Origin of the sequence: Vibrio nitrifigilis, from assembly GCF_015686695.1 — a bacterium.
Taxonomy (GTDB): domain Bacteria; phylum Pseudomonadota; class Gammaproteobacteria; order Enterobacterales; family Vibrionaceae; genus Vibrio; species Vibrio nitrifigilis.
Genome location: NZ_JADPMR010000004.1, coordinates 1,499,457 through 1,557,127, shown reverse-complemented (window position 1 = coordinate 1,557,127; position 57,671 = coordinate 1,499,457). Strand labels below are relative to the sequence as shown.

At 41.7% G+C, this 57,671-nt stretch carries 51 protein-coding genes (2 of these 51 cut by a window edge); 31 read left to right on the top strand and 20 right to left on the bottom strand.

Going from position 1 to position 57,671, the window contains the following annotated elements:
* The 9 genes from ribB to ade form a co-directional block, all read left to right on the top strand.
* Nucleotides 1-419: the 3' portion of a 3,4-dihydroxy-2-butanone-4-phosphate synthase gene (gene ribB, locus I1A42_RS23315; protein ID WP_161154473.1), read on the top strand. It extends 238 nt beyond the left edge of the window; 419 of the gene's 657 nt are visible here — the last part of the coding sequence; its start codon lies beyond the left edge, outside the window; its stop codon occupies nucleotides 417-419.
* Between the two features lie 137 nt (nucleotides 420-556).
* On the top strand, nucleotides 557-1,891 hold the full coding sequence (locus I1A42_RS23310; protein WP_196125333.1) for a D-serine ammonia-lyase: 1,335 nt from the start codon (nucleotides 557-559) through the stop codon (nucleotides 1,889-1,891).
* A gap of 177 nt (nucleotides 1,892-2,068) precedes the next feature.
* Nucleotides 2,069-2,818, top strand: coding sequence for a substrate-binding periplasmic protein (locus I1A42_RS23305; RefSeq protein ID WP_230389731.1), 750 nt, complete (start codon nucleotides 2,069-2,071; stop codon nucleotides 2,816-2,818).
* A gap of 264 nt (nucleotides 2,819-3,082) precedes the next feature.
* The gene (locus I1A42_RS23300) at nucleotides 3,083-4,102 is read left to right on the top strand and encodes an ABC transporter substrate-binding protein (protein ID WP_196125331.1); all 1,020 of its coding nucleotides are present in this window, start codon (nucleotides 3,083-3,085) and stop codon (nucleotides 4,100-4,102) included.
* A 9-nt stretch (nucleotides 4,103-4,111) separates the two neighbouring features.
* A complete protein-coding gene (locus I1A42_RS23295; protein ID WP_329604861.1) occupies nucleotides 4,112-5,140 on the top strand; it encodes a FecCD family ABC transporter permease in 1,029 nt (342 codons plus the stop codon).
* Nucleotides 5,137-5,898 (top strand): ABC transporter ATP-binding protein, encoded by a 762-nt coding sequence (locus I1A42_RS23290; protein WP_196125329.1) that lies wholly within the window; start codon nucleotides 5,137-5,139, stop codon nucleotides 5,896-5,898. Before I1A42_RS23295 ends, I1A42_RS23290 begins: the two co-directional genes overlap by 4 nt.
* Before the next feature lie 764 nt (nucleotides 5,899-6,662).
* Nucleotides 6,663-7,892, top strand: coding sequence for a M20 family metallo-hydrolase (locus I1A42_RS23285; protein ID WP_196125327.1), 1,230 nt, complete (start codon nucleotides 6,663-6,665; stop codon nucleotides 7,890-7,892).
* Nucleotides 7,893-7,903: 11 nt separating this feature from the next.
* On the top strand, nucleotides 7,904-9,235 hold the full coding sequence (locus I1A42_RS23280; RefSeq protein WP_161154468.1) for an NCS2 family permease: 1,332 nt from the start codon (nucleotides 7,904-7,906) through the stop codon (nucleotides 9,233-9,235).
* A 5-nt stretch (nucleotides 9,236-9,240) separates the two neighbouring features.
* On the top strand, nucleotides 9,241-11,031 hold the full coding sequence (ade, locus tag I1A42_RS23275) for an adenine deaminase (RefSeq protein WP_196125325.1): 1,791 nt from the start codon (nucleotides 9,241-9,243) through the stop codon (nucleotides 11,029-11,031).
* Between the two features lie 85 nt (nucleotides 11,032-11,116).
* Here the strand turns inward: ade and phaC are convergent, their stop codons facing one another.
* The 4 genes from phaC to I1A42_RS23255 all read right to left on the bottom strand — a co-directional run bounded on the left by phaC (nucleotide 11,117) and on the right by I1A42_RS23255 (nucleotide 15,323).
* Complete coding sequence (phaC, locus tag I1A42_RS23270) at nucleotides 11,117-12,898, bottom strand: class I poly(R)-hydroxyalkanoic acid synthase (protein ID WP_196125322.1); 1,782 nt, start codon at nucleotides 12,896-12,898, stop codon at nucleotides 11,117-11,119.
* Between the two features lie 70 nt (nucleotides 12,899-12,968).
* Nucleotides 12,969-13,322: a phasin family protein gene (locus I1A42_RS23265; RefSeq protein WP_161154465.1), complete on the bottom strand. Its 354-nt coding sequence runs from the start codon at nucleotides 13,320-13,322 to the stop codon at nucleotides 12,969-12,971.
* A 42-nt stretch (nucleotides 13,323-13,364) separates the two neighbouring features.
* Entirely contained in the window at nucleotides 13,365-14,570 is a 1,206-nt protein-coding gene (locus I1A42_RS23260; RefSeq protein ID WP_196125320.1) for an acetyl-CoA C-acetyltransferase, read from the bottom strand.
* A 12-nt stretch (nucleotides 14,571-14,582) separates the two neighbouring features.
* Nucleotides 14,583-15,323, bottom strand: a complete 741-nt coding sequence (locus tag I1A42_RS23255; RefSeq protein ID WP_161154463.1) for an SDR family oxidoreductase — start codon at nucleotides 15,321-15,323, stop codon at nucleotides 14,583-14,585.
* Between the two features lie 1,172 nt (nucleotides 15,324-16,495).
* Between I1A42_RS23255 and I1A42_RS23250 the strand changes: the two genes are divergently transcribed.
* Nucleotides 16,496-17,224: a sulfite exporter TauE/SafE family protein gene (locus I1A42_RS23250; protein WP_196125318.1), complete on the top strand. Its 729-nt coding sequence runs from the start codon at nucleotides 16,496-16,498 to the stop codon at nucleotides 17,222-17,224.
* A 42-nt stretch (nucleotides 17,225-17,266) separates the two neighbouring features.
* Here the strand turns inward: I1A42_RS23250 and uxuA are convergent, their stop codons facing one another.
* The 5 genes from uxuA to I1A42_RS23225 all read right to left on the bottom strand — a co-directional run bounded on the left by uxuA (nucleotide 17,267) and on the right by I1A42_RS23225 (nucleotide 22,863).
* Entirely contained in the window at nucleotides 17,267-18,325 is a 1,059-nt protein-coding gene (gene uxuA / locus I1A42_RS23245) for a mannonate dehydratase (RefSeq protein ID WP_196125316.1), read from the bottom strand.
* Between the two features lie 18 nt (nucleotides 18,326-18,343).
* Complete coding sequence (locus I1A42_RS23240) at nucleotides 18,344-19,822, bottom strand: mannitol dehydrogenase family protein (protein ID WP_196125315.1); 1,479 nt, start codon at nucleotides 19,820-19,822, stop codon at nucleotides 18,344-18,346.
* 87 nt (nucleotides 19,823-19,909) lie between these two features.
* Nucleotides 19,910-20,881 carry a TRAP transporter substrate-binding protein gene (locus I1A42_RS23235; protein WP_196125313.1) on the bottom strand — a complete coding sequence of 324 codons (972 nt, stop codon included), beginning with the start codon at nucleotides 20,879-20,881 and terminating at the stop codon, nucleotides 19,910-19,912.
* Between the two features lie 21 nt (nucleotides 20,882-20,902).
* Nucleotides 20,903-22,222: a TRAP transporter large permease gene (locus tag I1A42_RS23230; RefSeq protein ID WP_408063547.1), complete on the bottom strand. Its 1,320-nt coding sequence runs from the start codon at nucleotides 22,220-22,222 to the stop codon at nucleotides 20,903-20,905.
* Between the two features lie 38 nt (nucleotides 22,223-22,260).
* Complete coding sequence (locus I1A42_RS23225; RefSeq protein WP_329604860.1) at nucleotides 22,261-22,863, bottom strand: TRAP transporter small permease; 603 nt, start codon at nucleotides 22,861-22,863, stop codon at nucleotides 22,261-22,263.
* 312 nt (nucleotides 22,864-23,175) lie between these two features.
* On the opposite strand from I1A42_RS23225, the gene uxaC reads away from it, so the two are divergent.
* A complete protein-coding gene (gene uxaC, locus I1A42_RS23220; protein ID WP_196125309.1) occupies nucleotides 23,176-24,579 on the top strand; it encodes a glucuronate isomerase in 1,404 nt (467 codons plus the stop codon).
* 105 nt (nucleotides 24,580-24,684) lie between these two features.
* Nucleotides 24,685-26,172, top strand: coding sequence for a UxaA family hydrolase (locus I1A42_RS23215; protein WP_196125307.1), 1,488 nt, complete (start codon nucleotides 24,685-24,687; stop codon nucleotides 26,170-26,172).
* A gap of 80 nt (nucleotides 26,173-26,252) precedes the next feature.
* Here I1A42_RS23215 and I1A42_RS23210 read toward each other — a convergent pair whose 3' ends face one another.
* Nucleotides 26,253-27,002, bottom strand: a complete 750-nt coding sequence (locus tag I1A42_RS23210) for a GntR family transcriptional regulator (protein WP_161154455.1) — start codon at nucleotides 27,000-27,002, stop codon at nucleotides 26,253-26,255.
* A gap of 1,215 nt (nucleotides 27,003-28,217) precedes the next feature.
* On the opposite strand from I1A42_RS23210, the gene I1A42_RS23205 reads away from it, so the two are divergent.
* Together I1A42_RS23205 and I1A42_RS23200 are read left to right on the top strand one after the other, a co-directional pair.
* Nucleotides 28,218-29,165, top strand: a complete 948-nt coding sequence (locus tag I1A42_RS23205) for a M23 family metallopeptidase (protein ID WP_196125305.1) — start codon at nucleotides 28,218-28,220, stop codon at nucleotides 29,163-29,165.
* 8 nt (nucleotides 29,166-29,173) lie between these two features.
* Nucleotides 29,174-29,524 (top strand): bactofilin family protein, encoded by a 351-nt coding sequence (locus I1A42_RS23200; protein WP_329604867.1) that lies wholly within the window; start codon nucleotides 29,174-29,176, stop codon nucleotides 29,522-29,524.
* Nucleotides 29,525-29,597: 73 nt separating this feature from the next.
* Here the strand turns inward: I1A42_RS23200 and nagB are convergent, their stop codons facing one another.
* A complete protein-coding gene (gene nagB, locus I1A42_RS23195) occupies nucleotides 29,598-30,398 on the bottom strand; it encodes a glucosamine-6-phosphate deaminase (protein WP_161154452.1) in 801 nt (266 codons plus the stop codon).
* Nucleotides 30,399-30,712: 314 nt separating this feature from the next.
* Between nagB and I1A42_RS23190 the strand changes: the two genes are divergently transcribed.
* Nucleotides 30,713-30,964: a DUF3081 domain-containing protein gene (locus I1A42_RS23190; protein ID WP_161154451.1), complete on the top strand. Its 252-nt coding sequence runs from the start codon at nucleotides 30,713-30,715 to the stop codon at nucleotides 30,962-30,964.
* A 149-nt stretch (nucleotides 30,965-31,113) separates the two neighbouring features.
* Here I1A42_RS23190 and I1A42_RS23185 read toward each other — a convergent pair whose 3' ends face one another.
* Entirely contained in the window at nucleotides 31,114-31,473 is a 360-nt protein-coding gene (locus tag I1A42_RS23185; RefSeq protein ID WP_196125303.1) for a DUF413 domain-containing protein, read from the bottom strand.
* Between the two features lie 148 nt (nucleotides 31,474-31,621).
* Here I1A42_RS23185 and I1A42_RS23180 point away from each other — a divergent pair, with 148 nt between their 5' ends.
* Complete coding sequence (locus tag I1A42_RS23180; protein WP_196125302.1) at nucleotides 31,622-32,509, top strand: LysR family transcriptional regulator; 888 nt, start codon at nucleotides 31,622-31,624, stop codon at nucleotides 32,507-32,509.
* 103 nt (nucleotides 32,510-32,612) lie between these two features.
* On the opposite strand, the gene I1A42_RS23175 is transcribed toward I1A42_RS23180, so the two are convergent.
* Entirely contained in the window at nucleotides 32,613-33,056 is a 444-nt protein-coding gene (locus I1A42_RS23175) for a DoxX family protein (protein WP_196125300.1), read from the bottom strand.
* Nucleotides 33,057-33,466: 410 nt separating this feature from the next.
* Between I1A42_RS23175 and I1A42_RS23170 the strand changes: the two genes are divergently transcribed.
* Nucleotides 33,467-34,858 carry a DNA-3-methyladenine glycosylase 2 family protein gene (locus tag I1A42_RS23170; RefSeq protein WP_408063546.1) on the top strand — a complete coding sequence of 464 codons (1,392 nt, stop codon included), beginning with the start codon at nucleotides 33,467-33,469 and terminating at the stop codon, nucleotides 34,856-34,858.
* The gene (locus I1A42_RS23165) at nucleotides 34,851-35,333 is read left to right on the top strand and encodes a methylated-DNA--[protein]-cysteine S-methyltransferase (RefSeq protein WP_196125298.1); all 483 of its coding nucleotides are present in this window, start codon (nucleotides 34,851-34,853) and stop codon (nucleotides 35,331-35,333) included. The genes I1A42_RS23170 and I1A42_RS23165 overlap by 8 nt, the downstream gene beginning before the upstream one ends.
* 149 nt (nucleotides 35,334-35,482) lie before the next feature.
* Here the strand turns inward: I1A42_RS23165 and nhaD are convergent, their stop codons facing one another.
* Complete coding sequence (nhaD, locus tag I1A42_RS23160) at nucleotides 35,483-36,910, bottom strand: sodium:proton antiporter NhaD (RefSeq protein WP_196125296.1); 1,428 nt, start codon at nucleotides 36,908-36,910, stop codon at nucleotides 35,483-35,485.
* A gap of 191 nt (nucleotides 36,911-37,101) precedes the next feature.
* Entirely contained in the window at nucleotides 37,102-38,400 is a 1,299-nt protein-coding gene (locus I1A42_RS23155) for a dicarboxylate/amino acid:cation symporter (RefSeq protein WP_161154481.1), read from the bottom strand.
* Nucleotides 38,401-39,084: 684 nt separating this feature from the next.
* On the opposite strand from I1A42_RS23155, the gene poxB reads away from it, so the two are divergent.
* From poxB to I1A42_RS23115, 8 genes are all read left to right on the top strand, one after another.
* Nucleotides 39,085-40,812 (top strand): ubiquinone-dependent pyruvate dehydrogenase, encoded by a 1,728-nt coding sequence (gene poxB / locus I1A42_RS23150; protein ID WP_196125294.1) that lies wholly within the window; start codon nucleotides 39,085-39,087, stop codon nucleotides 40,810-40,812.
* Nucleotides 40,813-40,916: 104 nt separating this feature from the next.
* The gene (locus I1A42_RS23145; RefSeq protein ID WP_196125292.1) at nucleotides 40,917-41,552 is read left to right on the top strand and encodes a lipase family protein; all 636 of its coding nucleotides are present in this window, start codon (nucleotides 40,917-40,919) and stop codon (nucleotides 41,550-41,552) included.
* An 81-nt stretch (nucleotides 41,553-41,633) separates the two neighbouring features.
* The gene (locus I1A42_RS23140; protein ID WP_161154442.1) at nucleotides 41,634-42,533 is read left to right on the top strand and encodes a LysR family transcriptional regulator; all 900 of its coding nucleotides are present in this window, start codon (nucleotides 41,634-41,636) and stop codon (nucleotides 42,531-42,533) included.
* A 60-nt stretch (nucleotides 42,534-42,593) separates the two neighbouring features.
* The gene (locus tag I1A42_RS23135; protein WP_196125291.1) at nucleotides 42,594-44,105 is read left to right on the top strand and encodes an EAL domain-containing protein; all 1,512 of its coding nucleotides are present in this window, start codon (nucleotides 42,594-42,596) and stop codon (nucleotides 44,103-44,105) included.
* Nucleotides 44,106-44,225: 120 nt separating this feature from the next.
* The gene (slyA, locus tag I1A42_RS23130) at nucleotides 44,226-44,681 is read left to right on the top strand and encodes a transcriptional regulator SlyA (RefSeq protein ID WP_161154440.1); all 456 of its coding nucleotides are present in this window, start codon (nucleotides 44,226-44,228) and stop codon (nucleotides 44,679-44,681) included.
* Nucleotides 44,682-44,708: 27 nt separating this feature from the next.
* The gene (locus tag I1A42_RS23125; protein WP_196125289.1) at nucleotides 44,709-45,770 is read left to right on the top strand and encodes an HlyD family secretion protein; all 1,062 of its coding nucleotides are present in this window, start codon (nucleotides 44,709-44,711) and stop codon (nucleotides 45,768-45,770) included.
* Nucleotides 45,771-45,782: 12 nt separating this feature from the next.
* Nucleotides 45,783-46,814 (top strand): DUF2955 domain-containing protein, encoded by a 1,032-nt coding sequence (locus I1A42_RS23120; protein WP_161154438.1) that lies wholly within the window; start codon nucleotides 45,783-45,785, stop codon nucleotides 46,812-46,814.
* 148 nt (nucleotides 46,815-46,962) lie between these two features.
* The gene (locus I1A42_RS23115; protein ID WP_230389728.1) at nucleotides 46,963-48,282 is read left to right on the top strand and encodes an alpha/beta fold hydrolase; all 1,320 of its coding nucleotides are present in this window, start codon (nucleotides 46,963-46,965) and stop codon (nucleotides 48,280-48,282) included.
* A 105-nt stretch (nucleotides 48,283-48,387) separates the two neighbouring features.
* Here the strand turns inward: I1A42_RS23115 and I1A42_RS23110 are convergent, their stop codons facing one another.
* From I1A42_RS23110 to I1A42_RS23100, 3 genes are all read right to left on the bottom strand, one after another.
* Complete coding sequence (locus tag I1A42_RS23110) at nucleotides 48,388-48,711, bottom strand: hypothetical protein (protein WP_161154437.1); 324 nt, start codon at nucleotides 48,709-48,711, stop codon at nucleotides 48,388-48,390.
* Nucleotides 48,712-48,764: 53 nt separating this feature from the next.
* Nucleotides 48,765-49,088, bottom strand: a complete 324-nt coding sequence (locus tag I1A42_RS23105) for a hypothetical protein (protein ID WP_196125287.1) — start codon at nucleotides 49,086-49,088, stop codon at nucleotides 48,765-48,767.
* 63 nt (nucleotides 49,089-49,151) lie between these two features.
* Complete coding sequence (locus I1A42_RS23100) at nucleotides 49,152-49,484, bottom strand: hypothetical protein (protein ID WP_196125285.1); 333 nt, start codon at nucleotides 49,482-49,484, stop codon at nucleotides 49,152-49,154.
* Nucleotides 49,485-50,873: 1,389 nt separating this feature from the next.
* Here I1A42_RS23100 and I1A42_RS23095 point away from each other — a divergent pair.
* Genes I1A42_RS23095 through fecE form a run of 4 tightly spaced genes read left to right on the top strand, consistent with a single transcriptional unit; the run spans nucleotide 50,874 to nucleotide 54,513 of the window.
* Nucleotides 50,874-51,779 (top strand): Fe(3+) dicitrate ABC transporter substrate-binding protein, encoded by a 906-nt coding sequence (locus I1A42_RS23095; protein WP_196125283.1) that lies wholly within the window; start codon nucleotides 50,874-50,876, stop codon nucleotides 51,777-51,779.
* Nucleotides 51,779-52,780 (top strand): iron chelate uptake ABC transporter family permease subunit, encoded by a 1,002-nt coding sequence (locus I1A42_RS23090; protein ID WP_161154433.1) that lies wholly within the window; start codon nucleotides 51,779-51,781, stop codon nucleotides 52,778-52,780. Before I1A42_RS23095 ends, I1A42_RS23090 begins: the two co-directional genes overlap by 1 nt.
* A complete protein-coding gene (fecD, locus tag I1A42_RS23085; RefSeq protein WP_196125281.1) occupies nucleotides 52,777-53,739 on the top strand; it encodes a Fe(3+) dicitrate ABC transporter permease subunit FecD in 963 nt (320 codons plus the stop codon). Before I1A42_RS23090 ends, fecD begins: the two co-directional genes overlap by 4 nt.
* Nucleotides 53,740-53,742: 3 nt before the next feature.
* Nucleotides 53,743-54,513, top strand: coding sequence for a Fe(3+) dicitrate ABC transporter ATP-binding protein FecE (fecE, locus tag I1A42_RS23080; protein WP_196125735.1), 771 nt, complete (start codon nucleotides 53,743-53,745; stop codon nucleotides 54,511-54,513).
* A gap of 55 nt (nucleotides 54,514-54,568) precedes the next feature.
* Here fecE and I1A42_RS23075 read toward each other — a convergent pair whose 3' ends face one another.
* A complete protein-coding gene (locus I1A42_RS23075; RefSeq protein ID WP_196125279.1) occupies nucleotides 54,569-55,870 on the bottom strand; it encodes a hypothetical protein in 1,302 nt (433 codons plus the stop codon).
* Between the two features lie 153 nt (nucleotides 55,871-56,023).
* On the bottom strand, nucleotides 56,024-56,740 hold the full coding sequence (locus I1A42_RS23070) for an NUDIX domain-containing protein (protein WP_161154430.1): 717 nt from the start codon (nucleotides 56,738-56,740) through the stop codon (nucleotides 56,024-56,026).
* Between the two features lie 293 nt (nucleotides 56,741-57,033).
* Between I1A42_RS23070 and pncB the strand changes: the two genes are divergently transcribed.
* A protein-coding gene (pncB, locus tag I1A42_RS23065) for a nicotinate phosphoribosyltransferase (RefSeq protein WP_161154429.1) crosses the window boundary here: on the top strand, nucleotides 57,034-57,671 show its beginning. 670 nt of this gene lie beyond the right edge of the window; only the first 638 of its 1,308 coding nucleotides appear in the window; its start codon is at nucleotides 57,034-57,036; the stop codon falls past the right edge of the window.

Below are 57,671 nucleotides of genomic sequence, written 5' to 3'. Positions count from 1 at the left end.
ATCTACCACCTATGGTTGAAGTGAATGACAGTAAAAACCAAACTGCTTTTACTATTTCAATTGAAGCGAAAGAAGGAGTGACCACTGGTGTCTCTGCTAAAGATCGTGTCACCACGATTAAAACGGCAGGTCGCTTTGAAGCAAAAGCAGAAGATTTAGCTCACCCAGGTCACGTATTCCCTCTACGTGCTCGAGCTGGTGGTGTTATGACTCGTCGTGGTCATACAGAAGGTACTGTTGACCTTATGCAAATGGCAGGTTTAACGCCATTTGGCGTATTGTGTGAAGTAACCAACGTTGATGGCACCATGGCAAAGGCACCCGAAATTGTCGCATTTGGTAAGGAGCATCAGCTGCCCGTTCTTACGATTGAAGATATGGTGTCATACCGTATGGAAAAAGATTTAAAACTGGCATAAGTTTTATCTTTGAATAGCAAAAAGGCACTGATGATAGTGCCTTTTTTTATATTTTATGACGAAGTAGATTTGTCAGAATCATCAACTCTTGCTCTAATGGAAAGACTATTTCGCGTCGAAGCAAAGGATTGATAGCGATGACAACTCGGACAGTATCAGAATGGGAAATTGCATTCCCCATAATTAAGCAACTAAGAAGTTATACTCCTCTATATTGGTCTAATCCTAAGTCGACTACTCTCGAACAAGGTTTACCCTATGTTGGCCTAGATCATCAAGATATCCAACAAGCCAGTGATCGCTTAACGAGGTTTGCGAGCTATTTAGTTAAGGCCTTTCCTGAAACGGCTTCAACTAAAGGTATTATTGAATCCCCATTGGTTGCAATCCCTAATATGAAAGATGCGCTTGAACGGTATTATGATTGTGCAATATCAGGTTCACTATTAATGAAGCTCGATAATGCTTTACCGATTTCAGGATCGATTAAAGCGCGGGGCGGCATTTACGAGGTATTGTTTCATGCTGAGGCTATTGCTTTAAAAGCAGGGGTAATAACCGAACAAGATGATTACAGCCAGTTATTTTCCCCTCAAGTCCGTCAATTATTAGGTCAATACACCATCGTGGTGGGGTCAACTGGAAATCTGGGGTTATCCATTGGAATCATGAGCGCCAAATTAGGTTTTGCAGTCACGGTACATATGTCAGCAGACGCGCGCGAATGGAAAAAAGCCATGTTACGCGATCGTGGTGTTGAAGTGATTGAATATCAAGATGACTACGGTATCGCTGTTGAAAATGGCCGCCAACAAGCTGAACAAGATCCGAGTTGTTTCTTTATTGATGATGAAAATTCGAAGCATCTTTTTCTCGGCTATTCTGTAGCCGGTGAGCGTCTTAAACAACAATTTCAAGAGCAAAAAATACAAGTGGATAGTGAACACCCACTTATCGTGTATTTACCATGTGGTGTCGGTGGTGGACCCGGTGGTGTTGCATTTGGTTTAAAAATGGCTTTTGGTGATCATGTACATTGTGTGTTTGCTGAACCGACTCATTCTCCGTGTATGCTGCTGGGTGTGATGACCGATGAGCATGAACACATTTCGGTCAACGACATCGGAATGGATAACGTGACTGAAGCGGATGGACTGGCAGTTGGCCGACCATCAGGATTTGTAGGGCGTGCAATGGAGCACCTTTTAGATGGATTCTATACCGTTGATGACAACCAACTATTTGAATGGCTTGCTTTATTAAATCAAAGTGAGCAGTTGAAGTTAGAACCTTCAGCGTTAGCGGGGATTGGTGGTCCGCTTTGGTTGAGTGAGCAACCGCAGCGTTGTAAGCACGTAGAGAATGTGAATCCAGATAATATTACGCATCTGATTTGGGCAACAGGGGGCGGAATGGTTCCTGACAGTGAGATGGATCACTATATGGCAAAGGCGATTGCTGCATTGAAATAGCGGTTTGTCATTAAACCTCATGGCAAAGATGCGAAGACGTACCTTTGCCATTTTACCGGCTAATCCAATGGTATTGACCCATAAAAAATGAGTGCTTAATCACATCAGGATTATGCTGACGCCTACAAACTCTGCCTATACTTCAATCAATTTATCATCACTTTTGAAGAAGATGTAATGAGTAAGTTGATTGCACTCTGTACCAAGACTGTTTTGATCACTTTGTTATCTCTTATCGCCAACGCACAAGAGTTAAATGCTGATTTTCGTCCTCGTCCTCCGGAAATGGTGATTGATGCGACTACTCACCAGTTAAGTGGTCCTCTCAAAGACATTATTGACCAAGCAGCAAAAGAGCTAGGACATTCGGTGACTTGGAATTCTGTCCCATTCATTCGTAGTATAAGTAACTTAAAACATGGTACGACTGATATCGTACCGAGAGTTATTCGAACTGCACAACGAGAAGAATTTATCCGCTATGTTGGTCCAATTACCAGACAAGTAAAAAATATAACCTTTGTGACATTAACTTCTGGACCTAAGATCAGCACTTATGACGATCTGTATAATTTGACGATTGGCGTTAAGCGTGGCACCGCCTATTTTAAGCGTTTTGATCAAGATAAACGTATCAACAAAGTGGTAATGAACGATGATTTTAATCTATCACGATTGCTTAAAGCTAAACGTATCGATGCGATCATTGTGTTAGATGAATCTTCATTGGACGCAGAATTTTCATTGATGGGATTTAACGCTTACAAACAAGCGAAGTATATACACGCAAACATTATAAGTAATTATTACGGTATGCCTAAAAACCATCCTTTAGCGCCCGCTTTTAATCAAAAAGTCTCTGAGATGGTTGAGAACGGAGAGATTAAACGTATTTATAAACGCTATGGTATTCACCTGTCGGACTAACTGTAGCGGTTACTCAAATCAACAGAGTCGCTGGTTCAGCGATTAGCTCCATTCATATCGTCCCTATTTTTGGTTTTTAGACCGAACTTGTAGAGGGTTTTTTACGTGTTTCTAACGCAAAGTTGATTTTAATCAGTGTGATATATCACCTGTCTTGTCATGTTAATGCTTACTTCACTATTAATAAAAATGTGTTTTTCTTGACTCATATTTTTATTAATGGAATTATTTGTGAAATGTTATAACATAACAATATTGGAACATATGTCTTATAAATTACTTAGCTCAACACTTTTTGCGGCAGCAGCTCTTACTGCTAGTACTTCCGCTTTTGCAACTCACTATCCTTTTACTATTGATAATTGCGGTCAGAAAAATACCTATGAGCATGCGCCTGAGCGCGTGGTCACTATTGGCCAGCATGAAACCGAATTGATGCTAGCTCTTGGCCTGAAAGACAAAATTGTTGGTACTTCGGTTTGGTTTGGTCCTTTGCCAAAAGCCTATTCACAAGATGCAACGTCTCTAAAGCGTTTATCTGATAACTCGCCAAGTTTTGAAGCCGTTCTTGGTCAGAAACCTGATTTAGTCGAAGCTCAATACACGTATCATGTGGGTAAACAGGGTGAAGTGGCGACTCGTGGTCAGTTTGAAGATCTAGGTGTGCACACTTGGATTTCGCCAAGCGACTGTGTTGGTAAAGGTTTAACCGATAGTTCAAACAGTGATGGTGCGCGTAGCGTGCCTTTCAGCGTAGATTTACTGTATCGAGAAATTACAGATTTGGCAAAAATCTTTAATGTTGAAGCTCAAGGTAAAACACTTAACGCCCAGCTAGCACAACGTATCGAAAAAGCGCAGAAGGCGGCGAATAGCTCAGCCCTGAAGGCTAAAGACACCAAAGTCGTTTTCTGGTTCTCAAGTTCACGTTTAAAAGGAGATGCTTGGGTGGCAGGTAATTCTGGTGCTCCAGAGTGGATCGCTGATGCCCTTGGTCTTGATAACGTAGTGGATTCTAACCAAGAGTGGCCAGCGGTAAGTTGGGAAACCATTGCTGCTGACAATCCTGATTACATTGTATTGGCTAAAATGGATCGCCGTTTATATCCAGCTGACGATATCAAAAAGAAAATAGCCTTCTTGAAAAACGATCCTGTGACTAAACAGATGACGGCGATTAAACAGAATCACATTATTGTGGTTCCAGCAATGTCGCTTAACCCATCACTTCGTAATGTCGATGCAGTAGAACAGATTGGCCAAAAGATTGGTCAAATGAAATAAGGTATTTTCGTGGTTGTAAAATCAAACTTTTTCACCGCGCTACTTATGACACTGAGCTTGCTCAGTGTCTTTGTTCTTATGGTCTTGGCTGCGCGAATCGGTGATGTTCCAGTATCCTTTTCTCACACTTGGATGGCCATTACAAATGGGTTGGGCTTTACGCATTATTCATTACCCGCTCTGGAGCAAGGGATCATTTGGCAATATCGAATGAGCCGTGCACTGATGGCTGCATGCAGCGGAGCTGGCCTAGCACTATGCGGGGTGATCTTACAGGCTCTATTACGTAACTCCTTGGCAGAACCTTATCTTCTAGGAATTTCAGCTGGCGCATCTACGGGAGCGGTATTGGTGATGTTGCTTGGAGTCGGTGGTGGAATCATCTCGGTTTCAGGTGGTGCGTTTCTGGGAGCATGTGCTTCATTTTTGGTGATTATGTTACTGGCGCGTGGATTATCGTTTGAGCCCAGTCGCATTATTCTCGCGGGTATTGCCGGAACGCAATTATTTAATGCATTCACGGCTTATTTGGTAAGTACCTCCGCCAATGCTGAGCAATCGCGTAGCGTAATGTTCTGGCTACTCGGCAGTTTGAGCAGTGTTCGCTGGCCAGATGCGGTTATGGCACTAGTGATTGTGATTCCTGTTTTTTTGTTATTGCTCGCTTTTGCACGACGGTTAGATACGTTATCGTTAGGTGAAGATATTGCCCGCACATTAGGGACTAATGTGACATTACTGCGCGTCGTGCTATTGGTGATTACGGCATTAATTACAGCGGTTATGGTCAGTACCATTGGTGCTGTTGGGTTTATCGGTTTGGTTATCCCTCACATTGCTCGTTTTATCGTTGGTCATCAGCACCTTAAACTGCTTCCTGCTGCGGCTCTTATTGGGGCCCAGTTTATGATTTTGGCCGATATCACCTCACGAATTTTAGTGGCACATCAGGTATTGCCTATTGGTGTGGTAACCGCACTGGTGGGTTCTCCGGTATTTGCTTTTATTCTCTATCGTAGCCGAGGAAAAGTGGCATGAGGATTGATGGCGAACATTTAACCATTTCTCGTGAAGGGAACACCATACTGCATGATGTGCAATTTCACCTTGATTCTGGCCGTAAGCTGGCACTTATTGGACCAAATGGCTCAGGGAAATCAACATTATTGCGTACTTTAGCGGGGCTAGAGAAAGAGGCTGTATCGCATCTAGTGCTTGGTGAAGAGCGGGTGTGCGATCTGTCTAAACATCAAATGGCCACCCGAGTCGCGCTGGTGGCGCAACATTCTCAACTGGATATGGATTTAACCGTTGAAGCGTTAGTGAGGCTAGGGCGCACACCTTATAGAGGACTGTTTTCTTCTTGGTCTCAAAAAGACACAGAAGCGGTAGAACAGGCCTTAAGACAGACTCAATTAACCGAGTTACGTCACCACCATTGGCATCAACTTTCTGGCGGCTTACAGCAACGTTGTCAGATTGCCAGAGCACTAGCGCAGCAGCCTGATATCTTATTATTGGATGAACCCACCAACCATCTCGATATTCAATATCAGTTAGAGTTAATGTCATTGATTGAATCACTACCTATGACCGTTGTGGTTTCATTGCACGATCTTAACCTTGCAGTGAATTACTGCACGGATGTTTTGCTATTAAATCATGGCAGAGTTGTAGCGTGTGGTCATCCGTTGGATGTTATTACTGAGCAGAGAATCGCTCAGGTCTATGGCGTTAAATCGAGTATTTGTCACCAAAGTGATGGTGATGTTCATATCGCATTTCAAAGACGTTAAACCGCTTTCAAACGGATTTATGAAGATAAGGAAAGGTGTCGTGCCTTTCCTTATTTTTTATCTGGTTATATACCCAAGTAACTTCAATATACTGTTTCAGTGAGGATGTATTCGCTTTTAAGGCACTGAGTTGAAGATAGAGCCATTCTACCTTGAAAGGACGTCTATTGTGTCATAATACCTAGCAACTCACTGGAGTCTTGCTTCAGAGCTTTCCTTACGTTCACTTTATTCTCCGTTACTCAATTTCTCGTTGTCTGATAATTGCTTATGTTATACCCAAGTAACCTCAAGATGCTGTTTCAGCGAGAATGTATTCGCTCTTAGGCAAGGCACCGATTTGAAGACATAGTCATTCTACGTAGAAAATCAGTAACACAGCCTAGGAGCGAATAAAACTCGCCCTTTGGGAGCTCATCAACAAACCTATTTCTACGCCCAATCACGTTAAAAGGGAATGACCATTCCTGCCGTGATTGAGCTTGACCTAGGCTCGTTGATGAAGCTCTGAATCCTGCATCTTGAGGTCATTTGGGTATAGGTGTTTGTTGTTTTATAACCATTTGCTCAGAGTAACTGGTCTTAAAGCTAATTTTAATGTCGCCATTTTTGTCGTCAGTCAGAATGTTCTTCGAAAATGCCTCCCTTTACGCTTTGTGTAGAAACGTTTCTTGAGTTTTTTATTGATATATTGGAACATATCTTGAACTTATACGAACAATTAGGCAAAAGATTGCCTATGTTATGGAAAAAGGGCAAGGATTGTGCCGAACGGATTATTTTCAATCGAGCGATTTATCGATGATCTCGCTCGTTTTTCAGAAACATCGGATGGGGTGACTCGGTTTCCTCTTACCGAACAAGCCAAACATGCGCGCCAATACATCGCCGACACCATGGAGCAAATAGGACTTACTGTATTTACTGATGGAGTGGGGAATATCCATGGCCAATTAGCGGGAAGCGACCTTTCTAATCATAAGCCTTTAGTTTTGGGATCTCATTTTGATTCTGTACGACATGCAGGCAAATACGATGGTGTGGCGGGAATTGCTTGCGCTCTTGCTGCCGTTGATATGCTTCTTTCTCAGGGAATATCACCATCGTTTCCTATCGAAATTCTTGCTTTAGAAGGGGAAGAAGGCTGTGAATTCAAAAGCCCATTAATTGGTAGCAAAGCGTTAATTGGGCAACTGAGTCTAGGCGAATTAAAGCAGGTAATGAACTCAAAAGGGCAGAGTTATTATCAGCAATGCGAAGCTTCTGCCCTTAATCCTGCTTCTTTACCACAGCCTTATTATCGATCCGACTCTATTGCTGGTTTTATTGAATTGCATATCGAGCAGGCAGCAACATTAGATAGAGAATCGATTCACATTGGTATCGTTACTGCAATCAGTGCTCTGCAACGCATTCGTATTGAGTTTCATGGGCAAGCTAATCACGCAGGAGCAACTCCAATGAATCAGCGCTCTGATGCTTTGGTGACGGCGGCTGAATTTATTCATCAAGTCCCAACTATGCTAGCTGAGTATGGTTCACCAGCAGCGACTATTACGTGCGGTCATATTGAGTGTACTCCTAATCGGGCCAATGTTATCCCCGGCTTCGCTGCCTTGGAAATCGACATTCGCGATACTTCTCAGCCATATATTGAACGCTTATCTAATGGTGTGAAACACACCGTTGAACAGTTGGGAGAATCTCCCGGATTAACCACTGTATTTTCCATTTTAGGAACTGGCGATGCGGTAACAATGGATGAATCGTTACGTCAACAATTGACGCAAAGTTGCCAGCGATTGGGCATTCCACACATGGATATTCACAGTGGTGCCGGACATGATGCGGGCGTTTTTGCGCAAATAACACCTACAGCAATGGTGTTTGTGCCAAGTGTTGATGGCTATAGCCATAACCCTAAAGAGCACACACCACTTCAATTTTTGGAACAAGGAACATCGGTTCTCTTGGACTTTCTTCATCACTATTAATAGGGACTGTTATGGTTGCTCAAGTACTTAGCGGCAAGCTAACACTTAGTGAACGTTTGGATAAGCGTTTTCAACTGGTAAAAAATAAAACCAATGTTAAAACGGAGATCGTTGCCGGACTGACGACTTTTATGGCAATGGCTTACATTTTGATTGTTCATCCTACTTTTATGAAAGCCGCCGGTATGGACGTAGGGGCGGTAACCGCTGCTGTGGCGTTATTCTCGGCTCTCGCCTGTTTTGCAATGGGATATTTTACTAACTTACCTTTTGCTTTGGCGCCCGCTATGGGGGGAAATGCCTTTTTTGCTTTTACGCTGGTGGCTGATGGGGTGGTTAACTGGCAAACCGGGATGGGCATGGTGTTTATCTCTGGGATGACCTTTGTATTGTTAACCTTACTTGGCTTGCGTGAGTTGGTAGTCCGTATGATGCCAACCAATGTAAAAATAGCTATTGGTGCAGCTATTGGTTTATATATCGCTCAGCTTGGCTTTAAAAGTGGTGGGCTGATGGTGTTTCATGGCCATTCAATTACGCTGGGAAGTATGGACGATTATAAAGTCGTGCTCACTTTAGCCGGTTTGGCACTCACCATGGGGTTAACCGCTCGTAAAATTACCGGCGCTCTGTTGTATGCCATGGTGATTATTACGGCTGTTGGTATTCCTCTAGGGCTGACACATGTGCCAAATCAGTTTGTTTCCTTGCCTCCATCATTGAAGCCCATTGCGTTTCAGTTGGATATTGGCGATGCACTGAAATTTGGTTATATCTCGTTTATTTTTACCTTTTTTGTGGGCGACTTTTTTTCCACATTAGGAACGTTATTAGGTGTGTCAGATAAAGCGGGTTTATTGGATAAAGACGGTAATTTGCCAAATATCCATAAACCATTTTGGGTTGATTCGGTTGCGACTGTTGTTGGTTCTCTATTTGGTTTAACGACATTGACCTCTTATATTGAGTCTGCTGCGGGGGTTGAAGCGGGAGGTCGTACGGGGTTAACTGCAATTGTGACAGGTTTTTGTTTCTTGATCTGTCTATTTTTAACACCAATCGCGACGATGATTCCTGGTTTTGCAACCGCACCGATACTGATCATGATCGGTCTTATGATGCTAACGAGTGTGCAGCGTTTAGATTTTTCCGATCCTACAGAACTGATGCCTGCGTTCTCAACCATTGTTTTTTGTGCTTATACATCAAGTATTGCCAATGGCATCAGCTTTGGCATTTTGTCTTATATCGTCGTGAAACTGTTGGCAGGTCGTTATAAAGATATTCATCCAGGCCTATATATTTTGGCGATTCCTTTAGTGTACTTCTTTGCTATTAAGTGAGTGTGATGCGAATTAATCCAACTAATCCTCAAGCGCTAATTAAAGCTGCTCAGGGACACATTGCGGTCGATATCTTGCTGCAAAATGTTCAGGTCGTGAATCTGTTTACGGGTGAAATTGCACCTGGTGCAGTGGGTATTTTTGAGGGGATGATTGCGTTTGTCGATTTTGACCCAGAAAACCTCAATCGTGAAACATTGACCTATCAAGCAAAGCAAACCATTGATGGGCATGGGCAATATCTTATTCCTGGGTTTATTGATGCACACTTGCATATCGAAAGTACCATGATGACGCCACGTCATTTTTCAGCTTCTGTATTGCCTTGGGGAACCACCACTGTAGTGATTGATCCTCATGAAATTGGTAATGTGCTTGGCGCTGAAGGAGTGAAATACATGGCACAATCGGTCAGTGATCTGCCGATTCGTTATTATGTGTTAGCGCCTTCTTGTGTACCTGCTTTGCCGGGAATGGAATCATCGGGGGCAGACTTTTACGCAACGGATATCCAGCAGCTGACCGAAGCAGAGGGTATTTTTGGTATTGGTGAAGTAATGGACTTCCATGGCGTGCTAAATAACGATGCGCGTATGGTCGATATTCTTAAACAAGCCAATCAACAGCATCAGTATATTCAAGGCCATGCTCCAGGAATGTTTGGTCGCCGCTTAAATGCTTATTTATGTAGCGGCCCAACCAACGATCACGAAAGCCGTAGCGGTCAAGAAGCAAAAGATAAAATGCGACTTGGTATGTACGTAGATGCGCGTGAAAGTTCTGCCTCGCAAAATGTGCATGATATTGTCGAGGCTGTAAAAGACTTTCGCTATCACGACTTATTGTGTTTATGTACGGACGATCGCGAAGCGTCGGATATCCTTGAAAGTGGTCATATGAACTATGTGGTAAAAACGGCGATTGATGCTGGGTTAGATCCGATAACCGCCATTCGTTGCGCCACCTTACATACTGCGCGAGATTTGGGGGTTCGTAACCTCGGTGCCGTCGCGCCGGGATATGTTGCGGATGTTCAATTGATTGAATCATTGACCGAACCAAGGCCATCATTGGTGATCAGTCATGGGCAGATTGTTGCTCGAGATAATCAATTAGTCACACCGTTTGCGAGCAAAATGAGCCCTGTTGAAGCGCTCAATACCGTCGATAACATCCCATTACTAAGTGAGTCTGACCTAACGATTACTGCACCTTTGCAAAATGGGACGGTGAACGTCAATGTCATGCACTACTTACGCCCTAATGGGTCATTAACGGAATGGCGACCGACAGATATCACCGTGAAAGATGGCAAATTACAGCTGCCTGAAGGCCATATGTTTGCTTTGGTACAAAACCGTTATGGTTTATTTGATCAGAGGACATTAGCCGTAGTGAGTGGTTTTGGGCTTCGTGAGGGGGCGATAGCATCAACCGTCTCGCATGACAGTCACAATTTGACGGCAATTTTCGACACCGCTGCGAATGCGTTGGTTGCGATTCAGCAAGTGATCGAGCAGCGCGGGGGAATCGCAAGCTGCGCTAATGGTGAAGTAAGCGCTAATATTCCGTTGCAAGTAGCCGGGCTTATGTCGCTTGAACCGTGTGAGGTTGTAGCGCAGCAAAGTGAGCAAATGAAAGCCGTATTGCGTTATCAGGGATTAACTGAAGCGCCAAATCCGACGATGCGGATCTCTACGATGGCCTTACCTGTGATTCCTAAAGCAAAATTGTCAGATAAAGGGTTAATTGATGTAGCGAATCACTGTTTTGTACCACTGTTCATTGATGAATAATTTGAGAACGGATGAACGTGGCATTTACACTGTAAACAGCGTGAGATAAAAAGAGAGCGACTCACTGAGTCGCTCAATTGACACACTATGCTTCAGACTGATCGACTGGAAGCACAATCTTTACATACTCGCCTGGAGCGGCTGTAATAACAGGATGTTGTTCAGAACCTTGGGTATAAGGCGCAACTTTTTCTTCAGGGTTGAATTGACCCAACCACTGATTCCAGTGCGTCCACCAAGAACCATCAGTATGCGATGCTGCTGATAACCATTCTTCAGGGTTTTCAGTCAGATTATCATTGATGTAGAAGCCATATTTGTTCTTATCTGGGTGATTAATGATCCCAGCAATATGACCAGACTCACCAAGTACGAACGTTTTCTTACCACCGACATGCAATGCACCATTGTAAGTACCTTGCCACAGAGCAATATGGTCTTCTTTGGTTGAAACGAAGTAGGTTGGGATGTTGATCTTACGTAGGTCGATCCAGACTCCACCGATTTTCACACCTTTATCTTGAATCAATTTGTTATTCAAATAGAGTTCACGCAGCATGAAGTTACTGGTTTCAGCACTTAGGTTAGTACCGTCACTGTTCCAGTAAAGTAGGTCGAAGTCGACAGGATTATTCCCTTTCAGGTAATGTTCGACGTAGTAATTCCAATACAATGAATTTTCCCTTAGCAAGCTAAAGGTAACGTTCATCATACGTCCATCCATATAACCACGAACTTGGTTTTGGATTTCCACCGCACTGATAATTGGGTCGTTAATATAAACGCCAATATCCCCAGGGCGAGAGAAGTCGAGTAGAGTTGTGAAGAAAGTCGCTGACTTAATGCGTTTTTTCATACGTTTCGCTGCGTAATAAGCAACGGTACATGCCAAAACAGTACCACCAATACAGTAACCTGCTGCATTAATTTGTTCTTGGCCTGTGATTTCTTCAATTGCAGTAACCGCTTTGACGACACCGTCAGTAATATAATCACCGAATTCAACTTTACGTTGTTCGTAACCAGGGTTACGCCAAGACATCAAAAATACGGTATGACCTTGTTCTAGCAACCATTTCACCATAGAGTTTTTGGTGCGTAAATCAAGGATATAGTATTTATTGATGTATGGAGGAACGATCAGTAGTGGTGTCGCATTTACCTGCTTGGTCATCGGTTTGTATTGGATGAGTTCAAACAGATCATTTTTATACACCACATCGCCAGGTGTAGTTGCAATGTCTTCACCAACACGGAAAGCCTTTTTGTTCGTCATACGAATTTTTAGGATTTCAGCGCTAGATTCTACATCTTCTTGCAACTGCTCTAATCCTGCGATCAAATTAGCGCCATTTTTTTCAATGGTTAGCTTACGTAATTCAGGGTTAGTTGAAATAAAGTTTGATGGCGAAAGCGCATTGATGGTTTGACGAGAAAAGAACATTAAACGTTCTTTTGTTTTATCATCAACGCCTTCAATCGACTCAATCGTTTCTAAATACGTTTTACTAAACAACAAATAAGATTGTTTAATAAAATTAGAAACCACATCAGCATCCCAAGCTTCACCAGAAAAACGTTTATCCCCTCGATCCGCATCAACAATGCTAGGTTGTGATGGGTTAAAGAATACGTTTTGCCAGATTTCTAACTGCTTTTCCCACCATTGGGTCTGCAGTTTGAGCATCGCTTGAGGTTGATTAGCCGCTTGTTCTAGTAGTTTCGCTGTATCATCAAAATTCACTTCTTGTAATGCTTTGTTGACTGGAGAACTAAGAACTTCCTTGTTTGCTTCAACATTTTTCCACCAATGCACATTGGCTTCTTGGAGTTTTACAAGGTAGTCTGAAAAGAAGTTTTGATACATTTTGAGACTCCTGTGATCGGAAACCACGCTGCCGCGCGGTGAAGCGAGGCAGCGTTGTAACTAAATATCCTTACTGAGCGTTTGGAGTTACGGTTTTCAGATTTTCAGTAGTCAAGCTGTCAAAATCATCTTTGAATTCTTTAGCAATAGCTTGAATTTTATTGCTATCAGCAACAAGTTGTTCGGATAATTTTGAGAAAACGGCAAGTTGTTCGCTGTTGAATTTAGTCAATGAAGTGACGTCAGTAATTTCGCTGGCTGCTTTTACTTGGTCAAGGCCCATTTGGCTATAGGTTTGAATAGCTTTCAGTTGCATTTCAGTCAAAGTTTCAACGTTTTTAGCCATCAATTTATTGAATTTGGTGTAAGGTTCGAAACTTTTTTCTGCTTGATCAGTAAATGTTTTAAAAAATTCGGTGTACATGGATATTCTCCTGATAGTGAATAATATTTAATCCGTTAACGTTTAAATTGCTTTGACTACCACTGCTGTGCCCATACCGCCTCCGACACACAGTGAAGCCACACCATATTGATTTGAGCGCTTATGCATCTCGTAAATCAAACTCACAAGAATTCGGTTTCCCGATGCTCCCAGAGGATGACCTAATGCAATGGCTCCTCCATTCACGTTGGATTTATCGAGAATGGTTTTAGGGTCGACTTCATGAATTTTTGAAAGCTGTTTGATAACGCCTAATGCTTGTGCTGCAAACGCTTCATTCAGTTCAAAAAGATCGATGTCCTTAATTGTTAATTGTGCTTTTTTAAGCGCTTTTGTGACTGCTCCAACAGGCCCTAATCCCATGACTTTAGGATCAACGCCATCTTGAGCGTAGCCGACAACTTCAGCCAATGGCTTCAATTGGTATTCTTTTACGGCTTGCTCAGAAGCAAGTACAACGGCACTTGCGCCATCGTTGATACCAGACGCATTACCTGCGGTAACCGTGCCTTCTTTATCAAAGGCAGGACGCAGTCTTGCGAGTGTTTCTGCGGTGGTGTTTGGTTTAGGGTATTCGTCTGTGTCAAATATCACGGCGTCGCGGCGAACTTTGACTTCAACAGGTACAATTTCATCTTTGAACTTGCCTGCTTCAATAGCGGCGACGGCTTTGTTTTGACTCCATGCTGCAAATTCATCTTGCTCTTTACGAGTTAACCCTACTTCTTTGGCAACGTTTTCTGCGGTGACGCCCATATGATATTGGTTGAAAACATCAGTCAAACCATCGTTAATCATTAGATCTGTCAGTTGGGTATGTCCCATTTTGTGGCCATTACGAATGCTTCCAGAAATCGCGTAAGGAATAGCAGACATGACTTCTACACCACCTGCGATAACCACGTTGGCATCGCCAGCTTTAATGTGTGAGATGCCATCCATTACGGTTTTCATCCCACTGCCACACACCATATTGACGCTATAAGCAGGAACAGAAACTGGAATACCCGCATAAATGGATGCTTGGCGTCCCACATTCATACCTTGGCCTGCACCCACTACGTTACCAATAATCACTTCATCAACGTTGTCGGCGGCGACACCTGATGCTTCGAGTGCCGCTTTAACCGCGACTGCACCAAGTTCACCTGCGGGTGTATTCTTCAACGCTCCGCCAAATGACCCTAGAGCTGTACGTTTCGCTGCTACGATAAATACTTTTTCCATCCAGATATTCCCCTAGTGCATGTACAAACCACCGTTGACAGACAAAGTCTCACCGGTGATATAGGCACCAGCATCGCTGACTAAATAAGCGACGGCATTAGCGATATCTTCTGGAGTAGCAAGACGTTTCATTGGGATTTCAGCTTTGATTGCATCCAGTACGTCTTCACGCATTTTGGCAACCATAGGGGTTGCTGTGTAACCAGGTGCAACTGCGTTGACAGTGACACCATATTTTGCACCCTCAAGAGCCAATGCTTTGGTAAAACCAATCATGCCCGCTTTAGCTGCTGAGTAGTTGGTTTGACCAAATTGGCCTTTGATACCATTCACTGACGTGATGTTAACAATTCGACCTGATTTCTTTTCCAGCATTGAAGGGAAAATAGGGTGAGTCACATTAAACACGCTGTTTAGGTTTGTGTTGATAACGGCTTGCCAATCATCGGCAGTCATTTTTTTAAATTGTGCATCTCGGGTGATACCCGCAGTGTTAACGAGAACATCGACGCTCCCTTCTTCCTCAAGCAGTTTAGTCAAGGTGGCTTGGCACTCATCGACTTTAGTCACATCGAGTTCTAGTAAACGAATTTGATCGTCTGAGAAGCCTTTTTCTTTCACCCATTCAACTGAGTGGTCGTACATAGGTTTGATGTATGTTGCGATGACTTTAAAACCATCGTTAATCAGTTGTGAAGAAATGGCAGAACCGATTCCGCCAGTAGCCCCTGTGATCAAAGCGACCTTTTTCATAAAAGACTCCATTCAAAAGTGTCCGGTATTGGCTGTCATCTCAAAGACTATCGCTAGCAGATGGCGATTGATTTCGCTACCTAACAAAATATTATCTTTAAGATATGACGTTCTAATATCTTTCATTCAAAAATGACAATTTTAAATATAACGTTTTGGATTTATTTAAATTTGCACATCTACTTTAAAATTAAATTTCTTTAGTTACGTTCTTAATACTAGAAGCTAGTTTTGATTCGAATCATGAGCGCACTCTCAAAACTATGAAATGCATTTCGTACTTTTTCAAGTTTTGCCCAAAATCATTTTTCTTTTGCTTATCACGAATATAGATATTCATTAGTGATTGAATTGTTTTTGTAAGTGTTTGATATGTAATGGTAAAATTTATTATTAGATCTAGTCGATGTTTGCATTTTTTAGAAGGGGTAAACTTTTTTTATAAAATAAATAAAAAATAGAATCAGCAGATAATAATATGTTAAGTATCATTAGTGTTTACTTATGTATTTTTAATTAAATGAGATTAATAAACTTCATATAGCAAAATGGAATAAAAATACCTTATTACTCCTTATGTTTAATTTCTCACTTTTGAGAAACGTAACGCTTATGCGTTTATCCAATTTTTAAAATAAAATGCGTCTGAAATTAGAGGGTTGGATATTGTAAGTAACCGAATATTTCTAGTACGAATTATGCACGTAGTGAAAATAGGTATTATCGATTGGTATACAAATATGAGATTAATGGGGATAGGAAAAGCGACGTACTGCATGATTATGCAATTAGGATATAACAAGTCGCTTATTTACAAATTTATTACAGAAAAGAGAGGGTTATAATTATTATGTTAAAACTCAATACTATGTGTATTAATGGCCTATGAAGTCACCCTATGATGAACAGGTTATTGCTGATTTATTTGAGATTTGTTGTTGAAATTGGGGGAGGTAAAGAGGGGAAAGTGATTGCTTTTCGGTCATGAAAAGAGAAAGGCTTAACGAAACAACACACTTTTTTTAATTTATGTAATAAGCGTTTGATCCAACGGGGCTCAATGCTTGCGTTGACTATGATACACTCCTCAACAGTATGAGTGCGTGACATTTTTAGACCAAAGTTCACTAATCAACTTCATCTCTTTTCTCTTTATAGTTTAAGGCTAAATAATGGATTATTTTTCTAGCCCCATTGTGATTTCGATGGTGCTAATTTTTATCGGTTCTTTTGTTCAGACTGCGATTGGTTTTGGATTAGCTGTCGTGGCTGCTCCACTTTTGTTTGCTCTTTCTCCTGATTATGTTCCCGCTCCTGTGACGTTAAGTGCTTTAGTCCTTTCATTCCTTAACGCCATGAAGTTAAGGCATAATATTTCCATTGGTGGGCTTAAGATGGCATTGATTGGTCGTGCTCCTGGGTCTGTCGCTGGCGGAGTTTTACTTGTGTGGGTATCTGCTAAGGTTCTAGAACTTTGGTTAGGACTACTGGTTATGATGGCGGTATTGGTGAGCTTGTTGCCTTTTCGCATTGAACCAACGCCCAAGCGCATGTGTATTGCGGGATTCTTTTCTGGTTTCTTTGGTACCAGTAGTGCGATTGGCGGCCCTCCTATGGCATTGTTGCTGCAACATCAAGAAGCGAATAAATTACGTGGGAATCTAGCTGCCTTTTTTGTGTTCAGCTCTATCATGTCCCTTATTGTTCAATTATGTGCAGGATTTTTGACGTGGCACCATTTATTGATCTCTTTACCGCTGATGCCAGCCGTAGTGCTTGGGTATTTGGCGGCGATTAAGTTAACAAAAAATTGGCCTAAAGAAACTATCCGCAAGTTTGCTCTCGCACTCTGTTTTATTAGTGGAGCAACCGCCATCGCAAAGGGGCTTGGGATTCTATAGCGATAAAAAAGAGAAGTTTACACTTCTCTTTTTTTGTTGTCGTTAACTCTCTAAACTATCCCAAACACCAAGAAGATACATGATGCCAAGTGCTCGATCATACAAACCATAGCCGGGTCTGGCCCATTCTTCTTCTCCCCATAAATGACGTCCATGATCCGGTCTCAGGTAACCTGTATACCCATGTTTATGCAGGGTCTTGATTACCTTAACCGTATCGACCGAACCATCACAGGCTCGATGTGAGGTCTCGATAAAATCACCATTAGCAAATCGTTTAACGTTACGCACATGCATAAAGTGTATACGGCTAAAGCATTGGTCAATGATAGCGGGAATATCGTTATTGATTGAGCCTAGAGAACCGGTACATAAACTTAACCCGTTATAGGGGCTATCGACGAGGCTTAGTAATCGTTTGATATTAGTTAAATTGGTAATGATTCGTGGCAGGCCAAAAATAGCAAAAGCAGGATCATCAGGGTGGATACCAAGTTTAATATCGTACTGCTCACAAACCGGGATCACTTGCTCAAGAAAATACTGTAGATTGGACCAAAGCTGTTCGCTGGTGAAACCTTGGTACTGAACAAACGTGTGTTCCAGTTTAGCTAATCGCTCAGGTTCCCAGCCTGGCATAGTCACATCCACATTTTGTGATAACGTTTTTATTAGCTCCATGGGATCAATATTTTGAATACGGCTTTGTTCAAAAAACAGAGCGTTAGAGCCATCCTCAAGAGGGTGGTAAAGTTCGGTTCGAGTCCAATCAAATACGGGCATAAAGTTATAGCAAACCACTTTCACACCCGCTTTAGCTAACCTTCTGAGTGTTTCTTTATAATTGTCAATGTAGACGTCGCGAGTTGGAAGTCCAAGCTTTATATCTTCATGGACATTAACACTTTCAACGACATCAGCATGAAACCCCGCTTGGCGTATGGTTGCGATTTCTTTAGTGATGCGTTCTTCGCTCCAAAGCTCACCCGCTGGCATATCGTGCAGCGACCAAACGATACCATCAACGCCCGGAATCTGTCGGATTTGGGCAAGGCTAATCTTGTCGTTTCCCTCACCATACCAACGAAATGTCATTCTCATGATCATGCTTCCTAGTTTTTAGTTCTTGTGAGTACTAACCCATTGATATACAGCTTGTTTGGAACCCAAAGTCATAATGGTTTCTAATGCTTCGGTTAGCGATTCAATAAATGTATTGTCATGAGCAAATTCAGGGGAGAAAACACTGTCCAGATGCACGAAAGCGTTGACGATCGCTTGAGGTTGATCTTTATGTTGTTCCCAAATAGCAGCAAACTGATCGCGTAAAGGATCTTGTACGTCAATCGCTTGATGTTGTTCGTCGATCCCACTGACATAACGGATCCAACCTGCAAGAGCCAAATACAGTGGTGAGAGATCAACGTGATGATCTAGACCATAGCGCATTGTTTGTAGGAAGCGTTGTGGTACTTTTTGTGAACCGTCCATTGCAATTTGCCAAGTGCGGTGCTGCAGTGCGGTATTTTCATAACGTTCAATGAGTTGTGATTTGTAATCATCGAGATCAACGCCCTGAATATGCACTGCTGGGGTGATGGTGTCATCCATCATACGACGAATGAAATATTTGAATTTAGGATCGCGAATTGTTTCGGCAATGGTTTGATAGCCAGAAAGGTAGCCTAGATAAGCCATGGATGAGTGGGTGCCATTCAACAGGCGTAATTTCATTTCTTCGAATGGGAGCACGTTATCTGTGACTTCAATATTGGCAATCGAAGTGTTTTCCCACAATGGGCGGTCATTGACGAATTTATCTTCCACTACCCACTGTAAGAAAGGTTCGGTGACGACACAGGCTTCATCTCTCAATCCTAAAACTTGCTCGACGCGGCTAATATCATTTTCTGTGGTACGCGGCACAATGCGATCGACCATAGTACAAGGAAATTGAATATGATTTTTAATCCACTGATGCAGCTCTGGATCCCGAGCTTGAGCAAATTGCAGGACTACTTTTTCGAGTACATGACCATTTTCAGGTAAGTTATCACAGGTTAGTGGGGTGAATGGTGCAATGCCTTTTTGACGACGAATATTAAGAGCCTCAACGAGAAAACCCACCGCTGATTGAGGATGAGTTGGATCGGCTAAATCATGTTGGATAAACGGATGATTAAGATCGAGATCACCTGTCGCTGGGTGATGGCAATAGCCTTTTTCTGTGATAGTAAGAGAGACGATTTTTACGTCAGGGCTGCACATATAAGCAAAAACTTGATCGGTTTGGGTGCTAGTTAAAATTTCCTCAATGGCGCTGATAAGCTGCACATTGAGCGTGTCGTTATACCCCACGCCGACAGTGTAGAGATTATCTTGCTGTGCCATTTTTTGCGGTAAATCGCTGCTTCCCCATGTCACCCCTACAATTTTCCAATTACCGCCAAATTCCTGCATATAAGTGTCGGTAATTAATGCTTGGTGAGCACGATGGAATGCGCCAAACCCTAAGTGGACAATCCCGACTTGTGCCGCAGAGTGATTGAGTGTTAAGGGAGGATTCGCACTGGTAAGAGTAGAAAGAGATAAATTCATAATAAGACTCTATTTGGTTTGAACGGCCGTTATTGCGGCGTGATAAAGAGTGCACTGGTATTGATTAAATACCAGTGCTTATTGCCATTATTGGGCTTGTATTTCGTCTAACATACCGACTAAATCAGGATTTTCTTTGCGGAACTTGTCATAAACCGGTTTTACGGCGGCTTGGAATTTAGCCACATCACTTTGCACAAACGTAATGTTGTCCGCTTCTAGCGCTTTTTTCGATTTGCTAACGTAGTTATTCCAGTTGGTTTCTTGCTGTTTCACGGTTTCTTTTGCGACTTCGCGGATGATTTTGCGTTGCTCATCAGTCAATGAATCCCAAATACTGGTGGAGACCACTAACACATCAGGTACCTCGGTATGTTTGTCGTAGGAATAAACTTTCTCTACTTCATAGTGGCGAGAAGAGTAGTAAGACGGGATATTATTTTCAGCACCATCGACAACGCCTTGTTGCATGGCGGAATAGAGTTCGCCGTAAGGTAGAGGAACCGGCGTTGCGCCAAGTGCTTTGATGGTATCAATCGAAACGGAAGAGTTTTGTACGCGAATTTTTAATCCCTTTAGATCGTCAGGAGTTCGAATTGGCTTTGAGGTATAAAAGCTGCGCGAGCCGGCATCTAAGAATGCCAGTCCAATAAATCCAGAATCTCGAGATGAGGCGAGAATTTTTTGACCAATCGGACCTTCGAGTACTTTGTGGTATTGAGCGTCGCTACGATACAAATAAGGCAGTGAGAGCAACTTATAATCTGATGCAAAAGAGTTGAGTGGTGCTGCGCTGACTTTAGTAAAAGCGATTGTGCCGTTTTGCACCATCTGTAATAAGCCCGTTTCATTACCTAGCGTGCCGTTAGGGTAAACTTTTACGCGAATATGAGCGCGTGCTTTAACTTGGTCAGCAAACCAGGTTAATGAGGCATGCACAGGGTGTTCTGTCGGCAATTCGTGGGCCAATTTTAGGGTTCGAGCTTGCACGGCATTGATGTTTAGAGCGGCTAACGCTGAGATAGCGCAGGTTAGCACAACAGAATTCAGACGTTTCATGGCAGGGTCCTATTGTTATCGTTAATGTTGATATCCGGCTAAGGTTGGTAACCAAAGCGATAAAGATGGGAATAAAGTGATGATGCCTAGCGTAATCACCATAATGGCAAACAGTGGAACTAACTTAGGGACGACTTGACCTAATTTGGTGTCTGATACACTGCAGCCGACAAAAAGTGCTGTGCCTACTGGTGGAGTACAGATACCAATACAAAGGTTAAACACTAAGATGATGCCGAAGTGAATCGGGTCGATACCTAATTGAGTCGCGATGGGCAGAAATATGGGGGTAAAAATAAGTACCGCAGGCGTCATGTCCATAAAGGTGCCAATGACCAGCAAAATCACATTCATTAGCAACACGACAACGATCGGATTAGTCGATGTTTGCATCACGAAATCGGCGATAAAGTTCGGAATATCCGCGTTGGCCATTGCCCAAGACATCGCTGAAGAAGTGGCAACCATGAGTAGAACAATCGATGTGGTAACAACGCTTTCGATTAGCACTGGGAACATGTCTTTCATTTTGAGTTCGCGGTAAGCAATCCCTAACACCAGTGCGTAAACAACGGCAATCGCTGAAGCTTCAGTGGCAGTAAAAATCCCCGCTAAGATACCGCCCATGATAATCACGACCAGGGTTAAACTTGGAATTGCATCTAAAACGACTTTGGTGGCTTTCTCTTTAAAGACAATTTTTTGTTGTGGAATATGGTTGCGTTTACCGAGTAGAAAGATCCCCACCATTACGCCTAGGCCCATTAAAATACCGGGAATGTAACCGGCAATGAACAGGTATTGCACTGAAGTACTACTGACTAAGGCAAATAAGATCAAGATGTTGGAGGGGGGAATCAATAAACCGGATGGACATGAAGCTACGTTGACAGCGGTCGAAAAATCAATGGGATAGTGCTGCTTTTCCTGCAGTGGTTTCATGATGCCGCCGACAGCGGCTGCTGAAGCAGTGGCAGAGCCGGATAAAGAACCAAATAGCATGTTGGCAATCACGTTTACATGTGCGAGTGAACCAGGCAGCCGTCCACCGAACAGCATCGCAAAGTTGATTAAACGTGTCGCTAACCCCCCTCGATTCATCAAGTTACCAGCAACGATAAAGAACGGCAGCGCTAATAAGCCAAAGTTATCCAAGCCATTAGCCAGCTTTTGGGATACTAAAATCATGGCTTTATCGAAAGGAAAATCGATAAAGACAGTGAGCATTGCGGCAATACCGATTGAAAATGCAATCGGTACACCAACAAGCAGTAACACACCTAATACGCAGAATAAGACAATGACAGGAAAAAAGTCGAAAAAAGCATCGGGCGCATTCATCAAAAAATGCTGAGAAAAAAGCAGATCAAGTAAGGTCATTATAATTGTCCTTCTACTGATACGTGACCGGATTTATGGGAGAGTTCAAACCAAGCGCTAGCGATATCAGCCAGACCAAAATAACAGATAAGCAAGCCAGAAATCGGTACAACTAGATAGACGTAACCAATTAATAGGTGGTGACTACCAATAGCAATACCAGGGGAGGTTTGTCCGTGAATTAAGGTGCTATGAACGAGCTCATATCCACCATAAATAAAGGCAATAGCCGAAAAGGCAAAAATGATCAGATTGATAAAAATACTCAATCCTCTTTGGCCTCGTACTGTGAGCCGAGAAGCGAGTAATTCGAGCGCTAAGTGACGCTTAATCACATAAGTATAAGCCCCTCCTAAAATACCAATCCAAATAAGTAAATAACGAGATAACTCGTCAGTAAAACTGGACGGATCTTGTAATACAAAGCGGGTAAATACTTGCCAGACAACTGCTGTAATCATAATGACCATAAAAGCAGTTAATACGAATTGTAGGATTCGAGTTATCAAATGATTCATTGCTTGGATAAACATACCTTTCATCTCTTGTGTAATGAAAATGGGTTGTTGTTCTTTCTGCCCTGACTGCTTGTTTCTTGGCACTGCCGAAATCAAGCTCGACTGCAATTGGAACAATAAACTCAGTATCTCTAACTGGTATACTTTATGGTCTGTTAGATTATATTTGGTATGACACTGGAAATGAGGAAACGATCAAAAAATAGACCATTTAATGAAATGGTGTTTCAAATTTTGAACTTTATAGCAAAATGACAATAAAAGTGGCGAGAAATGACGCTATATAAACTCTGTCTCTCAATTTGACGGTTGGATCTCAGAATTTCATCTCTTTAGATTTAAGTTATAAGTATGACACGTATATATAATTGGTATAACAAATTAGGTTTATAAATCATGACTACTTTTCTATCTGAAGATTTCATGCTCCATTCTGAACTTGCTCGTCGCCTGTATCATGATGTTGCGGCAGATTTACCAATCATTGATTATCATTGCCATCTGCCGCCATACCAAGTCGCTGACAATTATCAATTCACTAATCTGACCGATATCTGGTTACGTGGCGATCACTATAAATGGCGCGCTATGCGCAGTAATGGTGTTGATGAACGTTTTTGTACTGGGGATGCGAGCGATAAAGAAAAATTCCTAGCGTTTGCTGCGACGGTTCCTTTTACCATTGGTAATCCTATCTATCATTGGAGTCACCTAGAGTTAAGACGCCCATTTGGCTTAGATCACGTGATTGTAAATACAGACAGCGCTGAGCATATTTGGCAGCAGTGTAATGAAATGTTGGCGACTGATGATTTCAGAGCACGGCGGATTATGGAAAAAATGAATGTTGAGATGGTAGGAACAACCGATGATCCTATTGATAGTCTTGATGCGCATAAGCAGGTGGCGGAAGACCCGAGTTTTTCTATTCGTATGCTGCCGAGTTGGAGACCTGATAAGGCATTTAATATTCATTTAGCGGGATTCAATGATTATATCCATAAACTCGAAGCTGCGGCTGATGTCTCTATTCATTCTTTTATTGATGTTTGTACTGCCTTAGGGAAACGCCTTGACCATTTCCAAGCCCACGGTTGCTGCGTTGCGGATCACGCGTTAGATACGGTCGTCTATGAAGAAGCATCAGAACAAGAATTGGACGCTATTTTGACTCAGCGCCTTGCAGGGAAAGAAGTTTCACCTTATCAGGCTGCTCAGTTCAAGACAGCTATTTTGGTGTATTTAGGCAAAGAGTACGCTAAACGAAATTGGGTACAGCAGTACCATATTGGCGCGTTACGCAATGCCAACACGCGTATGTTTAATATCTTGGGGCCAGATACGGGTTTTGATTCGATCAATGATGATTTAGTGGCTGCACCACTCGCAAAATTACTGGATGCTTTGGATAAGGAAGATGAGTTACCTAAGACCATTTTGTATTGCCTAAACCCAAGAGATAACGAAGTGCTTGGCACTATGTGCGGCAACTTCCAAGGGGGAAGTATCCCTGGAAAAATTCAATTTGGCGCTGGCTGGTGGTTTAACGATCAAAAAGATGGAATGGTGCGCCAAATGACCCAATTAGCACAATTAGGTCTGCTGAGTCGATTTGTTGGTATGTTGACTGACAGTCGCAGTTTTATGTCTTACACGCGTCACGAATATTTTCGTCGAATTTTATGTCAGATGATTGCCTCTTGGGTTGAGCACGGGGAAGCTCCCTATGATTTTGCTCTGTTAAGCCAAATGGTGCGGGGTATCTGCTACAACAATGCTAAAGATTACTTTGGTGTTTAGCTTTCACTATCACCTAAATTTTCAATCACTTATACCGAACTTGGCAAACGAGAAAGGGGTTGCCCTGATCGGTATAACGTGTCTTCCTGAAGCAAGGAGAACATAGTGAATCGCTTACTACAAATTCATCCCAATGATAACGTTCTGGTTACGCTAGCGCCGCTACATCAAGGTGAAGAACTGACCTTTGCCGATACACATCTTGTTATTGAACAAGATATTCCTCAAGCACATAAAATCGCACTCCATGCTCTTGCTATAGGCGATGAGATTATTAAGTATGGTGCGCCTATAGGCCATGCAATACAGGCGATAGAGCAGGGTCAACATGTTGATCATACCAATATAAAAACCAATTTGAGTTCAGTGAGTGACTATCAGTATGCCCCTGCATTTTTTTCTGAACATGTGCAGGTGATGGATCGCCATGTTCAGTTGTACCGAAGAGGTAATGGAGACGTAGGAATACGCAATGAGTTGTGGATTATCCCAACGGTTGGGTGTGTTAATGCTCTTGCTCAGCAAATGAAACGCCAAATAGAACGTGAGTTACCAAACGGCTCTATCGATGGAGTGCATGTTTTTACCCATCAGTTTGGCTGCTCTCAACTTGGACAAGATCACTTAAATACGAGGACGTTATTACAAAATTTAGTGAAGCACCCCAATGCAGGTGGGGTTCTTGTGGTTGGGTTGGGCTGTGAGAATAATCAAATTACAACGTTTAAAGAGACGTTAGGTGACTTTGACCCGCAACGTGTTCGGTTTATGACGTGTCAACATCATGATGATGAAGTGGCATTTGGCGTTCAACAGTTACGTGAACTGGCAGAAGTGATGCAACAAGACCAACGTTCAGATGGGATGCTCAGTGAGGTACGATTTGGTCTTGAGTGCGGTGGTTCTGATGGTTTTTCGGGGATTACGGCCAATCCGCTGCTCGGTCGTTTCTCTGATTATGTGATTTCTCATGGTGGCACATCAGTGCTGACAGAAGTGCCAGAGATGTTTGGCGCTGAGCACTTATTGATGGCTCGTTGTGAAAATCAAAAGATCTTTGAGCAAACGGTGCAAATGATTAATAACTTCAAACAGTATTTTATCGATCATCACCAGCCTATTTACGAAAATCCATCGCCAGGTAACAAAGCGGGGGGAATTTCGACACTCGAAGAAAAATCACTTGGTTGTACCCAAAAATCGGGTCATAGCCCTGTGTGTAACGTGCTTCAGTATGGCGAGCGTTTAACTCTAACTGGGCTCTCATTATTAAGTGCCCCAGGAAATGATGCAGTGGCGACATCAGCACTTGCAATGGCGGGATGCCATATCGTGTTATTCACCACTGGGCGGGGGACACCTTATGGAGGACCTGTGCCTACGTTTAAAGTGGCGACGAATACTAGCCTTGCTCAAAGAAAACCTCATTGGATTGATTTTAATGCTGGTCAGCTTGTCGAAGGCAGCACTATGGAGGATATGTTGGAAGCGTTGATTGATAACATTGCTTTAGTGGTTAACGGTCAACAGACATGTAATGAATACAACGATTTTCGCGAAATCGCAGTGTTTAAAAGCGGTGTGACCTTATAAACATCATTTTGGGATATGTATTAGCAGAGCTTTTAGACTGGCTCTGCTTTTTAATGTTTGATTAAGCTGTTCGGACATCTTTATTGAGAAAAGTCAGTTAACGGATTTTCGGCAAAAAGAAAGCGATCATAATCATCGCTTGAAGCGTCAAATAGCATTTGTTTTGTATTTTCGATATGTTGCCAAACCGCTTGTTTTGCAGCTTTACCGTCGCGTTGAATAAGTGCTTTAACAATATGCTCATGTTCGTGATACCAATTACGTATTTGGTCATCATGAATATGCTCATGAAGTTTTTTCCAATAAGGGTTATCTTCTCGGTGTCGACAAAGCGTTTCAGCGACATCAACGATAGCTGAATTTTGTGTACACCGTGCAAGCTGAATATGAAACTCACTATCCCAATGAGAGTCACGACTGTACTCATCATTTTTTGCTTGTTCTTGAATTTTCATTAGTGCCACTAAATCTTGTTTGGTGGCTTGCATTGCTGCAAATTCAGCAATATTGCTCTCAAACAATTGTCGAGCCTGAAGTAGCTCGAACGGGCCATAATTACTATTAGCAAATTGGGATGAGGTTGATTCAGAAATTGTGGTTCTATTTCCTTCAATACTCACAACACGGATACCAGAACCCTTACGTACTTCGATAAATCCTTCGACTTCAAGCATGATCATAGCTTCACGGATGACAGTACGACTGACTTCAAGCTGTTCAGCCAAAATTCTTTCTGCTGGTAGCATATCTCCCACTTTGTAACGGCCGTTACCCATTTGTTCTTTAAAGCGATTGGCTATTTGCTGATATAGCTTGTAATTCGATTCCATAATCTAGAGTACTAATTTGTTATACCAATGGTATATATATTACGTCGTGTTGCATAATCGGGAAAGGAAAAACTCAACGTATAATGAAAGGATTTAGTAAAGTATGATGCATGCCGAGAACTCATGTAATGGGGTGTTCTTTGCGCTTAATGAATGTGTACGTCATAAATATAAAGTACTTTCAAATGATAAGGACTGGACAGATCATGAAAATATGGAGTACATTAATGATAATAATTATCATTAATGTTTGTCTGTTTTAAAATGAAGAGAAAGTACGTTAAAGAGTTAGAACGAGCACTTCTGCTATTATTCATGAGTGGCTTATGTCTTGTTATGTTTATCTATCAGACTGTAGTTGATTCAAATGAATGGTTATTTTTAATGTCTGGTTCTCTATTTATTATTTTTCTGTTTTTTGCATTAAACGCTTCATTTCGTCTCGTGATTTATCAGCATGCACGATAAATGTAGATGCCTGAACAAAAACAGTTATGCACTTCGCTCTCATCGTTACTTTGTTTTATTCTGCAGTTAAACGAATCATATATCGAGTCACCTGCCAATTTTAGAATGAATATTCTAAAGCCTGAGGTAAGGACTCCTTCAGTGGATAAGATGAAGATATAAAAACCCGTCGCTTGCAGTTCAACAGAGTGATGTTCATAGCTATACCCAAATGACCTCAAGATGCAGGGTTCAGAGCTTCATCAACGAGCCTAGGTCAAGCTCAATCACGGCAGGAATGGTTATTCCCTTTCAACGTGATTGAGCGCAGAAATTGGTTTGTTGATGAGCTCCCAAAGGGCGAGTTGTATTCGCTCCTAGGCTGTGTTACTGATTTTCTACGTAGAATGACTATGTCTTCAAATCAGTGCCTTGCCTAAGAGCGAAACCATTCTCGCTGAAACAGCATCTTGAGGTTACTTGGGTATAAATATAATTCCTAATAGGTATTGCCAAAATAACCCTGATAAAAAAACACAATAAATATGATGTTCTGTATTTAAATTTGTAACTAATTATTTCTTTTAATTATCTGTATATTAGCCGAATCTCAGGTATTTGCTTGCCTCAAATTATTTGTGAAAGTCCTTTTGTCTCAATCTATTAATAAACATGTCAACTTAGTTATTAGTGTCACATTAAAAAGTTTGGAAGTTGACACAACCCTGATAAAATCCTGACATAGATTATTTGAATATCATATCGTGCATGAAAGAAAACGTTATTATTTCAGTTTCATCCGTTAGCGGTACTCGACATTTTCATGTCGGGAAATGGGTTCGTCATGTGCTTCGTGGATTTGGTTATTTGATTCTTACGGGGATTTTGGTCACGGCTGGTGTTATCTATTATTTAGTTCATGAAGTCGATTTTGCGAAACTAAAGCAAAAGCAACTTGAACACCAATCGATGTCACTAAATGAAGAAGTGCTGTCACTAAAAGAGCTGAAAGATAACTTACAAAGTGATCTGCTTGAACGTGAAGAAAGAATGCAAACTGTTTCTGATCGCTTGGGGGATTTAGAAAAAGTGCTAGGGGTTGATGATTCTGATGAGGCATTAGAAACCCGATTGGATGTAGCTGCAATCACGTCTTCTGTGCGTAAAGTGATGCTATCGCAGATTCCAAGTGGAGCACCAGTAAAAGAAGGTCGTATTTCATCAGGGTATGGTAAGCGAGTTCATCCTGTTACAGGTGTGGTGAAATTTCACCGAGGTCAGGATTTTGCGGTCAATATTGGTACGCCAATTTATGCTCCAGCAGATGGAGTGGTAGAAGTGACTCGGCCAAGTAACCAAGGCTCAGGTAATTACCTTCGTATTCAACACTCATTTGGTTTTACCAGTTCCTACTCTCACATGAGTAAATTCAGTACTAAAATGGGTGACTTTGTCCACAAAGGTGACCTCATTGGCTACTCAGGCAATACCGGGCTTACTTCTGGTCCACACCTACATTATGAGATTCGTTTTGTTGGGCGATCTCTAGACCCCAAACCTTTTGTTGATTGGGGATTAAACGACTTTGATACAATTTTTACTAAGATACGAGGTGTCCGATGGGAATCTTTAGTCAGCATGGTAGAGCAAAGGGTAAGCGCTCAATTACAACTCTCATCGCAGAAGGTTGTTCAATTACAGGGCACTTTAAAGTAGAGAACAATATCCAAGTAGATGGTTCAATAGATGGCCAGCTTCATATCGATAAAACTTTGGTAATCAGCGAGAGTGGTAAAGTCAGTGGTGAAGTATACGCTGAACATATCGTAGTCAACGGTCAATTCGATGGCACTTGTTATGCAGATAAAATCGAAATTTTGAGTAAAGGCCACGTCAATGGCACGATTTATAGTGATGATTTGAGTATTGAGCACGGTGGGCGCTTTAACGGTGTGACACACCCAACGCCAGAACAGCAAGTGGTTGATCTCAAAGAAGCTAAAGTGTCGTCAGAAAAGCAGGCTGCCGTAAATGAAGTGGTAAAAAATAAGCAGCAAGCCGATAGCGCCAAGTAATGTTAAAGCCTGCTCTCAATTGAAAGCAGGCTTTTATACCCAATCATGCAATGATTAAGGTACTAAATGACACTTAATAGCCTTTAATGTTGTTTGCTTCTAGCTCTGAGAAATACTTGACGGTTTTTACTTTCAATTCTTGAGTTGCTGGTTCATCACATATAATCACAGCTTTAGGATGCAGTTGTAAGGCTGAAACTGTCCACATATGGTTAACTGAACCTTCTACAGCCGCTTGCAGTGCTAGCGCCTTATTATGACCAATAACCAGCGTTAAAATTTCTTCCGCATCGAGTAGCGTTCCGACACCAATCGTTAACGCATATTTAGGCACTTGGGCCACGTCACCATCAAAAAAGCGAGAGTTCGCAATTCGAGTGTCTTCTGTCAGTGTTTTTATCCGAGTGCGAGATGAAAGTGAAGAAGCGGGTTCATTGAATGCGATATGGCCATCTGTCCCTACACCTCCCATAAATAAATGGATTTTACCGTACGATTTTATCTTTGCTTCGTAGCGAGCACATTCTGCATCGTGATCGTCGGTGTTACCATTCAGTAAGTTAATATTTTGCGGTTGAATATCAACATGATCGAAGAAATTCTGATGCATGAAAGAGTGGTAGGATTCTGGATGTGATTCCGCTAATCCTACGTATTCATCCATATTAAATGTCACTACATGAGCGAAACTAACTTTGCCTTGTTGGTAACGTTCTATCAATGCTTTGTAGGTGGTAACAGGCGTTCCTCCCGTGGGAAGTCCGAGTACGAAAGGGCGCTCTGCCGTTGGTTGAAATGCATTAATACGTTTAACGATATGATCGGCAGCCCACTGTCCTACTTGCTCGGCGCTCTGTAGAGGAATTAGTCTCATGTTACTGACCCTATAATTTGATAAATGAAATTGAGTTATTTTTTATTATAAAATAAGTGAAAAGCGACTGCTAGTTTTTTGTGCTTTTTATCCTTTTTAACTTCTTGTTTATGCGTTTCGTTGCTGCTATTAGGGTACTTTTCATTGGTTTTAATTTTTAATGTAAATTAAGTATTTTTGACCTAGTACGTAATTAGTTAATAACAGCGAGCCATACTTAACACAGGTAATTTTTGAGGAACTTTTTATGTGCTGATAGTCAGAATAAAAGATGGTGTTACAGGTAATCATTCTTGATTTAAGGAGAGTGGCAGATGAAAAATGAACTAGACCCTAGCCAATTACTCCATGCTTATGAAAATGTCATGGAAAATGGAACACCCACAGAATTCGGCAAAATATATGAAGGCGTGGAAGCTTTCTCGGACTATGATGGGTATAACATCTACATGCGTGGTAATGGTGTAGAGCTCCGAGTTGGTTTTCATAATACCTATCACATCGAGTATGATCAGGAGCATTTGAAAGAGAGCTTTTTGAAAAAGATTTCATTGCTAGCGAAATAGCATAAATAGACAAAGCCCCAGACAGTAAACTGCTCTGGGGCTTTGGGAGAAAGATATCATTGAGCATAGTACAACTAAGTGTTGAATACCATCCAATATAAATACTTATGGATCATAACTCTCTACGTGTCACTACACCTTCTGCTCTCTTAATCCTCTTCTGTAAGGCTAGGCTCATCTTCAGTGTAATCTTCCGACACATCGGGTTTGCTGCGGCCATTTAAAGTATGGAAGCGTTTACGGCCTCGAGCTAAACGAACGTACTTCATCCAAACTCGTTCAATTTTGCTTTCTGCTGCTTCTGGGTTTGCTAACACACTAAGAAAATGCTGTTCTTCGGCATTAGCGGATTGTAATTCACCAGACTCTAGGCCTAGCATGGTTTCTCCATAAAGGGTTAGGAGATTCTCTTCTGCTAAGGTAAAGTCACCCGATTTCGCAAACCCGCGAGGGAATTTTTTATTATCGAAAAAACGTTTTTTTCCTTGACGAAATGCAGTCTCAGACATATCAACCTCGTGTAAGTATATTGTCTTAGCAATAGCCATTGATCAGGGCGAAAGTTAGGCGTAAATTCGCCAAAAGAAAAACAAAACTTTTTTATCGTAACGATAGACTAAGCTAATGAGAAATAAGGGCAGTTTTTGAGGGGTAGATATGGATGTAAAAGTATTCCGTACGTTTCTTGAATTGGCAAAAGTTCGGCATTTTGGACGAGCCGCAGAGAATCTTTATCTTACCCAAGCCGCGGTAAGTGCCAGGATCAAACAATTGGAAAACTATTTCGATGCTCAACTTTTTACTCGGGATAGAAATAACATCAAATTAACCTCTGCCGGAGAGCGGTTGATTAATTACGCAGAAGTCATGGTAACTACGCTACAACAAGCGAAATATGATTTGTCATTAGATGATGGAAAAGCTTTGCAGTTAACCCTTGGTGGTACTCCTAATATATGGGATGCCTACCTACAAAACTGTTTGAGTGTAGTGACGGATGCATTTGCAGGTTATGGCTTTATGGCTGAGGTGATGGGGAGAGAACAGCTCAATCGTCACTTACTTGAACGTACACTTGATATGGCGTTTGCATTTGATCCGATTAAATCGGATGAGCTTCAATGTAAGAACGTCGCGGATATGGTGTTGGTGTTAGTTTCAACTCGTGAAGATACGTTAGACACCGTATTTGAAAATCGTTATGTGTATGTTGACTGGGGATCGCGTTTCTCTTCAGAACATGCGGATCGCCATCCTGATGCCCCCGCGCCATTTCTACGTACTTCTACAGCACGTATAGCGCTTGATTTTATATTGGAAAAGGGTGGAAGTGCCTATCTTCCTGCTACCGTTGTAGAGCCATTTTTAGCGACGAATCAGCTATATCGGGTCAAAGGGGTTGAAGAGTGGTATCGACCTGTTTACCTAAGCTATCGTAAAAACAGTTCCTCACTTGAAGCCATTACACAGGTAGAAGAGCTTGTGAAAAATACCGATCCATTAACCGCTTATAGTTTGAAGATTGCAGGTGAAGCGATGGAGTAATCGCTTGCTAAGTATTAGAGAGCGATTGTTTACATAGATGTGAATAAAATAAAGGGCGAAGTGATGACTCACTTCGCCCTTTAATATTTAAGCTTGGTAACGATTATTTTGTTTGACGAACGATTAAGTTGTCTACAGCGACTTTACCTTGGCCTGAGAATAGAATGGATAGGCTTGCTGCAAACAGTGCTAAGCCATATTCAAAACCGCCATTTGACAAAAATAGGCCGTGGCTGATGTGAACGCTAAAAATAGCTACAATCATAGTAAATGCAGTGACAAATGCAGCAGGGCGAGTAAGCAGGCCTAAAAGAAGTAGCAAACCGCCAAAAAACTCACCACTCCCCGCTAAGGTAGCCATGACAATGCCTGGTTCTAATCCAATCGAGTTCATCCATTGTGCTGTACCTGATAACCCGTGGCCACCAAACCAACCGAATAGCTTTTGACTGCCATGCGCCATGTAGATGATACCTACAGGGATACGTAATGCGAGTGGGGCAAAACCTGCATCAGAAGTCATTAGTTTCTTTAAAAACGCTTTCATCGATGATTCCTCTATGTATATCGATTGATTTGTTGTGTTGAATGAAGTGTATTGACTATTCATTAAAATGATAATTAGAGCCGTCTGACATTGATGTTCGAAAATATTGATGATGTTTTAGGGAACTTTTTGTGTCATTAAACATAAAGTTTAAAACGCATTTTTCTAATGTAAGTGCATTAGAAAACGATGAATTTCTATTGTTGAGGAATATAACAAGCCTCAACAAGGAGCAGTTTTCGTGAGAATGTCTTCGCTCTTAGGCAAAGTACTGATGAGAAGATAGAGTGATTCTACGCTGGTAATATAGTTTTAGATTGAGTGCCGAAAGTGGCGAGTAATGGTTCTAGTAACTTCTACAATATCGGGCATACTCAGTGAATCAAGTGATGTTTATGGAACAAAGACAATTGCTAATTAAATCGCCTTTAATGCTAGATAAAGAGCAGTGCCGCCAAGCTCGGCTGAGTCGAGATGCTCGTTTTGATGGACGATTCTTTATAGCAGTAAAGAGTACTGGGATATTTTGTCGTCCTATTTGTCCGGCTAATTTACCTAAAGAAGAAAATGTCACTTATTATGCGACAGCTGCGGAATCGATGGCAGCAGGATATCGACCATGCTTACGCTGTCATCCAGATAGCGCCCCTCATTCTAACTTGTGGCGAGGAACTGAGACGACATTTTCTCGTGCAATGGCATTAATTGATTTAGGCGCTTTGAGCGAAGGAAGCATTGCCCAACTGGCTGATAGGCTAGGAATAAGTGAACGTTATTTACGTCAGCTATTTACGCAAAATTTAGGAATGTCACCGAAAAAATATGCGTTATATCAACAGCTTTTATTTGCTAAACGGTTATTGCATACGAGTTCTATGGCTATAACAGACATTGGTTTTGCTAGTGGATTTCAAAGTACACGGCGCTTTAATGATGCATTTGTAAAACATTTTCGTTTAACCCCAACTCAAATAAGACGAAGTAACAAACATAAAACAGCAACGCAAAGCGTTTTACTTTCTTACAGAGGGAAGCTGGCGTGGCAAGAAATGTTGGACTTTTATCGCTTGCGTGCGATCAAAGGGATTGAAGTGATTACTGCGGATAGCTATGAAAGAACCGCAGTATTGAACGATTCTACTGTTTGGTATCGGGTCAGTGTGACAAAAGACGCACAGATAAAGTTGGAATTTCGTTTAGACAATATTCGTGATTTACGTTTGTTGGTCAGTCGTGTACGTCGCCAGTTTGATCTCGATGCAGATACTGACTTGATCGAGCAGCATTTAGATGCGATTCAACCGGGCATTGTCGCCACTAAGGGAATCCGTATTCCCGGGATATGGAGTCGTTGGGAAGCGGGTGTTAGGGCTATTTTAGGACAGCAGGTTTCGGTAAAAGCGGCCATTGGACAGCTGAATCTTTTAGTGGCTGCGTTTAATCAGCAAACGAGTGAGCCATGGAATTTCCCGACCCCTGAGCAAGTTAAAGATGCAGATCTATCCTTTTTACGCATGCCTAATGCACGTAAAGACACTCTCGCTAGATTTGCGGTATTTATGAATGAAAACCCTGAATGCGACCCGCGGGACTGGTTAGCATTAAAGGGGGTTGGACCTTGGACAGTGAGCTACGCAAAATTGAGAGCAGATAGTGAAGAAGATTGTTTCCTCGATAATGATCTTATTGTGCGTAAAGTAATGGCTCTTCATCCCGAGCTAACGAAAAATAATGTGTCGCCGTGGGGTAGCTATGCTACGTTTCATTGCTGGCGTTATGAAGGAAACATTGTTAATGACTAATTATTATTGCCACAATATGAGCCCCTTAGGCGTCATGACCATTCAGTGTAATGATGAAGGTTTAAGCGGAATTTGGTTTGAACAACATACCACCTTACCTGACGAGTTGGGGATTGAAAATGCCGCGCATCCGTTACTACAACAGGCAAAAATTGAATTCAAAGAGTATTTTGCTGGTCAACGTCAAACATTCCATTTGCCGTTAAGTGTGCAGGGAACCGCATTTCAGCAAGACGTTTGGCAGGCGTTAAAGTCGATTCCTTACGGACAGACAACGAACTATCAAGCGATTGCTGAGCAGATTGGACGACCTAAAGCTGTGCGTGCTGTTGGGGCGGCGAATGGTAAAAATCCTCTTTCAATTGTGATCCCATGCCATAGAGTGATTGGCAAAAGTGGGAAAGTCGTAGGGTATGCTGGTGGAGAAAGCCGCAAGGAAGCATTACTGAAACTAGAAAATAGCCATCTTGGCTGAGCGTATATCTGACATGAATAAAGGCGACGGATGTCGCCTTTATCTTAGTTATAATTTCCGCTCGATACTATCGTACATAGCTTGATGGGCAGTATCTCCACCTCTTGTTTTCAATAGATAGAAGTGAAAGCAGCTATCGTTTGAATCAGCTAAAATAGGCTGCTATTGATCAGCATATGCACCGCACAACTTGCAAAATATCCCACCAAAATCACTGGCGTCCATTTTAAATGACTGCCGAAGGTATATTGGCCTTTGGTTGCTCCCATCAATGCAACCCCTGCTGCTGAACCGATAGACAGTAAGCTACCACCAACGCCAGCGGTAAGCGTGACTAATAACCAGTTTCCGTGAGACATGATTGGGTCCATAGTGAGCACGGCATACATCACAGGTATATTGTCAACAATCGATGAGAGGATACCCACCATGATATTCGCAGCGACAGGGTTCCATTGGGTGTACATCACGTTGGATGCCATAGATAAGTAACCCAGTAAGCTTAGTCCGCCCACACACATCACAACACCATAAAAGAACAGCAGAGTGTCCCACTCGGCACGGGCAATACGTTGAAATACATCAAAAGGAACAAACGAGCCGATATGGTCTAACTCTTCTTTATCGGCTTTAGCCTTTAAGCGTGCGATAGATTTTGGAAATGCCATTCTCAGGTAAAAACCATAAAACTGCAGGTAAGCTAACCCTAGCATCATGCCTATTACAGGAGGAAAATCGAACAAGGAATGAAAGGTTACCGATGTAAGAATCGTGAGTATAAATAGTGCCACAATAGGCAACCCACCGGGTTTGATATGAATATGCATGTTCATCGATGCTGGCTTTTGCTTCGGTAAGAAAAAGCACATGATGATAGCGGGTACAAGAAAATTGACGACGGAAGGGACGAAAAGGTCAAAGAATTGGGTAAATTCAACTTTCCCTGATTGCCAAACCATTAGCGTTGTAATGTCGCCAAATGGGCTAAACGCTCCACCGGCGTTAGCGGCTACAACGATATTAATACATGAAAGATTGACGAATTTTTTATTATCTCCACCTAATTTCATTACCACGGCACACATTAATAATCCGGTAGTTAGATTATCGGCGACTGGAGAGATAAAAAAAGCGAGAAAACCGGTTAGCCAAAATAAAGTTTGAAAATTGAAACCCTTTTTCAACATCCAAGCTTGCAAACCATCAAATACATTTCTCTCATCCATTGCATTTATATAGGTCATCGCCACTAATAAAAACAAGAGTAATTCTGCATACTCTAAAAGATTATGTTCGATAGCTTGTTCGACAATTTCTGAAGCGCCGTATTGGTGATAAATCCAACCGATTAGAGCCCAGATCAAGCCTGCTGCCAAAAGGACTGGCTTAGATTTATGTAGTTTAAGTTTTTCCTCTAACATTACTGCAGCATAAGCGACCACAAAAATAACAATGGAACTATAGCCTATTAGTGAATGGGTTAAAGGTGGTACTGTATTTGAATCAGAAGACGCGAAACTAAAATTCGGTATTAAATAAAGGAGAAAAGTCACCACTCCATATAGAACTCGCTTCATTGCTTTTTACTCCATTAACATTTCGTTCTAAAGAAATATTAAGGATTATTAGCATATTCATTTGTGAACTAAATCAATTTAGTTTGATCTTTAGGCATAAGAACAGTGAATTTAATTGAATAATAAAAAACATCCCTGTCATTAGTGAAAGGGATGTTTTTTGATTGTTAATTGAGCATTATGATATGCAACTAATCGTTGCTAATTGCAACTTTTTGTTTCTCATTGAGCTCAATATCAGCATTGAAGATCTCTTCGCTAAATGCGTTTTCTGATTTAGCAACGATACAGGTAACACAAGAGTCGCCTGTAATGTTCACTGCGGTACGGATCATATCCAGTAGACGGTCAACACCCATAATCAAAGCGACACCTTCAAGAGGTAGACCGACTTGATTTAATACCATTGCTAACATGATAAGACCTACACCAGGTACACCAGCGGTACCGATAGAGGCTAATGTTGCTGTTACAATCACCATCAGGTAATCAGACATAGACAAATCGATGTTAAATGCTTGAGCGATGAACGCTGTAGCAACACCTTGCATTATCGCAGTACCGTCCATGTTCACGGTTGCACCCAAAGGAATCGTAAAGGATGCGACTTTGTTGTGTACACCAAGGCGTTGAGTTGCGGTTTCCATTGTTACAGGAAGCGTTGCATTTGATGATGCGGTTGAGAAAGCAAACATCACGGCATCTTCCATTTTACGGAAGAACGTAAATGGATTTAAACCTGCTAACCCTTTTAGCATCAGGCCATAAGTCACAAAGGCATGAATCAACAACGTACCAACAAGTACCGCAAAGTAGGCGGCTAAGTTCCATATTGCACTTAAACCTAGGCCAGTAAACAGTTTTGCCATTAGGAAGAATACGCCGTAAGGAGCAACCTTCATTAGCAAGGTGACCAGTTTCATCAACACTTCGTTTAAATCGACGAAGAAATCTGCAATACGCTCGCCTGGTTTTCCTGCAGAACTGATTGCGATACCAAATAGGAGCGCGAATACAATAACTTGTAGTGTATTACCTTCAGCCATTGCACTGATAGGGTTCGTTGGGAACATATCAATGATAACTTTTGCCAGTGAAGGAGCTTCTGCTGATTTGAAGCTGGTTGCTGCAGTCAGATCTGCACCTGAACCTGGGTGAAAAACATTACCCATGATAAGAGCAAGTGTAATAGCGACAGCTGTCGTTAAAATGTAAAGACCAAGAGTTTTACCGCCCATGCGGCCTAAAGTGGATAGGTCTTTTAATGAGCTTGTGCCACAGACTAAAGACACAAAGACAAGTGGAACGACTAGCATTTTTAAACTAGCGATAAAGATTTTGCCGCCAACTTCAAACAGACCATTGATAATGTATGTATCAACAAAACTTGAGTCTGCAAATAGGGTGCGGATAGCAAATCCCGTTAAGATGCCGGCAATCATACCAAGGATAACTCGTGTGGTTAACGACATTGGTTTTTTGGTATTCATCATGAACACTCCTTATTATTTATTCACTTCGACCTCATTTCAAAGCGAGCGGCAGGTTATCAGGCGCTTTCATAAATCTGAAAATAAAATGAAATATAACCATGATAAATGTGATCACTGTCACTGAAAAGTGGTATTTTATAATGTTTCTGACATAAAAATGAATATTATGAGTGGCTAAAATAATTAATATTAGTGTTTTATGTTAAAAAATGTTCAAAAAATAAAACTCTAACCTGAATATCTACATATTCATAGAAATGATTTCAATAGTATAAAGATTATCTGATGAATATAAATTCATTTTTAAAGGGTTTTTATTTGCAAGGCTGTTCAGTGAGAAGTCAATCGATAGGTGTGAGAGCTGATCGTAAAGATGGCAGCCGAAACGGTTACTGTTTCTTACTGGCTATATTGTTGGTTAATGTTGTACGTAATGTTGCTTAAATTATATTGTTATTCATTTTTTATTTAAAAATAACCCATAAAGAATACCTTTTATTCTGGATTGGAATAAAAAATCTCCATTTATAAAAAAATATTGCAAAGATTCAAATAAATTGATCTTGAACAAGGTAGGGTGTGAGCGCATCATGGTTATGAAAAACGAGACATAGAGCACAAAATTTGTGGATGATGTCATGCCTATGCCTTTTCTACTACCAATCAATGGAGAGTTGTCTTATGAGTAATTCTACTATTGCCTATTTTATCGCAGAGACGCTACGTCAAGCTGGAGTAGGTCGAATCTGGGGTGTAACAGGTGATTCCCTCAATGGTCTGAGTGACAGCCTAAGAAAAATAGGTGAAATAGAGTGGTTAGGCACTCGTCATGAAGAAGTAGCTGCATTTGCTGCTGGCGCTGAAGCTCATCTGTCGGGAGAGCTGTCAGTATGTGCTGGTTCATGTGGCCCAGGTAATATGCACTTGATTAACGGGCTTTATGATTGTCACCGTAATAGAGTACCTGTGCTGGCCATTGCCGCACATATCCCCTCAGCAGAAATTGGCACTAATTATTTCCAAGAGACTCACCCACAGGAACTATTTAAAGAATGTAGTGTTTTCTGTGAGTTAGTTTCGAACCCAGAGCAAATGCCGTATCTGTTAGAAACCGCAATGCGTCAAGCTATTTTGCACAATGATGTCGCCGTATTAGTACTACCTGGGGACGTTGCATTAAAAGCTATGCCCGAAGGTGTAAACCCTAAATGGTCGTTACCTAAACCCGCATTCTACGCTCCGCAACAAAGTGATTTGCAACAGTTGGCTGGTTATTTGAATAGTAGTCGTAAAGTGACCCTCATGGTGGGGGCTGGTGTAAAAGATGCGCATCAAGAAGTAGTGGCTTTAGCTGAGAAACTTCAAGCACCGATTGTGCATGCGTTACGTGGGAAAGAATACATCGAATACAACAACCCTTACGATGTCGGCATGACTGGACTGATCGGTTTTGCTTCTGGTTATCACGCGATGCGTGAAGCCGATACGGTACTGTTAATTGGTACGAGCTTCCCTTATCGAGCTTTTTACCCCGATAACGCGAAGATTGTACAGATAGACAATAATCCCGCTTCTCTTGGACGTCATGCTCAAATTGATTTTGGCGTTTTAGGGGATACTCGCAGTACCGTGACAGACTTGTTACCGCTTATAAATGATGATCGCTCGAGTAAACACTTAGAAAATTGCCTTGCTAATTATAAGGAAGCGCGCAAAGGCTTAGATGATTTAGCCAATGGCGAATCTAAGCATGGTTTGATTCATCCTCAATATTTGGCACGCTTGATCAGTGAAAAGGCGGCAGATAACGCTGTCTTTACCTGTGATGTTGGTACGCCGACGGTTTGGGCTGCTCGTTATCTTGAAATGAATGGTCAGCGGCGTCTGATTGGGTCGTTTAACCATGGTTCAATGGCTAACGCTATGTCACAAGCGATGGGGGCACAGGCGTTCGACCGTAATCGTCAGGTAGTTGCGATGTGCGGTGATGGCGGTTTTTCAATGTTAATGGGGGATCTATTATCATTGAAACAACTTAATCTGCCGATCAAGATTGTGGTTTTCAATAATCGTTCACTAGGGTTTGTTGCGATGGAAATGAAAGCAGGGGGATATCTATCCGATGATACGGATTTACATAACCCTAGCTTTGCCAAAATAGCTGAAGCATGTGGCATTAAAGGCATTCATGTTTCAGATCCAGAACAATTACCGGGAGCGTTAAGCGAAGCATTTGATTATCCCGATGCGGTGGTTGTTGAAGTCGATACCGCGAAGCAAGAATTGGCGATGCCACCGCAGATCAAAATGGAACATGCTAAAGGCTTTAGTGTGTACATGATGAAAGCGATTATTAATGGGCGTGGCGATGAAATCATCGAGCTAAGCAAAACAAACTGGTTACGTTAACTTTCGTTGTTCTATTATTTTAAAGCACCTAATTTTTCTATGAACGTACTCAACGTTTATAAGAAAACTAGGTGCTTTACTGTATTAATAGATAAGGACGGTTGATGAAAATCATAATCTTGCATGGGCTGTATATGAACGCTTTTGTGATGCAGCCGTTGCGTCAACGTTTACAAAAATTGGGTTATAAAACCAAAGTTCTTGATTACAGTACCGTTAGTATTGATGGTAACAAACTATATTCTTCCATTGATGATGCGTTAGAACCCGAAGGCAATAACGTTTTATTAGGTCATAGTTTAGGTGGTTTGATGATTCAAAACTATCTGACTTCACGCCATCCCTCTACTGAAGTTATTTCTCATGTTGTAACGTTAGGTTCTCCTATGCAGGGGGCTTCTATTATTCGAGTGATCGATGAAATGGGGTTGAGTGGTATTTTAGGCAACTCGATTGATTTTGGTTTGGAGCCCCACGAAAATATCTGGAGTTTTCCTCAAAAGTTAGGTTGTATTGCGGGTAACACCGGTTGGGGTTTTCGTCCGTTATTCATGGGCTTTGATTCAGAATCTGATGGTACAGTGACGGTCGAAGAAACCTATATTGAAGGAATGACCGATCACATCCAAACTGCGGATACACACCTAACGTTACTCTACAGCGATGAAGTAGTGAAACAGATTGATCATTTTATTCAATTTGGAAAATTTGCCATCAAAGAGCCGCCACAGAAAAAATAAACATAATCTTTGGGCTCAAATTATTACTCTTATCAAAGAATTACGATTAAGATGTTAGTATTGTAAGGATAGGAGAGAGTGATGGATAAAATCGATGCAATGCGTACTTTCAATGCTGTTGTTGCTGAGGGCAGTTTTGTCAAAGCGGCGCAAAAGCTTGATATCTCTCCTCAACTTGTTAGCAAGTACGTGGCTCAGTTAGAGGCGCAATTAAAAACTCGTTTACTCAATAGAACGACTCGGCGTGTTCATCCTACCGAAGCGGGATTATCTTATTATGAGCGCTCTTGTCAGGTGTTGCATGAAATAGAAGACATGGAAAATGCATTGTCTAACCTGCAAACACAGGTATCTGGAACATTACGTGTCAGTGCGCCAATGTCATTTGGTATTCAACATATGGCTGAGCCTCTCAATCAATTTCAGCAGCAGTATCCCGACATTCAGATCGAGTTAATGTTAACCGACCGCAAAGTTGATTTATTAGAAGAAGGCGTTGATGTTGCGCTACGGATTGGTCGACTTCAAGATTCAACATTAGTGGCGAAAAAAATTGCCCCAATTCGCTTAGTGGTGTGTGCCGCCCCGCACTATTTTGCTGAGCATGGAAAGCCGCAGAACATTAATGAGCTTAGCCAGCTTAACTATTTGCGTTTCACGTATTCTGATGTGAAATCGCTGCTAACACCTTGGCCTGAGCATCTTTCTACACAAGATTTCGTGAGTGATTTCTCCAGTAATAATGGGGATGTTATTGTTAAATGTGCCATACTTGGGCAGGGGTATGCTATTCAACCCACTTTTTTAATGGGGGATGCGATTAAGCAGGGGCAGTTAGAAGTGTTAGATGACTTTACTATTACGCCTCTTGGGCTTTATGCGCTCTATAATCATAGAGAGTATCTTGCGTCAAAGGTTCGCCATTTTATTGACTTCTTAGCGCAATATTTTGGGCATATTCCTCCGTGGGACAGTTATTAACAGTCGTCAAAAGACACAATAAGCGCATTAATAAATTAAGACTGGGGTTTCTCGTCAACGATGATGAATAAAAAATCTGCAATATTTCGCCTTGTTGTGCTGACAATATTACTGATTAATATTGTTGGCTTTGCTTTGGTCTCTTTTCGTGTCTATGTCAGTTTAAATCAGTACGCTTATATTCAAACGGAAGAGATTTCCGTTCGCGTGAATCAAATGGTGCATGGCATCATCGATTCCTATAATCAGGACCTTGCTCATTTAGAATCAAACTGTCGTGAATTTCTACCTTTAGCTAAACAGAGTGCCTTAGCAAGCCCCTACACACGCTCGATTTCACTGACAGAGAAACAAGAGATATTCTGTAGCACAATCACGGATGAAAAGCGTATTTTCTTCCGCCGTCCATCGGCGGAAAATTTAATTAACCTTCACTACATTCCGCAAAGTCCCATTGTAAAAAATAGCGATGTATTTTTATTGATCCTCAATAGAGGTAATGTGCATGTCAATTTTGGTATTGATACATTTATATTTAAAAACATCCTAAATACGGATATGAACTATTTTTCTCCTGCTTTTTTTATTGATGGTTATTACATCAGTGAAAAGCGTACTGAAGCGATGAATACGCCACACTTGGAGCAATACGTTCGAGTTGGTAATCCTTATATCGATCTTTATTATCACTTAGATACCGAAAATTATATTAACTATGCTCTTATTAACTATGCATTCATGTATTTAATGGTAACTGTATTTTCGTTTATTTGCGGCTTTGGACTTAACGTTCATTTATCACGTATTGATTGGCAGGTGTTTGCTATTTCAAAAGCGTTAAAAAAAAGGCAGTTTGTCCCTTATCTTCAGCCGGTTTTCGATCGTAATCGGAAGTTGGTTGGCGCTGAAGTATTAGTTCGTTGGATCCACCCTAAGGTGGGGATAATATCGCCTGATGACTTCATTCCTAGTGCAGAAATAAGTGGGCAGATTAATGACATCTTCACTCAGCTGGTCGAACAGTTAGTTAAAGCGTTTATACCGTATCAGAAGCACTTTACCGATGACTTTCACTTAGCGCTTAATGTCAGCGCTCCACAGTTAGCCCATCCCAATTTGATTAGAGATTGTAAACATATTCTCTATCGCTTAAATAAACATAATTTTCATTTAATCGTTGAACTCACCGAACGCGTGCACATTCCACAAGACGATCTGTATCTGCAGGGGATTGTTAACATTAAAAATCAAGGTATAAAGATTGCTTTAGATGATTTTGGTACAGGACATTCTTCTTTAAGTTACTTAAAAAAAATTAAAATCGATTTTATTAAAATTGATAAAAGCTTTGTCGATATGATTGGTGAAGAAGAGTTTCGTGATCATATCGTTGCTAACGTACTTGATTTGGCCGATCGTATTGGAGTTCCCGCAGTGGCTGAAGGTGTTGAAACGGAATATCAGCAATCTTATCTTCTCAAGCACAATGTTGCTTACTTTCAAGGGTATTTTTATGACCGCCCTGTCTCACTAGATATGTTTATCGAACGTTATCTACGTATATCCAAGTAATCTATCCGCTTTTTAAAACCATTATAACAGTATGGTTATGTGATTAATGTCACAAAAAGGTTTACTTAGCACGCTAACTATCTTATATTAGTTAGCGTGCTAAGTTTTTAAGGAATCCTCATGTTTCACGATACTGACATTTTTCGTCAATTGTCGCTTGCTGAGCGGCTAGCTCGGGTTTCTCGCCTGTGGAAAATGGCAGCTGACCGTGAGTTAGCGCCGTTAGGTTTAACTCATCCTCGTTGGACAGCGTTATGGAAATTACAGCGTTTAGGCGATCACATTAGTCAAAAGCAATTGGCTTGTGCGCTTGAAATTGAACTGCCTTCTTTGATGCGGACCTTAAATCAATTAGAAGAACAATTATTGATAACAAGACATCCTTGTGAGCACGACAAACGTAGCCGTATTGTCTGTTTGACACCTGAAGGTCAACAACTGCTTACTAAAATGGAGACCAAAATAATGCGAGTTCGTAATCAGATCTTAGCGGAAATCTCCAATGAGGAAGTTGAAACGTTATCGCTGCTACTTGAAAAAATAGCAGACAACGCGTTAAGCACTCTTAGCGATTAGTACCACCCTTTCAAAAGAGAAAAAACCATGACTCCAGATCAGAAATTTGCCCGCTGGATAAAGATTTCTTGTGCGGCATTTTTGGTAATGTTTGCCTATTTTATGTTGGCAGACTTAACCATGCCGCTTACACCACAAGCGTTAGTTACTCGAGTGGTGACAAAAGTTGCTCCACGCGTGAGTGGGCAGGTTATATCGATTAATGTAAAGAATAACCAATCAGTGCACAAAGGTGATGTACTGTTCAATATTGACCCTCAGCCATTTCAGCTTGCCGTAGAACAAGCAAAAATTAACCTCGATAAAGTGAAGCAAAATAACGCTCAACTTGATGCTTCTATCGCGGCGGCTGAAGCGACGGTTGAAGCCAATAAGGTCATGACCGGTCAAAAAGTTCGTGAAGCGGCTCGTTTAAGAAAATTGCTTAAGCGCAGCGGTACTTCTCAACAGCAATACGATGATGCCAACAGTGCTGCTATTGCAGCGAAATCCAATTGGGATGCTGCCAAAGCTCGTTTGCAAGGTTTAATTGTTAGCCGTGGTTCCGTTGATGATGAGAAAAACGTGAATGTTCGTGCTGCTCGTAACCAATTGAATCAAGCCGAACTAAATTTAGCGTATACCAAGGTTGTTGCTGAACATGATGGTATCGTAACCAACTTACAACTGAAGGCGGGGACATTTACACCTGCTGGTAGCCCAGTGATCGCTCTTGTTGATGATGCCGTGGATATTATCGCGGATTTCCGTGAAAAAAGTTTACGTCATTTCCCTTCTCATAGTCATGCCTACGTAGCGTTTGACCGTATGCCTGGTGATATTTATGCGGCAGACATTACTTCAGAAGATGCAGGGGTAAGTGCGGGGCAGTTTGATGCCAATGGTCGTCTTGCGACACCATCAACCTCTAACCGTTGGGTACGTGACGCGCAACGCATGCGTTTGCACTTGAAACTTGTCGACAATGTAGACAAAACAATGCCTGCTGGCGCAAAAGCGACGGTTCAATTAGTTCCTGATAATGGCCTAGGTGCATTTTTTGCCAAGTTGCAAATCTACTTTATCAGTATTTTACACTACGTCTACTAAGTAGGAGTTGTGATGAAATTGTGGGATCACCCAATGTCTGAAAATGATTTCAGACAGTGCTTAAGAATCGCGACAGGCTCTGCTCTTGGGTTCACTATCTGTAAGATTTTTGGCTGGAGTAATGGGGTATTCTTCACAGTAACACCAGTACTGCTATTGGGTATGGTGCCAGTGATGAATATGCATGCAGCTCGGCAGATGATAGCTTCTTCTGTGGTGGTGGCGTTAGAAATGGGACTGATTGGGGGACTGTTTGGCGGTCACCCAGGCATGATGACCATTTTGGCTTTCTTCATGTTTTTGCTTAACTTTGCTTGTATGTCGAAAGGCAGTTTGTTCTTATTCGGCGCCAATAGTGTCTTGAACTTAAGTATCATGCTGCATTTTGGTAGTTATCAAGCCACGGACATGAATGACTTTATCGAAGTGAATATGATGGCGGCATTCTTATCCATCGGCATCGCTTACTTGATGATGTTTGTTTTCCCCGATGTCGAGCCAAGGCAACCAAGACCAGCACCAGAGCCAAAACAATCGCATCGCATGCGTCATGAAGCGCTTATGGGAGCAACCATCGCGACGGTTTCGTTTCTAGTATTTCAGATGGCCGATCTTAAAGACTCGATGTCTGCTCAGGCAACGACTATTTTGATGATGTTTCCAATGCATTGGAATGGTGCGATGGGCTATGCTCGTAAAAGGGCAATGGGGACGATTATGGGGGTGTCATTTGGCATCTTTTGCCAAATCATCTTATACGATTGGTCTGACATGCTGCTATTCGTCGTGCCTTTGCTTTGGATTGGCGTAATGATATTTGGTTATATGCACGTGAAAGAAAGCAGTGGTTCAGGGGCTGGCTTTGGTGGCATGACAACCCTAGGTATCTTATTTGGTCAATATTTAAGTCCGGGTGGAGATTTAGTGTTTAGTGCGTTGTATCGGGTGAGCAGTATTCTGTTTGCCATTGTCGCTACGCTCTTAATTACTTATGCTGTGCACATTCTCCTGAATCGGTTTGAATCGACACGCTTTACTAATTAGTCTGACCCGTCCTAAGATAGGTTGACAGTTTTTAGGCCAGCTTCAGTAGCTGGCCTTTTTGTTTTTCTATCGCATGGCTTGAGGTTCATTGGGTATATGTTACATTTCCTTCTTCGCCCGTGATAAACGGGAAATAAGGATATTAATCATGACACAGATGACCCAAGCCTTTGTAAATTCAGGCGTACGTTACACCCCACATTATTTTTCTTTGCCTCTGGATTACCAAAAACCGGATGGTAAACAACTCACCATTTTTGCTCGTGTGGTTGAAACTGCTGCTGGCGATAACAGCCACAAACCATGGCTAGTGTACTTTCAAGGTGGTCCAGGTTTTCCTTCTCCTCGCACAGATGCGAGCTCTGGCTGGATGAAACGAGCGTTACAGCAATTTCGTGTGTTGCTGCTTGATCAACGTGGCACCGGTTTGAGTACGCCAGTGACCCACGAAACACTCGCTAATCTTGCACCAGAAGAGCAAGTTCATTACCTAAGTTTTTTCCGTGCAGATAACATTGTGCGTGATGCTGAGAGTATTCGTCAGCAGTGGAATATCGACAAATGGGCGATTATTGGTCAGAGTTTTGGGGGCTTTTGTTCTCTCACATATCTATCTCTATTCCCACAAAGTGTATTGCGTAGTTATATTACTGGCGGTATTCCATATATTAACGCCAGTGCCGATGACGTTTATCGAGCGACATACCCTAATACATTCCAAAAAAACCAAGCCTTTTTCCGTCAATTTCCAGAGGCTCAAGAGCAATGCTGTGCTATCGCTGATTATCTACTGGAACATGATGTGCGTTTACCTAATGGGCAACGCTTTACCGTAGAGCAATTTCAGCAAATCGGTATTCATTTCGGTATGAGTGATTCGTTTATGCCTACGTACTTTACGATAGAAAGTGCGTTTGTCACTGTTGATGGCCAAACTCAACTTAGCTACAGTTTTTTAAATGCGATGCTGATGGATCAGGCATACCAAACCAACCCTATCTATGCCATTTTACATGAGTCGATTTATTGCCAGGGCAACAATGATGCTTCTCGTTGGGCGGCTCATCGAGTACGCCAAGAGTTTGATGAATTTAACTATCGTTCGGGTAACCCTTTCTACTTTACCGGTGAAATGGTCTATCCATGGATGTTTGATCAATTCGAGTGCCTAAAACCGCTACGCGAAACGGCTAATAAACTTGCTGAAAAAGAAGATTGGACGCCTTTGTATGACGAGAGTGTGCTGTCTGGTAATCAAGTGCCAGTAAGTTGTGCAAGCTATGCGGAGGATATGTTTGTTGATATCGATTTAACGCGTAAGACATTACAGTTGATGCCAAATACTAAAGCTTGGATTACAAACGAATATGAGCACAATGGGCTTCGTGCTGATGGTGAGAATATCCTTGATCGCTTAATCGAGATGGGAGAGCAAACGGCAGCTGAGTTAGGATTACCTTTGTTATAACAACACCGCCTTTATGTGTAAATCAATGCAGCTTAATCGATGATTAAGCTGCATTATTGTTTGGATTCCAATTCCATTACGACTTCCTTCTATGACCGGATGTAATTAGCTATCACGACCAAGGAAACGTTTAGCAACAATAGTGTGCCCATCGTTATCTTCAACGGCGAAAGTCACAGCGTGAGGTTGGTTGCCTTTGTTTGATACACTGATTGAACCATTGTCAGCTGTTTTTAAGTCGCCACTCTGAGTTAATGCCGTTGCACCATCGACGTGTACTGGGTAACCAGAAACCGCTTGGCCATCTTTAGTTACTGTTACCATAGCTTTGTTGGCATGGCTGAATACGTGCAGTTGTAGATCTGCAGCAGATGCTGCAAAAGTGGTTGATAACGCAGTGAGAGCGAGGGCAGTTGTTAATGTTTTCATGTTGTACTCCTTTTGTACGAAGGTTATGACTTAGGTTTTATTAGTTATCGGTATTAGCTGTTACGGCCTAAGAAACGTTTTGCAACTATGTTGTTGCCATTATCATCAGTGACAGTAAATTTCACAGACTGTGGCTGATTACTTAAATTTTTCACTGATACTGAACCATTTTCTGCAGTTTCTATATTGCCGTTGGTTGTAAGGGTGCTAGCACCTTGAACAGAAACTGGGTATCCAGAAACGGGTTGACCATCTTTAGTTACGGTCAAGGTCGCATTATTGTTATGGCTAAATACGTGCAGTTGTAGATCCGCAGCAGAGGCAGCAAAAGTGGTTGAAAGTGCAGCAATGGCAAATGCAGTAGTTAATGTTTTCATAATATTCTCCTCAAATTCTTTTTTAGTGTTTCATTTCTTTATCAGTACTTAATTAAGTGTTAATTAACTTTCTCGTCCTAAAGTTCTTTTAATAACAATTGGTTGGCCATCTTTTTTACTATTAACGATGAACGTAATTGTTTCTGGTTGATTGCTGCGGTTAATGACAGTCAGTGAACCCTGTTTTGCTGTGTGGTCATTAATTTCATTTGTGGCTTTATCCGCACCTACGACTTGGATTGGATAACCAGCTACTGAACGGCCATTTTCAGTCAACGTGATTGTTGCTTGGTTATGTATGGTAAATACATGTGGGGTTAAATCAGCAGCGTTTGCAGCAGTAGCAAATCCTGAAGTAATAGCTGCTAGGGATAATGCGACAGTAAGATTTTTCATAATGACTCCTAAACAATTTTTTAGAATGTTTCTTCGTTATCGAAGCGATGAATATAGAATAGAACTTCAATATCATTCGATCGATAGATAAATTTGAAATGCAATATTCAAATTTTTCGAATATCTGGATTGTTATATTGTTTCCATGTTTTATAAATATCTTTATAAACTCAATGATTTAAAATCTATTATTATTGTTTTAGGTGGTCAATTTAATAAAACAGTGTGCAAATAAGAGTTAAGTACATTAAAGACCATCTAAATTTTATTAGTTCAATAATATTGAATTTCTTGTTGAGTATTTTCGATAAGCAGAGAGGTATCTCACGGAGAATGGCCGCCTGAATAAAAGCGGTATACAGTAACTAACGCCTTTAAATGAGATTGTTTACTAATCCGTTGAGATAATGTTGAGGTCCATTTCTTAACAATCTTGATTGTTGCAACCAAGGTCTTATTATCGCTACAGCACATTAACTGTTGCGATTTGAGATACGCAAAGCGACTCTGACTCAGAGGCTCTGTAATCTGTTGCTTCACTTACTGAGGCAATCACAGCAAGTGACGGCACTATGCTCGTTCATATACTCAAGCCACCTTAGGATGTTGTTTCAATGAGAAGGTATTTGCTCTGAATCCAGCATCTTGAGGCCATTTGAGTTTATCTATTCATCTATGGTGGTTTGAATACATAACCAAGCGACTTAACTTGCGTAGCGATTCAAGTTTTGCTGGTTAGTCCTCATGTTTAAGTCGCATGCATCTTAACCAATCTGTGGTTTAAGTATTCAAATTGCATTAGATAATGACGATTGATTCCGCCAATCGATGAATACACCTTAGCACTGTGATCTGGCTCACGTCCTAAAATTTATAAAAATTTTTATTTTTATATTTTTAGCTGTACTCGCATTAGAGTTTTTATTCTAAAAATGACGTTAAAACATAAGGTTAATGCTTCATAGTCTGCTGCACCAAAGTGAGTCAATTTTGACAAAAGAAAAGAGTTACATTTTTATTGCATTATTTTTGTTATGTGTACACAAAGTGTGAGGGAATGAAGCATTGAGTGTTAGATGTGGTTTGAACAAAAATTTAGAGTATTTGTAAGCCAATCAGTGGAAATTAAAGTCACATATTATCGTGACCATCTTGTGTTTTTCATATTACATAATTAATCACTAATGTAAGATTTTTATTTATTAATAAATTTAACGAGAAACAAGAAGATTTTGTATTGATCTATTAGATGTAAATAGAAATAATTATCAATGCTAGCGTGTTAGATTTGTAAAGCGTCAATAAGGTGCCTTTTTCATCAACACATTCATTGCTTTGTAATCGAGTCCGTATGACTCGTAGGCATTTTTATATTGAGTAGGTAATAACATGAAGTGGTTTTCTCAGATAGCACGTGGTGCTTTGGTAGTGATATTTAGTTTAGGTCTTTGTGTCCCTTCTTATGCTGTGACAGTAACAGATAGCCATGGGCAATTTTCAATCAATCACACCCCTAAGCGTGTCGTCGCGTTGGAATTTTCGTTTGTCGATGCTTTAGTCTCTGTTGGGGTTAGCCCGGTAGGTATTGCGGATGATAATGACCCTAATCGTTTGTTGCCTGCTGTACGTAAGCAACTTGGCCAATGGAAATCTGTTGGTACTCGTTCCCAGCCGAGTCTAGAAGTTATAGCTTCTCTAAAGCCTGATCTTATTATTGCTGACGCTGATCGTCATTCAGCCGTATTTAAAGAACTGTCTAAGATTGCACCAACATTGTTATTGCCATCACGTCGTGAAACGTATCAAGATAATTTAAAATCGGCAGCTATTATTGGTAAAGTCATTGGTAAAGATAAGGAAATGCAGGCTCGTTTAGCGCTACACCAAAAGCGTATGAAGGGTTACGCTAAACAGTTAGTTGCTTTAAAAGGTAAAACCATCCAATTTGGTGTTGCACGTGAAAATGGTTTTTATGCTCACTCGTCAGACTCATACGATGGTGGCGTGATTGCCTCTCTCGGTTTAACGTCTCCTGCTGGTTTAAATAATGAACAAGCGTCGCGTTTAATCAGTGTAGAGCAGCTACTGGGGTTAAATCCTGATTACCTAGTCGTTGGTGATTATGTAAAAGATAACATTACTAAAAAATGGCAGAAGCAATCTCTTTGGCATGTGTTAAAAGCCGTTCAAGGTCATCATATCTACCATGTAGATGGTAACATGTGGGCTCGTTGTCGTGGTATTCTCGCGGCAGAATACATGGCCCAAGATTTATTGAAGTTGGTTAAAGCTTAATGCTAAAGAATCATCACTGGTTTTATACGAGCGTGGTATCCACGCTCGTTTTGTTTTTAATCCTAGTTATGTGGATAGGTTTATTTGCTTATTCTGCTGTGCCTATCTCTCCCTCAGACGCTTGGTTTGGTATCTGGCAACCTAAACCTAGTGTTGTTGCTCATATTATTGTGCAAGACGTCCGTCTACCGCGAGTACTAGAAGCCATGCTCGTCGGAGCTTGTTTATCCACCGCTGGGGCGTTAATGCAAGGTTTGACTCGTAATCCGTTAGCTTCGCCAAGTTTATTTGGTGTTAATGCGGGGGCCGCTTTGGGTATGGCCCTAGTCACTACTGTTTTTTCTCTTAATTCTTCGATCACCTCGCCAGTGGCTGCTGTGCTGGGGGGATTATTTGCATGGATATTGGTAATGATACTCGGCGGAGCTTGGCGCGCAGGGACCGAGCGAGGCCAATTAGTGTTGGCAGGTATCGCTATATCAGCGTTATGCGGCGCTTTGACTAAAGCGAGTGTTATTTTGGTAGAAGATCAGGCAGTGAGTGTCATGGCCTGGTTGGCGGGTTCTTTCGCTAATGTGCAATGGCAGAATTGGTCATGGAGTTGGCCTGGGTTGTCGGTTGCTCTGATTGTTAGCCTATTATTAGCACCAAAAATTAATTTGCTTGCAATGGGAGATGAGCGAGTTAAAAGCCTAGGCGTTAATTTAACTGCTTTACGTTTTATCATTGCTTGTACCGTACTATTGCTCGTCGGTATCAGTGTCAGTACCGTCGGTGCGCTGTCTTTCGTTGGGTTGATTGTACCTCATTTAGGTCGTCTGCTTGTGGGCTACGATTACCGTCGTTTGATTCCAGTTACTATGTTGCTTGGTGCGATTCTTACGGTGTTAGCCGATATTGTTAGTCGAGCTGTAATTTTCCCAACCGAAACCCCAGCGGGCGCAGTATTAGCGCTGATTGGAGCGCCAATATTCATCTATCTAGTGAGGAAAAGCCGATGAAACACCCTCTTAGAGTGATGATGGTATTGCTTGGACTTGTTGTTGTGATGGCGGTATTGAACCTGTGTTTAGGGGCGATAGATTTATCATTGTCACAAGTTTTCCATGGTTTAAATAAAGGCGGCGAGCAATATTTCACTGTACATGAATACCGTTTACCGCGAATTTTTATTGCCATATTTGTTGGCGCAATGTTGGCAAGTGCTGGGGTATTAATTCAAGGTGTTATTCGTAACCCGCTTGCTTCTCCAGACATTCTTGGTGTTAGTCATGGTGCTGGGTTAGCTGCTGTTGTATTGATGACCTTACTACCGGGTGTTTCTGTCTATTGGTTGCCAGCAGCTGCTTTAGCTGGAGGTATATTGGCTGCAATTATTCTGGCTATGGTATGTGGTAAACATACTCAACCGGTGAAATTAGCGATTACGGGCGTTGCACTTTCTGCGCTATTTGGTAGTGCAATTGATTTTCTGATGTTAACGAACCCGTTAGAAATCAATAATGCGCTACTTTGGCTAACCGGTAGCTTATGGGGACGTAGCTGGGAACAATGCTGGATGATTCTACCATGGCTGGTATTACTCCCAGCGGTACTGTGGTTGAGTCAGCAACTGAATTTATTGACACTTGGTGATGAACGAGCAAGTAGCTTGGGCGTTTCGGTGTATGCGGTAAGAGGCGGTGCATTATTGATTGCAGTGTTATGGACATCGGCTTGTGTCGCGGTATGTGGTCCACTCAGTTTTCTTGGATTGGTTGCTCCTCATTTGGCGCGTCAACTCGTCGGCGGACGCCATCAGATATTATTACCCGCTGCGATGTTAGTCGGAGCATTACTGCTATTAGTTGCGGATCTGGTTGCGAGAATTATTCATCCGCCGATTGAGCTTCCCGCCGGCATTATGACCGCCATTATTGGGGCGCCTTATTTTTTATATCTATTAGTTAAAATGAGATAAATGATGAACTTAACAACGAAAGATTTACATCTTGGTTATGGCAAGCAATCCATAGTTAAGGGCGTCAATATTACTATTCCTGAACAAAAAATTGTGGCTCTTTTGGGGCCTAATGGTTGCGGTAAATCCACCTTATTAAAAGGACTAGCGCGAATATTAGAACCTGAATCAGGCACTGTTTTTTGGAATGGCCAAGAGATTCACTCAGTATCTTCACGAGAACTCGCTCAACAATTAGCATTATTACCTCAAGCTCAAGAGCCACCCGAAGGCGTCACAGTACGCAATGTCGTCGGTTATGGACGCAGCCCATATACTGGCTTTTGGGGGCAGCTTGCGACAGATGACAAAACAATGGTTGAGCAGGCGATGCAAGCAACCGGGGTTACTGAGCTTGCTGATACACTGATTACGGATCTTTCCGGTGGTCAACGCCAACGAGTGTGGCTTGCTATGACTTTGGCACAAGATACGGATTACATCTTATTAGATGAACCGACAACCTATCTAGACCTTAATCACCAAGTAGAATTAATGAAATTGATGCGTCGATTAAATCAGCAAGGTAAGACGTTGATTACCGTTTTGCACGATATTAATCAGGCATGTCGTTACTGTGACTATTTAATCGTGATGAAGGATGGGCAGGTGGTGACTCAAGGAGAGCCAGAACAAATATTGACTGCAGAATTGCTGCAATCGGTATTTGAACTTGATGCTGAGATTCACCGAGACCCGATTGCCGGGACTCCGATGTGTGTCGTTAGAGACTAAAAAAATCCGCCATCTTGGCGGATTTTTCATTCATTAGGTTGGCTAAAGTATCCATCTATAAATAAGGATGCTGGAACGCATAAAGCCACAGCGTTGCCGCACACACAATGAACATGATTAATACATAACGCCAATTTAATCGTAGCAGTGTCTTCGCTTGTAAATCATAGCGAGATTGAATACTGAGTTGTACCCCAGAAAATGATGAGAACGTAATTCCTAAAGACCAACCCATCAAAAGTGTTAGGCCGAGTAAGTTAGGATCGGTGACGGAAGGCGCAAGAATACTGCCAGCTAAAACAACACTGGTCACCGGGTGCATACCTGTCATTGCAAGCACAACGAGTACCAAAAGCGTGATGATGGCGGCTACAGCTCCAAAGTGGTCTGGTGCGAGTTGAATATTTAATGAAGTAAGAATCGATGCGACACCAGATGCCAGCATTGCAGCGGCGGCGAAGAGTACCACTTCACCTGCAGAGCTCGCAACGCCGACTTCAATATGGCGTTTAGCGATTTTTGGCCCTTGTTTGCCTTTTTTAATAAATAGCCATAAAGCAATAAAGGTGACCGATGTCAGCGCAACCAGAGATAGCACACTAGCATTAGGCCAAATGTTGTGTTCAACGATAACAATGATTGCGAGCAGGCAAGGCATCCACAGTGATTGGACTCCGATGGGGTATCCCAAACATTGCTCCGCATCAGGTTGATTACGAATTTCCCAAGCACTTAACAGTAAAGCGATAATACTGACCGGAATACCATAAACGATCAGTGTACTTAGATGTGAGCCAGGAGCGCTCGTTAATGTCATGCCCATCGCAGCAAAAAAAGGGGACCAGAACGCACAAATCGCAAAGCCGCGTAAAAGAGTTAAACCTTGAGTTGGTGAGAGTGGACGTTGCATGGCTAATTTATCACCCACAATGACGACAGATGACATATTCAACACTGCGCCAAAGAGATGAACACCGAACAGTGTTTTTGTTAGAGAATGTCCTCCCTTAGGGAGAGCTTCTTTTGTTTGGACGTTATCGGCAGCAAAAATACGCAAAAAACCAACGCCAATAAGCATGGTGACTACCGTTTGGTTGGCTTCCAGAGTACGAATGAAATAACGAGCATCAAGATGATGCATGGTTCCATACAGTAAACCGAACATCCCGAAGATGACCAAGATGATAATTTGTTTTTTTTGTGTCGGTTTAACGTAAGGGAAAAAGAAGAGGGAGCTTATCCAAATAGGGACACCAGCCCAGTAGGAAGGCAATAGGTTCAGCAGTTCAGAACTTAATGATAAAACCAGGCTGACAATCATTAGCCAACCACATAGCGCGGCTATTTTGGGATTCATGGTATCGTCGAATTATTGAGTAAAGGTCATGCTAAGCGAGAAGTTAGCATGTAGGTAATGTGATTAGTATCACATGAAATTTGGCGATAATCTACCCAATAAAATCGATTTGTCACAATTTGTTAACGCTAAAACCTATTGGCTAGCCGTGAACTAGCCGCGTAAACAGGTTTGAAAATAAGTGACTTCTTTACTTGGTAACCGATATACCGTTGCTGGCTTCCCGCCGCGGCCTTTACTTGAAGAGGCGAGCTTGTTAGCACTAACGATAACCCCTGTATCAATTAGACGGCGCTTAACTGTCATACGGTTTACATCAACACCAAACTTGGCATAAGCATCAATAATATCCGCCACCAAAAATTCTGTTTCCAGAGAGAATAACACCACGGATGTATATTCGACCGCCGCTCGAAGTTTACTCCAAGCATGTTTAATTTGAGAGCTGTGGTCAAAAGCTAAGTTCATTTCGCCTTTAAGTAGGTCTTCTAAATCAAACCAATCGGCGCGATCTTTGTCCATGCCGGAGTTATCAATTTGCTCGACATTGGAAGGGTTTAATAACGCATAATGAGAAATACTGACACTCCAACCATCAGGGTCGCGCTTTGGATTACCATTTACGATGGGATCACTTATAAAGTTAGGATAAGTATGAATTTTTTGACGACAAATGCGGCGTCGCGCTGAATCGAAATCGTCATCTGCGGGGTCTCCGCCCTTCGTTGACCAGTCTTCATCGTAAACTAATCCTCCTGGGATGGCCCATTTCCCGCAATCAGGACGTGTAGGGTTTTGTCGTTTTACCAGCAGAACCTGAATACCCTTAGGAGTGAGACGTAAACAGACTAAATCAATCGAGACAATCATAAAGTATTCCTAATTATTGATGGCACCATTCTAGGCATGCGTTAAGTTTTGGTCAATTGTAAATAACAGAATGTGACAAACTAATTTTTACAATTTAAAGATTGCCTCGGTTCATTAGGTAACTTATTGCGATAATTTGATTTGTATGTAACAAAAATGGAACATGGGAGTACATTTGTGCTAAATAGGTTTGTCACATAAGTTGACAAACCTCGCAAACTCGCTTATTGTCGCACAAAAGGTTAGCAACATAATGTTACTAACGTGATGAAAGTGAAATGAAGGACGGCATAATGAACTCTCGCCTGTTTTCTCCACACATTATTCGTAGCTTGCTAGATTTGGATGCGTACAAAATTACGATGATGCAGGCTATCCACTCTCTTTATCCTGACGTACAAGTACGTTATGAACTGATTGTGCGCAGTGATGAAGATGTCAGTGATCTTCTTGAAGAAGTCCGCACTGAAATTCGCCAGTTAGCATCACTACGTTTTTCTGATGCTGATATTGTGTATCTGGAGCAAAGCTCGCCACATTTGAAGCCCGCTTTCCTTCAATCATTACGTTATTTCCATTTTCAACCTGATCGCCAGGTTCACTTTGGGGTGATCAAGCATGATGGTAAAGAGCAGTTGCGTATAGGTATTGAAGGATCTTGGCGTGATACGATTCTTTATGAAACTATCGTAATGTCTATTTTATCTGAGGTACGGAGTCGTCGCCGTTGGTCTGAAGTGCCAGAGACACTACCAATGGATATTTTAGACGGTAAAATCCAGGCGTTGAAAGCCGAGATTAAACGCCGTGGGATTACTAATTTCTCATTAACAGAAATGGGAACTCGTCGCCGTTTCTCCGGTCAAGTTCAACGTGATGTGATGGAATATCTAAAAAGAGAGATTCCTGAGTTGCTACTTGGTACCAGTAA

Bases quoted from the DNA above. Each gene is read 5' to 3' on its own strand.
- I1A42_RS23280 (WP_161154468.1), top strand. From the start codon at position 7,904: ATGGTTGCTCAAGTACTTAGCGGCAAGCTAACACTTAGTGAACGTTTG.
- I1A42_RS23290 (WP_196125329.1), top strand. From the start codon at position 5,137: ATGAGGATTGATGGCGAACATTTAACCATTTCTCGTGAAGGGAACACC.
- I1A42_RS23110 (WP_161154437.1), bottom strand. From the start codon at position 48,711: ATGAAAACATTAACAACTGCCCTCGCTCTCACTGCGTTATCAACCACT.
- nagB (WP_161154452.1), bottom strand. From the start codon at position 30,398: ATGAGACTAATTCCTCTACAGAGCGCCGAGCAAGTAGGACAGTGGGCT.
- I1A42_RS23205 (WP_196125305.1), top strand. From the start codon at position 28,218: ATGAAAGAAAACGTTATTATTTCAGTTTCATCCGTTAGCGGTACTCGA.
- I1A42_RS23125 (WP_196125289.1), top strand. From the start codon at position 44,709: ATGACTCCAGATCAGAAATTTGCCCGCTGGATAAAGATTTCTTGTGCG.
- I1A42_RS23250 (WP_196125318.1), top strand. From the start codon at position 16,496: ATGGATTATTTTTCTAGCCCCATTGTGATTTCGATGGTGCTAATTTTT.
- phaC (WP_196125322.1), bottom strand. From the start codon at position 12,898: ATGTATCAAAACTTCTTTTCAGACTACCTTGTAAAACTCCAAGAAGCC.
- I1A42_RS23155 (WP_161154481.1), bottom strand. From the start codon at position 38,400: ATGAATACCAAAAAACCAATGTCGTTAACCACACGAGTTATCCTTGGT.
- I1A42_RS23300 (WP_196125331.1), top strand. From the start codon at position 3,083: ATGTCTTATAAATTACTTAGCTCAACACTTTTTGCGGCAGCAGCTCTT.
- ade (WP_196125325.1), top strand. From the start codon at position 9,241: ATGCGAATTAATCCAACTAATCCTCAAGCGCTAATTAAAGCTGCTCAG.
- I1A42_RS23310 (WP_196125333.1), top strand. From the start codon at position 557: ATGACAACTCGGACAGTATCAGAATGGGAAATTGCATTCCCCATAATT.
- I1A42_RS23070 (WP_161154430.1), bottom strand. From the start codon at position 56,740: ATGATTGTCTCGATTGATTTAGTCTGTTTACGTCTCACTCCTAAGGGT.
- I1A42_RS23100 (WP_196125285.1), bottom strand. From the start codon at position 49,484: ATGAAAAATCTTACTGTCGCATTATCCCTAGCAGCTATTACTTCAGGA.
- I1A42_RS23120 (WP_161154438.1), top strand. From the start codon at position 45,783: ATGAAATTGTGGGATCACCCAATGTCTGAAAATGATTTCAGACAGTGC.
- fecE (WP_196125735.1), top strand. From the start codon at position 53,743: ATGAACTTAACAACGAAAGATTTACATCTTGGTTATGGCAAGCAATCC.
- I1A42_RS23190 (WP_161154451.1), top strand. From the start codon at position 30,713: ATGAAAAATGAACTAGACCCTAGCCAATTACTCCATGCTTATGAAAAT.
- I1A42_RS23255 (WP_161154463.1), bottom strand. From the start codon at position 15,323: ATGAAAAAGGTCGCTTTGATCACAGGGGCTACTGGCGGAATCGGTTCT.
- I1A42_RS23265 (WP_161154465.1), bottom strand. From the start codon at position 13,322: ATGTACACCGAATTTTTTAAAACATTTACTGATCAAGCAGAAAAAAGT.
- I1A42_RS23090 (WP_161154433.1), top strand. From the start codon at position 51,779: ATGCTAAAGAATCATCACTGGTTTTATACGAGCGTGGTATCCACGCTC.
- I1A42_RS23165 (WP_196125298.1), top strand. From the start codon at position 34,851: ATGACTAATTATTATTGCCACAATATGAGCCCCTTAGGCGTCATGACC.
- I1A42_RS23135 (WP_196125291.1), top strand. From the start codon at position 42,594: ATGATGAATAAAAAATCTGCAATATTTCGCCTTGTTGTGCTGACAATA.
- nhaD (WP_196125296.1), bottom strand. From the start codon at position 36,910: ATGAAGCGAGTTCTATATGGAGTGGTGACTTTTCTCCTTTATTTAATA.
- slyA (WP_161154440.1), top strand. From the start codon at position 44,226: ATGTTTCACGATACTGACATTTTTCGTCAATTGTCGCTTGCTGAGCGG.
- uxuA (WP_196125316.1), bottom strand. From the start codon at position 18,325: ATGAGAATGACATTTCGTTGGTATGGTGAGGGAAACGACAAGATTAGC.
- I1A42_RS23185 (WP_196125303.1), bottom strand. From the start codon at position 31,473: ATGTCTGAGACTGCATTTCGTCAAGGAAAAAAACGTTTTTTCGATAAT.
- I1A42_RS23180 (WP_196125302.1), top strand. From the start codon at position 31,622: ATGGATGTAAAAGTATTCCGTACGTTTCTTGAATTGGCAAAAGTTCGG.
- I1A42_RS23210 (WP_161154455.1), bottom strand. From the start codon at position 27,002: ATGGAATCGAATTACAAGCTATATCAGCAAATAGCCAATCGCTTTAAA.
- I1A42_RS23115 (WP_230389728.1), top strand. From the start codon at position 46,963: ATGACACAGATGACCCAAGCCTTTGTAAATTCAGGCGTACGTTACACC.
- I1A42_RS23145 (WP_196125292.1), top strand. From the start codon at position 40,917: ATGAAAATCATAATCTTGCATGGGCTGTATATGAACGCTTTTGTGATG.
- I1A42_RS23235 (WP_196125313.1), bottom strand. From the start codon at position 20,881: ATGAAACGTCTGAATTCTGTTGTGCTAACCTGCGCTATCTCAGCGTTA.
- I1A42_RS23095 (WP_196125283.1), top strand. From the start codon at position 50,874: ATGAAGTGGTTTTCTCAGATAGCACGTGGTGCTTTGGTAGTGATATTT.
- uxaC (WP_196125309.1), top strand. From the start codon at position 23,176: ATGACTACTTTTCTATCTGAAGATTTCATGCTCCATTCTGAACTTGCT.
- I1A42_RS23105 (WP_196125287.1), bottom strand. From the start codon at position 49,088: ATGAAAACATTAACTACTGCATTTGCCATTGCTGCACTTTCAACCACT.
- fecD (WP_196125281.1), top strand. From the start codon at position 52,777: ATGAAACACCCTCTTAGAGTGATGATGGTATTGCTTGGACTTGTTGTT.
- I1A42_RS23075 (WP_196125279.1), bottom strand. From the start codon at position 55,870: ATGAATCCCAAAATAGCCGCGCTATGTGGTTGGCTAATGATTGTCAGC.
- poxB (WP_196125294.1), top strand. From the start codon at position 39,085: ATGAGTAATTCTACTATTGCCTATTTTATCGCAGAGACGCTACGTCAA.
- I1A42_RS23230 (WP_408063547.1), bottom strand. From the start codon at position 22,222: ATGAATGCGCCCGATGCTTTTTTCGACTTTTTTCCTGTCATTGTCTTA.
- I1A42_RS23240 (WP_196125315.1), bottom strand. From the start codon at position 19,822: ATGAATTTATCTCTTTCTACTCTTACCAGTGCGAATCCTCCCTTAACA.
- I1A42_RS23175 (WP_196125300.1), bottom strand. From the start codon at position 33,056: ATGAAAGCGTTTTTAAAGAAACTAATGACTTCTGATGCAGGTTTTGCC.
- I1A42_RS23140 (WP_161154442.1), top strand. From the start codon at position 41,634: ATGGATAAAATCGATGCAATGCGTACTTTCAATGCTGTTGTTGCTGAG.
- I1A42_RS23305 (WP_230389731.1), top strand. From the start codon at position 2,069: ATGAGTAAGTTGATTGCACTCTGTACCAAGACTGTTTTGATCACTTTG.
- I1A42_RS23260 (WP_196125320.1), bottom strand. From the start codon at position 14,570: ATGGAAAAAGTATTTATCGTAGCAGCGAAACGTACAGCTCTAGGGTCA.